We start from the raw sequence: 57,671 nt of genomic DNA on the forward strand, positions 1-57,671 counted from the left end.
GTATAAAGTACCAAATAACCGTCAAACGTCATCAGCGTCGTAATTCCATTTGGATGGGGTCCCAAGGCAGGCAGGGGGAGCTGGGGAGGCTTCGGGAGCAGGGGAAGCAGGGGAAGAAAATCTAAAATCCAAAATCGCTCGACTGAGCGAAGTCGAAGTCCAAAATCCAAAATCGGGAGAGTGGAGTGTTACTAGAAGGCTGCGAGTTAGTCACCAAGGGAGTTACACGTCGAATTACTATATTAATGGTGTACCTTGCACGTTAACAGAGTTGCATGGGGAACTAAGTAATCTACGGGTTTATCCTGAAGGTTACAATGTGGTACTCCAAGGGGATGTCACCAGCATTATCTCGATGAATGGGCGGGAACGACGGGAAATTATTGATGAATTGGCTGGGGTAGCGGCGTTCGATCGCAAAATCACTCAAGCTAAATCAACTTTAGATGAGGTGAAGGAAAAGGAAGATAGCTGTCGGATTATTGAAACGGAATTAACTGCACAGCGCGATCGCCTTTCCCAAGATCGGGCGAAAGCTGAGAAATATCAAAAACTCCGCACGGAATTTCTAGCCAAACAATCCTGGGAAGCTGTTTTATCATGGCGATCGCTACAAGCACAACAAGAAAAATTAGTTCACGAAATTCAAACAGGCGATCGCAATTCTACTGAACTCACTACTCAACTCACAAACCTAAATTCCGAAATCGTCCAAAAAACTGCTGAACTCGAACAACTCAATGCCCACGTCAAAGCATTGGGAGAAGAGGAACTTTTGGCGGTACAATCTACCCTCGCCACCCAAGAAGCAGAACGTAAACAACTCCAGCGTCAGCTAACAGAATTACAAACAGCTTCTCAAGAAACCGCCAAACGTTTAACTCAAACTCAGCAAGAGATTCAAAAACATCATCATTCCCTAGAAGAAATTGCCGAAACCCACATTGTAGAGACGCGATTCATCGCGTCTTCCCAACAACAAAGAAATGAAGCACAGCAATCTCTAGAAACCTCCCGCGAATCCGCCGCAGAAATCGCCTCGGCTTCAGAAGCCTGGGTGCAGCAACAAACAGCATTCAACCGTCAAATTGAAACTTTGCTGCAAACTCTAGAACCGCAACGCACAGAAAAAGCACAACTCACAGAACGCAATAATCAGTTACAGCAACTAATTTCAGAGCAAACCCAGTTAATTGAACGCGACGAACCGCTATTAGCCCAAAAACAAACTGACTGTAGTCAAATTGAAACAGAATTTAACACCTCTAGCGAACCCATCCAAAATTTAGCCCAAAATCTCTCAGCTACAGAACAAGAACTACAAATCCAACAGGAAACTCAAAAACGCTTACTTTCTGAACAACGAGAAAAACAACGCCAATTGGATAAAATCGAGGCGCAAGCGCAAGCACAGCAAGAAGTCCAAGGAACCCAAGCGAGTAAAGTTATTTTACAATCGGGAATGCCTGGACTTTGTGGCTTAGTTGTGCAGTTAGCAAAGGTGGAACCCCGCCATCAACTAGCTTTAGAAATGGCTGCCGGTGGACGCTTGGGACATATTGTGGTGGAAGATGATGGTGTAGCCGCAGCCGGGATTGAATTGCTCAAACAGAAACGTGCAGGGAGAGCGACTTTTTTACCACTAAATAAAATTCACGCTCCCAAATTTACTCAAGATGCAACGCTGCGTTTTGCTAGCGGCTTTGTTAATTATGCTGTGAACTTAGTTGACTGCGATCGCCGTTACAAAGATGTATTTAGCTATGTTTTCGGCAACACCGTAGTATTTGCCAACCTAGAGGCGGCGCGGAAAAATTTAGGCTTATATCGCATCGTCACCTTAGACGGGGAACTCTTAGAAACCAGTGGTGCAATGACTGGTGGTAGCAACACTCAGCGTTCCTCCTTACGGTTTGGCAATGCGGAAGCGGCGGAATCTGATGAAGCGATCGCTTTAAAAACTCGCTTGGTGGATATTGAGCGAATTTTAGAGCGTTGTACTGAAGCGATCGCTACTTTGTCAACCAGAAGCAAAAAACTCACCCAAGAACTCACCGAAGCGCGTCAGGCGCGGCGCGAACAGCAGTTGCAATTGGAACAGTTGCAAAAAGATATTAAGAATTTGACAGCGCAATTAGAGGGGACGCGATCGCAACTCGCCCAAAACAGCGAAAAATTAGCCACTGCTCAATCCCGATTAGAAATTTTAGAGCGGGAATTACCTGGACAAGAAAATGAGTTGCAACAATTGCGACATTTATTAGCAGAGTTAGAAGCATCCCAAACCCCCAGTGAATGGCAACAAATCCAGGCAACCATTAAAATCCAAGAGCAACAATTGCAACAACGCGAAACAGCATTACGCGAAGCTGAACAAAGATTAAAAAATTTAGAAAATCAGCAACAACGTTTGCAAGAAAAAATCCAAGAAGCAGAAACGCGAATCACCGAATACGAAACCCAACAAACCTCTTGTAGAGACGCGATTCATCGCGTCTTGAGCCAAATCACCACGATAGACGAGCAAATCACCCAAACCCGTTTATCGTTGAGTCAAATGGAGCAAAATTTAGGCGAAGAAAAACAAAAACGCGACGCCACAGAACAAGAAGTGCGATCGCATCTTTTGCGCCAACAACAATTGGAATGGGAAATCCAAAAACTCCAAGAAACCCAAGAAAAACGGCGAGAGGAACTAATTGCATTGCAAACTCAATTGCGGGATGTGGGAGCAGAATTACCAAATCCCTTGCCGGAAGTTCCAGACAAGGTAGATTTGGAAGAATTGCAAAAAGAATTGCGATCGCTTACCAAACGCTTACAGGCAATGGAACCAGTTAATATGCTGGCGTTAGAAGAATACGAACGCACTCAAAACCGCCTCCAAGAACTCACGCAAAAATTAGAGACACTAGAAGGGGAACGCACCGAACTACTTTTACGAATTGAAAACTTTACCACATTGCGGCAACTTGCCTTTAAAGAAGCTTTCGATGCTGTTAACGAAAACTTTCAATCAATTTTTGCCATTCTTTCCGACGGTGACGGCTTCTTGCAACTCGAAAATCCCGAAGATCCCTTTAGCAGTGGGCTAAATTTAGTTGCACATCCCAAAGGTAAACCGGTACAGCGCCTAGCTTCCATGTCTGGGGGAGAAAAATCACTTACCGCCTTGAGCTTTATTTTCGCCTTGCAACGCTACCGCCCATCGCCATTTTACGCCTTTGACGAAGTAGATATGTTCCTAGATGGAGCAAACGTAGAGCGATTAGCTAAAATGATTAAACAACAGTCACAACAAGCGCAATTTATAGTTGTGAGTTTGCGTCGTCCGATGATAGAATCAGCCGAACGCACAATTGGCGTTACTCAAGCACGAGGAGCTTACACTCAAGTTTTGGGGATTAAGTTACAATCATCCAATACATCTGCTTGAATTTTTGTTAATAATAGTGTATAGATAAACCAAACCGGATTCGAGATCAGGACTCGGTATAGAATGACCTCCGAACAGATAATTAGGCGTTCCGACATATTAAATACCCAGGTGATTACCCGCGACAACGGCAAGCGGCTAGGCATCATCAGTCAAGTCTGGGTTGATATCGATCAACGAGAGGTTGTGGCTCTTGGTTTGCGAGACAGCCTGATCTCCATTTCGGGCATACCGCGCTATATGTACCTCAACAACATCAGCCAGATTGGTGATGTCATCCTGGTTGATAACGAAGATGTCATTGAAGATATCGAAGTTGAATCTCTCAGTAATTTGATTAACTGGGAAGTAATTACAGAAACAGGTGAAGTCTTAGGCAAAGTTCGGGGCTTCAAGTTCAACGGCGAAACCGGGAAGCTTGAATCTATAGTCATTGCTTCTTTAGGATTGCCCCAAATTCCCGATCAATTTGTGAGTACTTACGAGTTCTCAGTGGATGAAATTGTCAGCACTGGCCCCAATCGATTGATTGTGTTTGAAGGAGCCGAAGAACGGGTAAATCAGTTGACAGTTGGTTTACTAGAGCGCTTGGGTATCGGCAAAGCACCTTGGGAGCGAGATATAGAAGAAGAATACGGCTATACTCCACCTCGGACAATTGCACCACCCAATCAACTGCCTAGTGGAGTGCCATTGCAGCCACCCAGGCAAAAAGTTCGCGCCCCCGAACCCGTAGCGCAAGAAGAATGGAATGAAGACTATGTGGAAGAAGAAAGGCCACAGCGTCAGGTAATGAAAGCGCGGCAGTATGAATCTATTCAATACGAAGAAGACGAGGAAGAAGATAACTGGAGCGAGGCAACGGGTAGCGACAGGTATCAACAACCGCAGCCGCTAAAGTATGAAGCCAAGCCTTATAGCAAGCCATACGTTGACGAATACGATGATTATGACGACGTAGAGGGCGATGCTTGGGAAGATGAGCCGAAGCCTGTGAATATTCCTAAGAAAGTTAAAGAAAGGCAGCCAGAATACGAAGAAGAAGGCGGATATTAATTCGTAATACTTCGGCTCCCTTCTCTACGAAAGGCTACTTCGGCTTACCTCGACTTCTCTACGAGACGCTACGCGAACGCTCGGCACAAGTCGCTCAGTACAAGTGCGCCAACGGCTACGCGGTAGTTGAGTGTAGTCGAAACTCAGTACAAGTTCGTAGTTCGTAATTAAATTTGAAGATTAGTCTAGCTCTTTCCTTATAAATAAGGAGAGGGCTAATTTTTAGTCTGGATAAGGGTTTTATGCCTAAATTGTGTGTAATTACTTTTGTTTAAGTACTTATAGCAACCGCCAGCGTGGTTAGGACGCTAAGTGCAAGACATACTCCATCGCATCACGTAGACAATTAAACTGGTCAAGTTGCTTGCGAATCCGACTTTTGAGCCAAGACCAGCATCGCTCAATCTTATTAAAGTCCGGTGAATAAGCAGGTAAGTAGAGCAACTCACATCCGGCTTCCTGAATTAGTAGTTCAATGCGACCTCCTTTATGAAATGTGGCATTATCCATGACCACTACCTGTCCTGGTTTGAGTACGGGAATCAGACAAGTTTCCAGCCAAATCTCAAATACAGCGCGATTACAGGCTCCTTCGACAGTAAACGGAGCCATCAGTTGCCCAAGACACTGGGCTGCGATCATATTCACTCGCCCTTGTCGTCGTCCTGACTTCAAGGCATGAAACCGTTGTCCTCTCTCATTCCAGCCAAAACCGTAGTCTTCTCGGTTGTCCATGCCTGCTTCATCCACATAAACAATCGTTTCATCCCCAAAGCTGGCCAACTGCTCTATGAACGTTTGCCGTTTGGACTCATCCCGTTCAAGGTAGCCGTAGGTCTTTTTTTTCGCGTAAATCCAATTTTCTTCAGAGCTCGTGAGATTGTGCGATGGCTAATGTCACCCTGCCATAATTGCGCCATCTCCACCTGGGTTTTATCTCCATGAGTCTTGGCAAACGCCCGAAACTGCTCCCAGTCTGTGATTTTATGGTTGTTGCCTCTTGGTCGGTTAGGCAATGCCCTGACATCTCCCGTTTGGGCTTTACGTTGCAACCACAGGTTGATCGTGTTGCGGCTGATATTGAACAGTTCACTCGCTTCGCTTTTTTTGAGTCCATCTAACTCGATCGCTTGGATCACTTTCTGACGGAAGTCGTAACTGTAGGGTTTAGGCATGGCAGAGCAGACGATAGCAGATCATAATAACACCTTTAGTTTACGTCCTAACTATCCTGGCGGTTGCTATATAGCGAAGATACTGTAGGCGATAGCTCTAATATTTGTTTATCAACTCTCATTTTTATAAACCTTGCTACGATGCCCAACATCTATAACATTTACCCATAAAACATCATCGAAAATATCGTATATAACTCGATAATCGCCTACTCTAATTCGATATGTGTTTTCTTCACCCTGTAACTTTTTAACTCCATTGGGACGTGGTTCTATAGCCAACTCATCTATTTTGGGTTGTATGCGATCTTGTAATTCTTGAGATAATTCTTTAAACATTTTCCTCGCTCCCTTGGTAAATTTAACTTCGTAAGTCACGCTACGTCCTTTTTTCTTTCATTAGCGATTTCCTTTTTAATGTCGTCCCATGCGATAAAACTATTATTTTCTACATCACTTTTAGCAGCATGATAGGCTCTTAAATCGTTTTCGTCCTCTTCATCTTCGATTTTTTGAAGTAATGCATAAATTTCATCTAGAGTACTATCGTAAGCTTGGTTTAACAGTATGTTAATGGCTTGGATTAATTGTTCGCGTTCTTGTTCGGTTTTCATATTTAAGCCTCTTTAAGATTGTTAAGTTTGATTAATTTTTTAATTCTATTTTTTAAATGTATAATTCAGTTCGAGCCAGTTTTCTACTTTTAAATTAGGAACACGGGAAAATTCACGAGTATTGGCGGTAACGAGAGTTAGACCAAGGGTTAAAGAATGGGCAGCAATTAATAAGTCATTACCTCCAATCGGTTTACCAAGTTGTTCTAAATCAGTGCGAATTTCTGCGTAATATTGCTCTACAGGATGAGTTAAGGCTAGTATTTCAATACTATCTAAAATTATTTCAAGTTTTTCTATGAGCTTTTGGGAGTTCTTTTTTCTAGCCCCAAATCTTGATTCACAAGCTACGATAATACTTGTACAAATTTTGTCTTCTCCGACATCTTGAATTTTTGAAAATACCACTCCTCTGGGGTTTTTAATTAGTTCGGAAATGATGTTTGTATCTAAGTAAGTATAAATAACTCATTTTGAAAACTCAATATCATCTAAGGGTAATAATCCTTCGTCCACGTCGGCAAAGTCTTCCTCCAGTGGTTCAAGGGTGGAAAGGGTTTCCAGGAGGGATTTTTTCTTGATGGGGGAAATGATGGCGAAGGGGATACCGTTTTGCGTAATAGTGAGGGGTTCGCCTGTTTTTTGGGCTTGGTTGAGTAGGGTTTGGATGGTTGCGGGGAGGTCGGAAAGGGTGATTTGTGTCATAGTGGGTTCTGGGGTTAGCGGATGGGGACTTGGCGCACATCTATTTTACCTGTGACGACGTTGGCGATCGGGGCAGTGCGATATTCTTTTAACAGTTCAAGAAGCAATTGAACTTTGGCTTTTTGTTGGTCAATTTGGCTTTTTTTTGGTCTAAATATTTGGCGATCGCTTCATTAATGGCTGGCCATAGTCGCTAAAACAGTTTATAACTAATTAGTTAACTGTTTAGAAACTCACTAAAAACTGCTAGCGTCAAACAAAGTAAAATATCGCTGTGGACTTTCGAGCTTGAAAACCCGTTCTAATTACTGGCTACTACTGCCTTATATCCGACTTCAGTGGCAAACCATCACCAAGGGACTTATTGGGATCTTGGGATACGTGCTGGCGACATTAGTATTAATTAATCTCGCTGGGAAATTGGCAACTCCTTTTGCCCAAGGTAATGTAGTAGCGATCGCTCAAATAACTGGTAGCTGTGCTTTAGTATTTCTTGTTAGAGGGTTGTTTCAGTCTATACAAGATATGTACATGGCGAAAGCTGCTTTGCGAGTTGCTTTTCATCTCCGTCAGCAAGTCTACGCCCATCTGCAAAAGCTAAATCTCAGCTATTTTGAAACCGCAAAAGCTGGTGATTTATCTTACCGCCTCACCGAAGATGTTGACCGCGTTGGCGAAGTGGTAAATAAAGTATTTCATGACTTTATCCCCTGTATTTTGCAGTTGCTAGCAATTCCGATTTACATGATTTATCTGAATTGGCAACTGACACTAGCAACAGTGATAGTTGCCCCTCTAATGGGTATTTTAGTTGGCTGGTTTGGCGAACGTTTACGCAAATATTCCTCAAAAAGTCAAAATCGCGTGTCGGGTTTATCAGCCATCCTTGCAGAAGTTTTCAACGGGATTCGTTTGGTACAGGCTTTTGCTGCCGAAAATTACGAAATCGCCCGCTTTGGCCATGAAGCAGAACGCAGTCTCAAAGCAAAATACTCAGCCGAACGCCTAAAAGCGATTCAGATTCCGATCATCGGATTTCTGGAAGCCTTAAGTGCTTTATTATTACTGATTGTGGGAGCTTGGCAAATTTCCCAAGGTAACTTGACAGTGGCGAGTTTTTTCAGTTATCTGGCGGCGGCGGCGCTGTTAATTGATCCCATTGGTCATACTACTAACAACTACAACGAATTTAAGCAGGGTGAGGCATCTGTTGACCGTGTTTTTGAATTGATGGCAATTCAGCCGACGGTGATCGAAAAAGCAAATGCGATCGCTCTCCCCCCAGTCAAAGGCAAAGTAGAATATCGTCATATTTCCTTCGCCTATAAACCAGGTGAACCTGTCTTAAAAGATATCAGTTTATTGGTATCGCCAGGTGAAGCGATCGCGCTTGTAGGTGCTTCTGGTGCTGGTAAAACTACATTTGTGAATCTTCTTCCGCGTTTTTACGACCCGGAAGTTGGGCAAATACTCATTGACGATGTTGATATTCGAGATGTGAAGTTGCATAGTCTGCGGCGACAAATTGGGATTGTTCCTCAAGAAACCATCATCTTTTCGGGGACGATTGCTCAAAATATCGCCTTTGGACAATATATTTTTGACATCAAAGCAGTTAAAGAGGCGGCAAAAATTGCTAATGCCCATCAATTTATTAGCCAACTACCAGAAGGTTATAAGACTTGGGTAGGCGAACGTGGGGTAAACTTATCAGGTGGACAAAGACAAAGAATTGCGATCGCTCGTGCTGTTCTGCTCAATCCTCAAATCTTGATTCTTGATGAAGCGACATCAGCATTGGATTCCGAGTCGGAAGCGTTGGTACAAGAAGCGCTGGAAAGATTGATGGAAAAACGGACGGTGTTTATTATTGCTCACCGTTTATCGACAGTTAGAAGGTGCGATCGGATTTTAGTTCTCGAACAAGGACAAATTGTCGAATCGGGAACCCATGAAGAATTATTAGCCCTAGAGCGTCGCTATGCGCGGTTTTATGCCCAGCAGTTTAGTTAGTCAGAATTGCTTGACCAGGTTTTTTGAAAATTTTACTCTATCAATTTCTGTTATGTTACGATAGAACAATCGACCTGTACAGAAAGTCTGTACAGGTTAAACAAGAATGTACTTAATTTAACTTACAAGTGCAAAGGAAACTGTTGATACTTATGGTTTCTAATACTTATACTTACACACAAGCACGAGAAAAGCTGTCTGAACTCTGCCAGAAAGTTACTTCAGAACGCGATTTTGTAATCATTACACGTCGTAATGCTGAAAGTGTAGCTTTAATACCTGTTGATGAACTTTCTAGTATTTTAGAAACTGCTCATCTTTTACGTTCCCCTCGTAACGCTGAACGTTTGCTAACAGCTTTAAATCGAGCTAAATCAGGAGTTGTGGAATCTCAAAGCTTGGATGAGCTTAGTAAGGAGTTGGGATTTGACCAAAAAGAAGAACCTCAAAAGCCAATCAAAAGAAGAAATTCCAGCAACTCAAAAGCAAAGAAAGACAGTATTTCAACCTGAATTTTTAGAAGACTTAAAATTTTGGGTGGAAAACGATCAACGAGTTACCCTTAAGGTTTTGGATCTTGTCAAAGAGATTTGCCGAGATCCTTTTAAGGGGAAAGGTAAACCAGAACCTTTAAAATATTTAGATCCTAATACTTGGTCTCGCCGTTTAACACAAGAACATAGAATTGTATATCTTGTAGAAGATGATGAAATAAATTTTTTACAAGCTCGTTATCATTATTAACTATTAATTATCCCAAAATATAAGTAGCACGGTTTTCTGTGCGAATGCGACTCATACCCCATTTTATCATGGAAACGCAGGCCAAAGGCATCTATTGACAAGAAAGCAGGGGGGCAAAGGAAAAAAAGGATTTTCGTTATAAGCCTTGCCCCTTTTTAACTATCTCCTAGACTGAATTTTGTTGATCAACTCATAAAAAGGCTGCCAATTATCTTCTTGGGCAATTGCTTCCCAAACTGACTCAATCACAGGTCTTAATAATGCCGTTTTGGGATTATGAATAGCTAGAGTTTGAGCAATTATATTGGTGCGTAGGCGTAGCCCGTCGTAGACATCGCTATCAAAATCATTCAAGATTTTGTGGTATGCTATGCACCAATCATCAAAAATTGCTGATGCGCCCGGTACTGGTACAATATCTGAATTATTCATTACAAAACCTGGTTCATCCCGCCATTTCGATGAAAAAGTACGAGCCATCTCATAGAAGAATTGATGATAACCAACTTGGCTTGCTTTCAAGAATTCAATCGTGAGATTTAAGAGTTCTTCAGCTTGTGGATGTTGCAACTCCACAAAACCTAACTTTTTCAACATCAAAGAACTGTATTCAGCTTGATAATATTCATCAAACCTAGCTAAACTAGTCTCCATATCGCCTTTATTAATAATTGCCTTTAAAGGTTCCTGGAGCATTTCTAAATTCAGCTTGCAAATAATTGGTTGATTACTGTAACAGTAGCGTCCAGAATAATCAAAATATGCAGCGATAAAGTATGGGTCATAAGTAGGGATAAATGCATAAGGCCCATAATCAAAGCTTTCTCCCGTAATCGACATATTGTCAGTATTCAACACTGCATGACAAAAGCCAGCCGCCATCCACTGCGCTACTAGTTGTGCAACCCGTTTAACTAATTCGGCGTAAAACAGGATATATTTATCTTCTTCAGCATTTAAGTGTCGATAATACTGCTCAATTACGTGGTCTAACAGCTTCTTAGTTAAATCTGGACGCTGGAAATAGTGCAGTCGCTCAAAGGTGCCAAACCGAATATGAGAACTGCTCATCCTAACCATCACAGATGAACGGGTAGGCGAAGGTTCATCACCCCGCCACAGGGGTAAACCTGTTTCAATCATGCTTAGACAGCGCGAGGTACGTACACCCAAGTAGTGCAGTGCTTCCGCAGCCAGAACTTCCCGCACGCCACCTTTGAGCGTCAGCATACCATCGCCACCACGGGAGTAGGGCGTTCTTCCAGTACCTTTAGTGCCAAAATCGTATAATTCGCCATCATTGGCGCGTACTTGCCCGTAGAGAAAGCCTCTACCATCACCCAACTGTCCGTTATATTCGCCAAATTGATAGCCGTGATAACGCAATGCCAACAAGGGTTTGCGCCCCTGAAATTGGCCAAAGGCTGTGATGAAATCTTCGTCTTTGACTGCTTGGGGGTCTAGACCAAAACGGGGCAATAGTTCATCATTACGCCAACGCAGGAGGTGTTGAGGAAATTCTGCTGCTGCAACCTCATCGTAGTAGTCGCCGCCTAGAGATTCTAAAGCGCCTTCGTAGTTGAGGGAGAGAAAAGGATTGCTAGAATTTTTGTAGTTCGGAGTTTCAGCCAGAGTCATTACGAGCAAAGCTTAATTCATTCTTCCTTTAATACTACCTCTGGCATTAGCATAGACGCAAAAAGCGACCCATATCTAAAATATGGCAGCGTCACCATTAAAATCTAGAGCGCATAATGAATAAAGTTTTGCAATTAAAGAAAAAATTAGCTCAATTAGCTATTTTAGACGCTACATTTGAGGTTTTTGGCTCAGAATCACACCAATATCAATTTAAACCTTGCTTGAGTAACAAAGATATTCAAGCGTTTGAATCCATACATAATATTACATTGCCAAGTGAATATCGAAACTTTCTCTTAGAAGTTGGTAATGGTGGTGCAGGGCCAGGATACGGCTTATCTGGGCTGTCAGCAATTGAAAATGAAGATGTCATCCCAGAAAAACTATACCAAGAGAACTACGAAATTCTCTCTAACCCATTTACTTTGACAGAAGCATGGAATGATTTAGATTTGATTGTCAAGAATAATACAGATTTTGTTGACAACAGTGATGCTTACTTTGCTGATAAATTTATTCAGGGCACTCTCACCATTACAAATTATGGTTGTGGAATTTATGCAATGTTAGTCATTACTGGCGAACAGTCAGGAAAAATCTGGATAGATGACCGTACTAATGAAAATGGGATATATCCTGCTTCTTTGACTTTTTGTCATACTTTCCATGACACTAACCCTGATGATTTTCATCCAGATAGCGATAGTGATGAGGAGCAGCCTTTAAGTTTTTATGATTGGTATGAAGACTGGCTCAATCGAAGTTTAGAGCAAATCCGCCAGTCTTCCGAAATTTAACCTTAATTAAATCAAACTGATTTTTTATTTAGTAATGGGTTGTGATGGTGGTGGGTTAATTCCTACTGAATTTGATGTTGGTTGTGATGCCTGTGAAGAGAGAATTTTTTTCACTTGTAGGTTATAAGCTTGCAAAATTGATTGAACCTGTTTCTGTTGATCTTGATTCAGATTCAAAGATGTTAACACTGTTCTGATTCTCTGACGGGATTGCAGTGCTGCCTTAAATTTAGTAGCTTGGGACGGATTTAATAGAGCCTGAATATCCTTATCTCTTTGCTGCCGAGCCAGTTGAATTTGTAGACGCTGTTGCTTTGTGAGTTTCATTGACTGACGTGATGCAACACTAGTCTGAGTTTTTAAGGGTGGTGTAGTAGCGGAATTTGGCCCTGGTGCTGCTAAGACAACGCCGTTTAAGATGGTAGCAAAAGCGAAGATAGTAGAAAAGATAGATAAACGTTTTATAGAATTAATGGACATTTTGAAAACTCCTCAATCATTTAATTAATCAACTTGAACACATCGGCTAAAGCTAACCCTATAAGTGAGCCGATTAGCGAACAAAGATTACTATTGCATTTGCTTGTGGAGTTGCTGTGTATTTATTATGAATTTGTTATGAATTTATAGATATCCACAATTAATAAATATATGAAATTTATTCCAGTTGAAATATTGTACCCTTACTAATAGCTCTAAGAATGGTGATACTTATAAACTAAACATAATATAGTTTAAGGAAAAGTTAAATATTACTCACTTATATAAATTGCCCAATTTGCGTTCAAAAATAGCATTTATAAATAAGTGAGATCATTAACAGGTATAACGTGTAAATCGAAGAAATATTTTTGAGAATATTGTTAACTATTTTTAAAATGTAGGTGCTTTCCAATTATAATTTGTAAGACTTGTCAAAATATGATCTTCCCATTGCCCATTTATTAATAAATAGTCTCTAGCATATCCTTCAACGACAAAACCGAGCCTTTTGAGCACATTACCACTGCGCCGATTGTGAGGCATATAATTAGCCATAACTCGGTGAAAATTTAACTCTTCAAATAGATATTGAGTTGCAGATTTTAACCCCTCTGTCATATAGCCTTTACCTTGTTTATTTTCAGCAAGGCTATATCCCAAATAACAAAAATGAGCGGCTCCTCGGACAAAATTACTAAAGTTGACCGTTCCAATAACTACAGTGGGATTTTTTTTTGTAAAAACAAATAGTTTTAAAGATTGACCATTGATAAATTCTAGAAAACTATTTTCTATCTGATATTGCCAATATTCTTCAGTGAAAAAACCATCAGCCCAAAGAGGATAAAATGGAGTGAGATAAGTTTTGTTATCAATAAAGTATTTAAGAATTTGGGGTATATCTTCATGGATCGCTGCTCGTAATAATAGGCGATCGCTTGCAATTATTGGCAGTTCTGATATCATAAATTACTTAATCGGCGGGATCTCTTCTCAAAATATTCTCTAAATGTTATAAATTCTCTCATAATCTGCGGTTTAGCAGCAGTTAGATTAGCTATCTTATTATCAGCACTGACGCAAGTTTTATAATTTTTTCATAAAGCTTGTCAATAGTCAGGGGTCAATTAACTGATTTTATATAGACTTTGAACTCTTGACCAGCATGACAAAAGATATATCTATGCCCAATGCCCTTTACAAAAGATAGAGTGAGTATTTTTGCTCTTAATCTGCCATTCAACCAAAATCTTGATAAGCTGATGTCTAATATCTAGAGCGGAAGGATTGAGAGCCAATGGGTGATAAAGCACAGTCCAGGGTACAACTTCGATAAAATCGCTTTGCCCAAAGGCTGTACCGCAGCAGATTCAAGCAAAAAACAGCTCTTGATTTAACCCAGTCTACAAGAAGGATAGTGATGTGGTGGGAATACGCTACGATTGGCAGGAATTAGAGATTCGCGCGATATACAATACGCCATTGCTAGAGCTGATTTATCAAGCTGCTAGCGTGCATCGCCAATATCATGACCCAACAAAAATACAAGTTTGCAAGCTCATATCTATCAAAACCGGAGGTTGCCCAGAAGATTGTAGCTACTGCGCCCAATCTTCTCGCTATAAAACAGAGGTAAAGGCGCAAGCACTCCTAGAAAAGGAAACGGTAGTTAACATCGCCCAGAAAGCTAAAGAAACTGGTGTTAGTCGCATTTGTATGGGTGCAGCTTGGCGCGAAGTGCGGGATAACTCACAATTTGAGGAAGTCCTGGAAATGGTCAAGGATGTGACTGCAATGGGTTTAGAAGTGTGCTGTACTCTGGGGATGTTGACGGCAAATCAGGCTAGGAAATTGTCAGAAGCCGGACTTTATGCCTACAACCATAACTTAGATACCTCGCAGGAATATTACAGCACAATTATTACCACAAGGACATATAGCGATCGCTTGAACACAATTGAGAATGTCCGTCAGACAAATGTCACCGTTTGTTCCGGCGGTATCCTGGGTTTAGGCGAAACTGTTGATGACCGGATTGGGATGTTACAAACTCTGGCAAACTTACATCCGCATCCAGAGTCCGTACCGATTAATATTCTTTCACAAGTACCAGGCACACCCTTAGAAAATCAGCCTGATGTCCCCATTTGGGATATTGTGCGGATGATTGCCACAGCCAGGATTTTAATGCCAGCTTCCGATGTGCGTCTTAGTGCCGGGAGGGCGAGACTTTCTCAAGTTGAGCAAGCTTTCTGCTTTATGGCAGGAGCAAATTCTATCTTTTCCAGCGACGACAACAAGATGTTGACGGTGACAACTCCCTGTCCAGATTACGATACTGACCGAGAAATGCTGAATTTACTTGGTTTGGGAATGCGTCCGCCTTCTCAAAGACAGGAGAAGGTAGCAAGTCCGGCTGTTGTAGGATAAATATCTGATTGTGGGATTGGCGTTTCGGTCATCCCACAATAAATAATTGGATATTTTTTACCTAAATTCCCTAAGCAGGTGTCAATAAAATCAACTGCTGTTGCAAAAGACTTCTTACCCCATCCAATCCCAATTCTACATTTGTCAATATCTCTGCAACTGTGGCATTAGCATCACATCTTTGCATAAACTCAAACTCTGCTATAGATAAATTTACAATCTGGTAATCGTAATTAAAGAAACATTGACTAGGAAATCCCTCAAGACAAGGATTAAGTTCGGGAATCGCTGCCAATAGGGCGTTATCGTCTGACCAGTCAGCTTTAATTAGGGGAGGACGACCGAGGAAAAACTCGTAATGAGTTACTTCTGGGTCTAATAATTCTATCAGACGATAAAGCTGGCGATCGCTCAATTCTTTTGCCCGTTCCACTAACTCTGGTGCTTTACCCAAAAGTCTCTCTAAATCCCAGAAACTCGGATTCGAGAAACCAATAAATTCCAATCGCGAAGCATCAATTAATTCAAACAGCGTTTCAATGTTGTAGTCAATTTCTTGAGGATGAACGTACATATCAGCAAAGTATTCATCCTTGTTGTTTTCTAGTGACCAACGTTGTTTATCGTATTTGACAATTCGGTTATTTTCTGGTAAAGAAGCGAATATTTGTCGCCCGACTTGGACACCATCGCGGTAGTCACCTTTTTTGTCACCTTGAAGAAGTGCGATCGCTTTTTGCATCAGTTGAATTTCCCAGCGTCCCAATTCCCCGTACACAAAAATGTGCATTAAGCCGCCTGGGGCTAACTTTTTCGCCAAAGCTTGAATCCCGCGAATGGGATCGGGGGTATGATGCAAAACGCCAACACAGTTAATTAAATCAAACTCACCCGGTAACTGTTCCACATCAAACAAACTGAGGTGATGAAATTCAACGCGGTTAGCCCCTGAACGCTGACAACGTTCTTTGGCTACAGCTAAAGCACCAGTACTGAGGTCAATTCCCACAACAGAAGCTTGAGGATTGAGGTGAACTAAGTACTCTGTACCCACACCAGTACCGCAACCTGCATCTAAAATCCGAATATCTTGCTTTTGAGGTTTTTGCCCTGTGCAGAAATTATGAGCAGCTAGCCAATTCCAGCGCCAGTTGTAGCCTGGAGGTGGTTCATCCAACAGGGCTTCCGGCGGAAAGGGGTAGGTATTGTAGAGTTTGGCAACAGCAGCACTAACAGTTTGAGAATCGGACATGATGAGGAATAACGCAGCATTTCTGAGTTTAGCGGATAGTGGCTGATTAGAGCAAAGATTACTATTGCTTATTTCCTGCTATTTATTCAACAGCAAAGTCAGTAAATTGGCGTTTATAAGGAGTGTAAAATCCTAATACAATTTAGAGTTTGACAACAGCAGCGCTAACGATTTGCAATTCTTAGTTTAGCGAATGCGGAACACTTCAGGTATATAGATAATTGCGATCGCCATCAACCCATATCGCTAACGCATCTACGCAGTGACTGTCTCAAGTTTTTCCATCCCCGTGACAGGTAGAGATTTAAAACTATCGTCCCACAGTAGTTTCAGGTATAGCGATCGCGTAGCTAAAAAAATCGGGCGTTGCTGATTGCGGTATGAAAAATAATTTTGCGTTATTTCAAAATCCTTGTAGAGACTAGCAATTGCAACGTCTCTACATCCAAATTCATACCTCGATTCAGCAACACCAAAAATCGATCGATAAAGTCGAGCTTAAAAAATAGTTAATCTGTATTTACCGCGTTCCTGTGGGTTTTTGGAAGTAACAACTATATAGTATGTATCATCTTCAGGCAACCTAGCTCGGTCAATTAAAGCACTGTATACACCACCATTATCTTTGTCTTTATCGATAGCGATCGTCTGTCCTTGAGAATTTAGCAACGCTACGTAAGGAGAAAACTCTTCATCAACACTATCTACACGAATACTAACAAGCTGATTTTTTCTCCCTTGGAAATTAGAAACATTATAAGCGCCTCCATTTTGTTTCAAGGTTGAGCTTTTGGCACTTAGTTGTCCTGATTCATCTAAAGTATAGCTAGCTCTATCATTCCTCAGAGCCAAACTATAGCGACCTGTATCTCCAGGATTTTGACTAGTAACTGCAATCTTGTAAGTACCATTCTTAGGCAGTCGCGCAAAAATGAATGCATCATCGCCACCACTGCTTTTATCCAAAACGCCTTTTTTGACGATGATATTATTATCAGGATCGTGCAGAAACAATAAGGGTTTTAAACTCAAGTTATTTGATCTGCGTGTATCATTACTACCAATCAGCCTAATTTGGACTAATTGATTTTCTCTGCCCTCAAACTGGTAGAAATGAAAATATCTACCTTCAGATTGAAAGTCATTTTTACTCAAAATACCCAATGCAACATCTACAAAATTAATCTCTTTGTAAGTAGGTGTTATAGACGAAGAAAGCGCTGAATTGTCAACATTTTGGTTTCCCCTTGTAGCTACACTAGAACTTGGCTTGCGAACTCTCCCGGAGCCAGCATTGGAACGATTGGCGTTTGAGTTAGCAATTCTACCTCTAGATGCTCTTGATGAACCACCATTGGAACGATTAGAGTTTGAATTAGAAGTCCTACGTCGAGATGATCTAGGAGTAGAACTATCATTTGAAACGCTGGAAGTTCGCTGAAAATTTTCTGTGTGAGACGACACACGAGGAGTCTGCTGTATTGGTGACTCAATAGATATCTTCCGTCTTGGAGATATTGAAGCTTGAGAAGCAGGAATTTGCTCAATCCCTTTTTTTACTGCTTCTGGTTGTCTCTCATCTGGTGATTTAGCAATTATAAAATCTTGAGAATTTTGAGTTTTTACCAAAGCATTGATAGGTAGTACATTACTTGTGATTAACAAACTACTACTCACACAAGTAATTAAAACGCGACTTAATTTATTGCGATAGGTTTTATTTTCTAATAGCATAATTACTCTCCTAATTTTGCTGATGTCTTTGTCTTTCAGTAATAGACAAAATTAATACTAGTTGCTGTTTTAACCTCAGAATTGATGTAACCTAAAATAAAAATTTAGTATTTATAATACTTTAGGGGCTTGACAAAGGCATCGCCTATAACCCAATTAATTTGTCTATCCTACATACCTAAATGTTTGTCCAAATCCAATTGAAAATATAATTTTTTCAATTTAGACTACTATAGTTAATCTCAATTTTGTAAGTATATACTTAGCTACAAACTTAAATTGCGGCTTTTCGGATTATTGCCCGGATATTTTTGTAAAACTGACTAAATGGTTAATACAGATGTAATACATAAGTAGAGTTGACGCCCATCAATTCGTCAAAAGGCATCGTTCAAACACAACTTCCTCCAAAATATTTAAATTGTTCAATACCTGATGAGGTAAGGAAATTGGGGATTTGTATGGTACTTAAGTAATATTTACTAACAAGAGAGATTATACTGCATGACTTAAGATGAATATATACCCCAATTGAAATGGATTCCCAGTATGCTCTGTTGTGTGAATCCCGATTGCCAAAAACCCTTAAATCCTGATAAAAACAACTATTGTCACAGTTGTCGAACGGAATTGATACCCCTGCTGGGAGGTCGCTATCGTCCCATTCAGGTGTTGTCAGATGAGGGCGGATTTGGTAGAACCTATCTGGCAGAAGATGTACACAAACTGAATGAGTGCTGTGTTGTTAAACAATTTGCACCAAAACTTCAGGGAACTGGGCCACTCACAAAGGCCACTGAGCTATTTAAACAAGAAGCGAGCAGACTACAAGAACTCGCAGAACATCCACAAATTCCAACTTTATTGGCTTATTTTGAGCAAAATCACTATCTGTTTTTGGTACAGCAGTTTGTTAATGGGCAAAACTTGCATAAGGAATGGGAGACGCGAGGAAACTACAGCGAAATAGAGATTCGCGAATTTTTGCTAGATTTATTACCTGTGCTGAAGTTTGTCCATGTGCGGGGAGTAATTCATCGGGATATCAAACCACAGAATATTATTCGCCGTAAAAGTGATGGGCGATTAGTGCTAATTGATTTTGGAGCCTCTAAGCAGCTAACGGCAACAGTGCAAACTAAAATGGGCACTGTTATTGGCTCACACGGTTACACTGCACTTGAACAGATGCAAGATGGAAAAGCTTACCCAGCCAGTGATTTATTCAGTTTAGGGGCGACTTGTTTCCATTTACTTACAGGCGTTCGCCCATCTCAACTGTGGATACAGCAGGGTTATGGTTGGGTTGCGTCTTGGCGGCAATATTTGACCCGCCCAGGTAGGGATGGGATTTCTGTATCTATAGAGTTGAGTGAAGTTTTGGATAGGCTGTTACAACTAGACATCGAAAAGCGTTATCAATCGGCTGATGAAGTTATCACTGACTTAACACCTCAATTACCACCATTGGCATCAGTGCCCCCAACTATACTTACACCAACATTTGCAACTACCCCAGTAAACAAGAGGACGGTTTTACAAAAATCAAGTAACAAGCTGAAAACTCAACTGCTGTCAGGTTCTAGCGTTTTGGTATTGGCATTAGGAGGAGTTTGGTATTTTCAAACTCGCCCCCATACAATGAGTGAATATTCTCCACCTATTTCTCAGCCAATTCAGTCCCAAAAAAGCGTCTCGACAAATTCTTTTCTACCTAAACCTCTCAAGGGGCATTCCAGCGATGTGAATTCTGTAGCTTTCAGTCCTGATGGCACAACCCTTGCTAGTGCCAGTGATGATAAGACAATCAAACTATGGAACATAGCAAGTGGAGAAGAAATCCGCACCCTACAAGGACATTCCAATTGGATTTGGGCTGTTGGTTTTAGTCCTGATAGCAAGACTCTTGCCAGTGGCAGTGCGGATACAACAATCAAACTGTGGAATCTAGAGACAGGAAAGTTAATCCGCACCTTGCAGGGACATACCGACGGAGTTACTTCTGTAGCTTTCAGTCCTGATGGCAAAACCCTTGCCAGTGGCAGTGCTAGTAAGGACATGAAAATCAAACTGTGGAATCTGGAGACAGGAAAATTAATTAGCACTTTAGAGGGACATACCAATGGTGTTCCATCTGTCGTTTTCAGTCCTGATGGTAAAACCCTTGCCAGTGGTAGCTGGGATAAGACAATTAAATTGTGGAATCTGGACACAGGAAAGTTAATCCGCACTTTAGAGGGAAATGCAGAGTCGATTCTTTCAGTCGCTTTTGCTCCTGATGGTAAAACCCTTGCCAGTGGTAGTAAAGACAAGACAATCAAACTTTGGAATCTGAAAACAGGAAAGTTAATTCACACCTTAAAGGGACATAATGATAAGGTTAATTCTGTCGCCTTTTTACCAAGCGTAAGTCCAAATGGTGTCACCCTTGTCAGTGGCAGTAGTGACAAGAAAATCAAACTTTGGAATCCAGTCACAGGAAAGGAAATCCGCACTTTAGAGACGGGTTCTGGATATATTTATGCTGTTGCTATTAGCCCAGATGGACATACTATTGCCGGTGGTGGGAGTGGTGAAAACATTCTCAAGATTTGGCAGTTGATTAATTGAAAAGTGCTGATAGTCTAGATTCAGGACAAGTTGCAACTTTTTCTGATTCAACTCCAGAATATTTAGTTTGGCTAAAACCTCAGCTAAGTCGTAGTTTCAAGAGATCATATCGGCAGGGACTAGATTATGTTAATATTTTTTACGTGTTCATGATAATAGCTATAAAAAACATCAAAATCTATTCTTCAACCTGCGAGTGTGGGTTGAATGTAGTTTTTTGTTGTTAAAAAAAAATATCCAAAATTCAATGGTCATGATTAATATATTTTTCATACTCATACTGTTTTCTTCGCTGCTAGGGCGGGTTAAATTTCCAGGAATAGATATTGGGATTCACTATTTATTACTTCCTGTATTTAGCTTTGGGATAATTAGTTTATCTTTAAAATCTATACCAGCAATTATTAAGAAGCATAAAATAATTTTGGTGTCTATCGGTCTAATGTATTTGTGGATGTGGTTGTCTTCATTGATGAGCCAATTCCCAAATACTGCTATCGCTTTTAGTATAAAATATTCTACTTATTTTATATTGTTTTTTGCTTTTTTAATCTTAACTTTTAGAAATCCAAAAAGCTCATATTTAACATTTTACTACCGTTGCATATTGTGCTTAATACAGATAATTGCATTTTTCGGTTTTGTAGAGGTTTTAATTCCCAAAAGTTGGATTTTTAAATTATTAAAATTTCCTAGCTTTTATCCAGAGATTGGTTCAATTATGCAAAACCCTAATCAGTTCGGGGTAATAGTAGCTATTGGATTATGTTTAAGCCTGATTTTAGAAAAACAGAATAAAATTTCTAAACTTGAATTATATATAAACGAATTGATTTTTACAATTTCTTTAGCTTTATCTGCTAGTGGTAGTGGTTGGGTGATTTTAATTATGGGTATATTTCTTTTGTTTATATATAAAATTATTAGTTTTATAAAAATGGCTTATATAATTGGCTTATTATTTTTATGTATTGTCACTATCCCAGTTTCTACAGAGAGAGTTGGTTTGACAAATAGTAAAATATTTCCATTAATTAATATATTTTTAGGAAACTCAAATTTAGAAAACTCAAATTTAGAAAATTCACATCAAAAAGCGATTCCAAGTATTGTAAGAACAGGCTTGTCAAGGTTTGGAATGTGGCAGGCAGCTATTAATGAAACTATTAAAAGGCCATTTACTGGTATAGGCATAGGGGTCTTTCCAGAACAGGTAGGAATAAAAGTTTGGGGACATAAAGGTTATCACGCGCATAATATATTTTTAAATGTATTAGCAGAGCAAGGAATTCCTGGATTATTATTATTTACTAATTTTTTAGCAAAAATCGCATTTCAAGTTAAGTATGCTAATCCTTTAATTACTGTTCCGATTATTATGTTTTTGGCATCTCAAATAGTAGATGTTTTTACCGAAGACTATACTTTTACAACTATTGAGTTTTATTTTCTAGCAGCAGCTATCAATTCTCAAAAAGATTCAGTCGTACAATCAAAACCTGAAATCATTTACAATGTTCAAACAAACTAAGATTGATAAACATCATTTTGACTTAATATTTCCAAATATATTTGATTTTAAGGGAGGTATTCAAGTCTACTCAATATTTCTGCTGAAAGCTTTACAAGATGTATATCCTGAAGCTGATTATGATGTGTTTCTCAAGTATGATAAACAAAGTTTAATACAGTCACAAGATTTGCAGTTTTTAAGCTCAACAAGATTTCATTATTTTGGAGATTTCCCAAAATTATTGCAACCCATTTTATTTGCCACAAAAATAATTAATTTAGGTATTCTTAAACGTCCTACCATAGCGATTTCAACTCATGTTAATTATGCTATTGCTTGTTATGTTCTAAAACTTCTGACTGGGACTCCTTACTGGGTAGTTGCTCATGGCTTAGAAGTTTGGGATATCGAAAATAATGCTACTAAATTAGCATTAACAAAAGCAGATAAAATTATTAGTGTTAGCAATTACACTCGCAAACGGTTGCTTGAAGATAAAAGTATTGACCCAGAAAAAATAGTCCTTTTACCTAATACTTTTGATGCCAGTCAATTTAAAATAAATCCTAAACCTGCCTATCTACTCAAACGATATAATTTATCAAATGAACAGCCTGTAATTTTAACAGTAACACGCCTGGGGCGTATGGCAAAATACAAGGGTTATGACCAAATCCTTCAGGCGTTAATTAAAGTTCGCCTGCATGTCCCTAATGTTCATTTTATTCTTGCAGGTAAAGGGGATGATTTACCTCGAATTAATGATTTAGTCTCTAGCTTAAATCTACAAGATTGTGTAACGATCGCAGGTTTTGTACCCGATGAGGAATTGTGTGATTATTACAATCTCTGCGATGTTTTTGCTTTACCTAGTAAAGGGGAAGGGTTTGGTATCGTTTATTTAGAAGCTTTAGCTTGCGGTAAGCCTGTGTTGGCGGGTAATCAAGATGGCTCTGTTGACCCGTTGGCTGAGGGAGAGTTGGGATGTTTAGTTGACCCTGATAATGTAGAAGAAATTGCCGATAATCTAATTCAAATCCTGCAAGGAAATTGCTCTAACCCAGTAGTTTACCAACCCGAATACTTGCAGCAAAGAACTGTGGAAACTTATGATTTTAGTCAGTTTCGTGCAACTTTAGCAAAGTTAGTTGATGAACATTAGTTATAAAAGGAAATTTTTTATATACATTTAGGTTATAGAAAATGGATGATTCAATATTTGTTATATTTCTTGCCTTTGGATTTATTTGGGTTTTGATGGGAGTTGTAGGTTGGATTGCGTTTTTAAAATCTGAAGGTGAGGAAATTAAGTTTGGTAAGTGGGGACTTATAGTTGCTATTCCAATTTTAATACCAATAATTGTTTCTCTGATAATCGGTGTATTTTATCGTCAATAAAACGGGCGATCGCCGAACAAAACAAGCAGAAAACAGACGAACAAAAAATGAGGCAATAAATTACTTAGATAAGCTACTTATGGGGTTGTATTGCCAATTGATCTAAACTTTATTTATTAATCGCACCTCTAACCAAAATAACTGTACTTTCTACACCAGAGGCGATCGCTTCGGGAATATTACCTTGAATCGCTTGTTGCAACAATCCCTCGCGCGAAGCACCTAAAACTACAACGTCGTAACCTTCGGTTTTCACTAGGTTAATCACACCTTCTGCAACTGAATTAGCCTGGATTGGCAGAGCAACTACAGTGCTGGACAATTTACAGCGACGCATTAAATGGCGAAAGGCTTGTTCTGAAACTGACATGTCTGGCTTGAGTTCAGATGGCTTAAACACCTGTGTCAGGCGAATTTTCGGATCGTTTCCCAATGTAATTAAAGCCGGTAACAATTTAATTGCTAATGGAGAATTGGGGCCACCAGCCATTGGAACTAGCCATCGGTTGAATTGCGGAGTGGGGACTGGGGATTGATTTGTGCCTAATTTGACTAAGACTACTTCGCAGGTAGCTTGACGAATCACAGTGTCGACAACGTTTCCAAAAATCTTACCTGGGGTAGATGTGCTGCCTTTCCATCCCATTAAAATTAGGTCGATATGTTGTTCCTTGATTGTCTCCAAAATTGCCTGAGCTACGTCGTGGGTAACTCGAATCTGTGTGTGTAGGGGAATTTTCCATTTTTTTGCTAAGACTTCTGCCTGTCGTAGCAAGCGACGACTTTTTGCCGTTCTTACCTGTGTTTCCGATGGGGAACTGTGGCGGGGTATTAGCATCACTTGTACGCAATCTATTTCATAATGGCGATCGCGGGCAATCGCTGCTGCCATAAGTAATAAAACACCTGCTGTTTCAGGATTTGCTACGGGCACTAATAATCTTCCATTACCTGTGCTGGGCGATCGCGTTTGGTAAACTATGTATGAAGGTTCTGGTCGCAGTTTAGGAGTCCGGTTATCACAATTGAGATGATCTGCTTCCGCCCGAATAATATCTGCACGAGTAATAATCCCGATCAGTTTTCGTCCATCCACCACTGGTAAGCGACTGATTTGATAGCGATCGAGTAAATACAGCACATTGCTCAGAGTGTGGATTGGTGTAACTGTCATCGGCACAGGTGTCATAATTTCTTTTAAGAAAATATCATTGGCTAAATTGCGTTCGCGTATTTTTAACAAATCTGATTGCGTCACAATCCCGACTAACTTGTTATCTTCTACCACAGGGAAACCGCGATGATGAGAACGAGCAAAGGATTGCATTGCTTCTTCCAAACTCATCTCTGCATCCAAAGTTTCCACCCGTTCTTGCATCACATCTTTTGCAGTTAACTTGGTTAATGCTCCTTCCATTGGAACTTCTTTGGTGAGAGTGATGCCCTTTAACTCCAAAAGTTTCTCATAAAGCGAACCAGGCACTACCTTATCCGCAACCAGGTAAGCTGCTACAGAAACAATCATCAAAGGTAGCACCAAATTGAAATCTGTAGTCATTTCAAACACAATCACAATGGCTGTGATTGGCACTTTAGAAACGGCGCTAAAAAATCCACCCATACCCGCTAGGGCGTAAGTAGCAGGAGAACCCACTCCCGTGACGTATAACTCAAATACACCGATAATGTGTCCTAAACAAGAACCTAAAATCAGACTAGGAGCGAATAATCCCCCTGGCGCTCCTGAACCAAATGCGATCAGTGTGAGAATAAATTGTGCTGCAAAGGCGATCGCTGCTACGGTAGGATGGGAACCTCCAGTAATTAAGGACTCTCGTAATCCCGTATTGTCACGGAAGGATGGCGGAAGCATTGCCACAATAAAGCCAGAGATAAATCCAGCTAAAGCTACCCGCAGCGATAAACTGACATGTAATTTTCTATAAAATTTAATACTAAATATTAAGCCGCGATCAAACAATGCACCCAACAACCCTGCCAAAATACCCAATAAGAGGAAAAAGGGAATTTCGGGAATAGAGAATTGGCTGGAAGATTCTGCCAATTGCAGGTTAAGGTCGAGAGAGCCACCACCCAAGAGTCTGGATATCACCCCACCAATAAAGGAGGCGATAATAGCAGTTCCGAGAGTCAAACCTGATAAATCCTGGAGTAACTCTTCAACGATAAATAATACACCTGCGATCGGCGCATTGAAAGCAGCTGCCAAACCCGCACCCGCACCGGCCGCAATCATTTGCCGCCGATGGTCTGGGGAAGTGGGAACCCAACGACTCAACCCTGCTGCCAGACTTGCCCCCACTTGGACAGTCGGGCCTTGCCGCCCCAAAGTCATACCCGAACCTATGGCGATGATGGCACTAAGTAACTTCACACCTGCCACTCGCCAAGATAATGTCATAGGCACATTGGCTAGAGTTGCTTTAACTTGCGGGATACCGCTACCAGAAGCCTCTGGGGCCAATCTTTCCACCAACCAGCCAGCCACAAATCCCAGGACAAGACCAATTATCGGTAGTGCTAGCCATGCCGGGAAAATGTGGGTACTATGGACTCGCCATGTCCCCAGCCATCCCGATCCCACTTTTAGGAATACCGCAGACAGGGCAGCAACCAAACCGATCGCACAAGCTTCGGCGATCGCTAAACCTCTTCTTGGCTGCCACCAGGTACGAAAGCGCTGATTCAGAACTGGAAGAGACATAATTTTTGAAGATTAGGGCATTGGGCATTGAGCACTTGTACTGAGTTTCGACACAACGACTACGCTCAGTGCATCGCTACGCGGTAATCGAGCGAAGTCGAGATTCAACTACCGTGTAGTCGTTAGCGCAGCCTCTCGTAGAGAAGTATTGAGCATTGGGGAGGCAGTGACGGGTACGCAGGGGTCTCCCCAAGTGGAGCAACTGCCATCATTGGGCATTGAGCATTGAGGCGGGATGCGGGGGGTAGAGGGGAAACTGTTCTCCCATGCTCCCTGCTCCCTGCTTCCCCTGCCTCCCCTGCTCCCCCTGCCCCCCTGCCTGTTTAATTACTTCTCCCAGTGGTGGATAGCCCTTCTAATATCAGAGATGGAGTATAACAAGAACCATTCCAATCACCATCATTGCCAAGTGTTACCAATTGCTTCAGGGCTGTGTAGACATTACCTGCAACCATAGTATCCTTAACCCGCCCAATTACGTGACCATTTTGTACACGGTAGCCTAAATCAACGTTGATCGAAAAATCACCAGAAATACTGCCGCCACCACCTAGCATTTGATCCACAATCAAGCCATCACCTAGTTGTTGAATCAAATCTGGTAGTGATGCCGAACCTGGCTGGATAAGAAAGTTAAATAAACCAGGGGTAGGATAACTGCCTAAACCAGGGCGAAAACCATTTCCAGTGGTGTTAGTACCGAGTTGCCGTCCGGTGGTGCGATCGCTATAGAAATTTTGTAAAATCCCGTTTTGGATAAATACTAAAGATTGAGTCGGAGTGCCTTCGTCATCGAAAGGACAACTGTAAGGGCCAGCTTCCGGATCTTGGTAGAGGGTGAGGCTGGGTGCAACTACTACCTTACCCAGATGTTCTGCCCAAGGGGAAGCTACTTCTAAGACTCGCTTGCCATTTAAGGCTGCTTGCACAGTACCCCAAAGCATATCGGCAGCTTTGGAAGTAAACAAAATGGGAATGCGACCAGTCGGAGGTGAGATATTTTCTCTGGCCCAAATTAACCGTTGTAAAATTTGATTAGCTAATTTCTCCGGGTAGAGTTCACCCCTGTGAGTTTGGCCATCGGAAACATTCAAAAAATCGTCGCCACGTACCCATTCTGCGGATACATAGCAGCTGAGGGTCGTATCAGTATAGTGACAATCTAAACCTTTGGTATTGACTAGTCTAGTGGTTTCAATATCACATTCCCAGTCACCATTGCATACAATATCGGGATAGACATCACGGATGAGTGCGATCGCTTCTTTGCCCCAATCTACCAAAACCTCTACGGGCACACTTTCCCCTAAATCTGAGTAGGAGGGCTGAAAGTTAGAGCCTAACTCTACTGGTTCCGGTTGATTAAGTTGACTCAGGGCTAAAGCTTTTTCCACCATTACTTCGGCTGTGACAGAACCATAAGCCACCGTGAGTCCTGGTTGGCCATTTCGCCAAAGCCTTAGTGCTGTACCTTCAGATTGGTTGGTTTCTAGCTGTTTGAGTCGGTTTGCCTCAAAAAACACTGGACGAGAAAGCGATCGCGACTGATACACCTCAGCTGCTTCTGCTCCAGATTTTATAGCTAGTTCCAGCAGCTGTTCTGCTAGTGTATCTTGTGACAAATTTTCAGAACCCATGACCCTTAGTGAATTGTGGATTTTGAACCGCATATCAACGCTGTCTCTTGAAAGTCTGAGTCGGCAAAAGCCGAGTTGGCGCAGCCCACCGCAGCCATGAGACTTTTCGCTAATAAACGCAGATAACTATCCAAAAATCATCAGCATATTTCGATAGTTGCGATTTGAAACCACAGATCAACGCTGATAGACGCAGTTAATTATCCCAAATCATTGCCATATCTCGACGTATCTAGTCATTAGTCATTCTCTTCCAATGTCCAATACTTCTCTACGAGAGGCTACTTCGGCTTACCTCGACTTCTCTACGAGACGCTACGCGAACGCTCGGCACAAGTCGCTCAGTACAAGTGCGCCAACGACTACGCGGTAGTTGAATCTCGACTTCGCTCGATTACCGTGTAGTCGAAACTCAGTACAAGTGCCCCATGCCCTACGCCCCATTTTTAAAGATTAACCTCTTGTAACAGCCAAAAACCAGCAAAAGATTCGGCTTTAGGATCAGACTGTACACCGATAAAATGCACGCCGTTAGCTTTTTGCTTGGCTTCTTCAAAACCTTTGGCTTCTGCTAAAACTTGAGGTTTTTTGATATTTGCCACAATCCAGCTTTCAGTTACACCAGTTTCTAAAAGCAATCTCGCCTCTTCACTGTTATCAAATCTTAAGAAAGCCAACTCCAATCCAGACATCCAGCCTGCCAAGGGTAATGCTCTCGGTGAGAAAATTAAAATACCAGGAATACGAGTTTCGGGTGACACTTGCACCAATTCTAAAGGGAAAGCTTCACCAAAACCAATTTCCCACTCTGGCATTTCGGCCAAATCCGCAGCATCTAAAGTAACAAATACCCATTGCTGTCCTTCCAAAGCATCTGGTAAACGTTGCGGTAAAGGTTTCTCTAAGCGGACTGAAGGATTAGTCCCCCCTTGATACCCTGCTTCTTGAGGATATACTTCTTCCATACGCTGTTCTAACCATTGGTTGAGAACCAAAGTACGGCGACTAGGCTGGGCGGGAATGCCCAAGTCTTGGCAGGCTTTAGTAATCATATTATTCATTTGACGGCGGAAAAAGCGGATTTTAATTGGTGCTTTTCCGGCTTGTTTAATAGCCTCCTGCAATGCTGTCCGCAACCAGCCCGAATTTACCTGGGTACTGGGACAATATTGAGCATAACGAAACAAAGAATCTGTTTTTGTGCCAATATCCAAGGGACTTTCGCAGATTAAGACTTCCCAAACTTTTTTTTGATTAGCGTCCAAAATCGGACGAGAGTAAAAATCGATTTCCCAAATACTGCCCATGTTTTGCGGTAAAAATCTGGCTGTTATGTTTTCCTGATATTTTGATCATACGAGTGTTAGGGCAGCATTGAGCATTGGGAATTAGCAGAAGCAGTCTCTGAGGTGTCATCATCCTAATTTCTATATAACAATCACCTATATAGGACTCATATTTGATTGCGTGAAAAAGCTCAGTAGAACTAAGAAGCCTTCTTTCTCTTTGCAAAAGTGCCTATTGCCTATTGCCTATTCCCTATTTCCTATTGCCTACTGCCTATTTCCTATTGCCTATTCCCTATTCCCTATTGCCTTTAATAAAACAGTTTTGTTCATTTCTTCGCCTGTATAACTTGCAAACTACCACCTGCATATAAAGTTGACTTACTCACTTCAAACCCAGTTTTAGTTAACAATTCAGATAAATCAGTTTTCAGCAATTGCCAAGCTGTTTCTGTCTCAAACAACAACAAAAACACCGAGATCCCAGGCCAAAATATCGGATTTGTCGGAGCGTGAAAATCTACCAGCGTAAATGTCCCCCCTGGCTTTAGCACCCGGTAAACTTCATTAATAATTTTTTGTAATTGCTGAGGCTGCATCTCGTGTAATGCAACGCTAGTATGCACCACATCAAACAGATTATCTGCAAATGGCATCTCCTGAGCAAAAGCTTCCGTATATGAAGCTTCAGGTACATTTACCCGCGCCCGTTGCAAAGACTTGGGTGAAGCGTCCAATCCTGTTACATTTTGTGAAAACTTTACTAAAAATTGTGTCGTTTGACCACTGCCGCAACATAAATCTAAAACCTGAGTATCTGAGTGAATTGTTAAGCCTTGCAAAGCAAGTTGCCGAAAACGGGCTTCACCACCTACACTTAAGGCTGCTAAACGAGAGATACCATCATAAAACCACTGATAACGGTAACTCCAATCTCTTAAAATTGTTGCCATTGCATATTTCCTTGCTATTAAGCTTTATATTTAATAAAGATATATTGTTAACATTAGTAAAAAACCTGAAAAGATTGGGGGAAAGTAACTGCTATGGGTCGTGTAGGCGTCTTATTACTCAATCTCGGTGGCCCTGATAAGCTAGAGGATGTCGGGCCGTTTTTGTACAACCTATTTTCCGATCCGGAAATTATTCGCCTACCATTTCACTGGTTGCAAAAGCCCCTAGCCTGGTTTATTGCCACGCGGCGAACCAGAACATCTCAAGAAAATTATAAGCAAATCGGTGGTGGTTCCCCGTTGCGGCGGATTACAGAAGCCCAAGGGGAAGCTCTAAAAGAACAGTTAAGTTCTTTGGGGCAAGAAGTTAATATTTACGTGGGAATGCGTTATTGGCATCCCTATACAGAAGAGGCGATCGCACAGATCACCCAAGATAATGTAGAACACCTAGTAATATTACCACTATATCCCCAGTTTTCTATCAGTACGAGTGGTTCCAGCTTCCGGCTTTTAGAAAAGCTTTGGCAAGAAGATCCAAAACTTCAACCTATTGATTACACCGTCATTCCTTCTTGGTACAAACAACCAGGCTATCTACAAGCAATGGCGCAACTCATAGCCCAAGAACTTGAGCAGTTTCCCAACCCGGATGAAGTTCATATATTCTTCAGCGCTCACGGCGTTCCGAAAAGCTATGTTGAAGAAGCAGGCGACCCTTACCAGCAGGAAATTGAAGAATGTACTGCCCTGATTATGCAGACTCTCAATCGCCCCAATGCCCACACCTTAGCTTATCAAAGTCGTGTCGGCCCAGTAGAATGGCTCCAACCCTATACTGAAGATGCCCTCAAAGAACTAGGCGCACAAGGGGTAAAAAATTTGGTTGTCGTGCCAATCAGTTTTGTCTCAGAGCATATTGAGACACTACAAGAAATTGATATTGAGTATCGAGAAGTAGCCGAAGAATCTGGAATTCACAACTTCCGCCGCGTACCTGCTCCCAATACCCATCCAGTATTTATTAATGCACTAGCCGAATTAGTGATTGATGCCCTGAAAAACCCCAGTTTTAAGCTTTCACAAGCTGCCCAAATGAAAAAAATGGTAAAGATGTATCCTCAAGAGCGTTGGGAATGGGGCCTAACGACTAGTGCTGAAGTATGGAATGGTCGGATTGCGATGCTAGGTTTTATTGCCTTAATCATAGAGCTAATTACCGGTCGCGGTTTCTTGCACATGATTGGGATTTTGCAGTAAAGGGAATTGGGTATGGGGCATGGGGCAAACAGGGTATAGGGAAAGGGAAAGGGAAAAATATTAAATTTATTGCTTTTCCCTTTAACTTTTAACCTTTAACCTTTTCCCCTGCTTCCCCTGCTTCCCCTGCTCCCTCATCCCTATGCCCTACGCCCCACTCCCTTGTGATACCAGTCATACCACTGCTTCGCACTACGAACCGCAAACCACAGGAGTATTAAAGCAATTAATCCTCCTTGCCAGGGAGCATCAAAGGCAAATAGTACTAGAGCAACGCACAAGGTATCTTGAAGAAAGACTGCCCACAACGGTAAGCCACGTAACCGATAGAACCAACCGATTTGCACTAGCTGGAGTACCAAAGCTAATAAACCTCCAATTATGGCAATCAGCCAGTTAGGTGTTGCTGTTGCAGTGGCTACTGCTAACCCCATAATTGCACCCACAAGGGGAGACATGAATAACTGAACCACTTGGAGCAATCTTTGCCCCCATAGCTTTTTTGAGGCTAATAATTCAATTAATGACCAACTGGTGAGGCAACCTAATAATATCGGTGGAGAAATGTGAGATAAAATTGGAACTTGTGACCACAAGTTACTACCCTGCAATAGTCCAATAATCAGCAAAGGTATGCCTATTCTCATTCCTGCTGCCGCAGAGGCAGAAAGTGTGGCTAGGATTTCAATCATCAAAGCACTCGTAATACTAATAAATAAGTATTTGTTGTATATACTACCCAGTGCAGAAAATAATTCCAGCATTAAAGAGACACTCTTCAGCAATGTAATACTAAATGTTATTGGTATCTTTATATATCTTTTTTTAAGAATATCTGCGTGTTTTTGGGGGTAACAGGTTAGTAGTAAGCGCTTAAGCGCTCACTACAGGCAAATTAATCTTAAATTCCTAATCGTTGGTAAACTTCTTCTAAATGCCGCAGATGTTGCTGGGGGTCGAAACAAACCTCTAGTTCTGCTGGAGACAACTTTTGGGTAACACGCGGGTCTTTGCTAATTAACTCCTGGAAGTTGCCTGCTGGCTTGTTCCAGGCAGTGTGAGCGTTTTCTTGGACGATCGCATAAGCTTCTTCTCGGCTACTTCCCTTGTCTATCAAAGCCAGCAGCACTTTTTGGCTGAACACAACGCCGCCGTAACAATTGAGATTCCGTTTCATGTTCTCAGGATAAACCAATAGGTTTTTCACCAAGTCGGTTATTTCTATCAACATAAAGTGAGTCAAAGTACAAGCATCTGGCAAAATTACCCGTTCTACAGAACTGTGGGAAATGTCCCGTTCATGCCATAAAGCAACGTCTTCTAAAGCTGCACCAGCATGACTTCTGACGAGTCGTGCCATTCCCGTCAGTCGTTCCGAACGGATGGGGTTGCGCTTGTGTGGCATTGCTGAAGAGCCTTTTTGACCTTTGGAGAAGAATTCTTCAACTTCCAAAACGTCTGTTTTTTGCAGATTGCGAATTTCTACAGCAAAGCGTTCGATGGATGCCGCTACCAAAGCTAATTGTTGCACGTAATCGGCGTGGCGATCGCGGGAAATAACTTGTGTTGAGGCCGTATCGGGTTGGAGTCCGAGTTTTTGGCAAGCGATCGCTTCTACACGCGGTTCCACATTAGCATAAGTTCCCACCGCACCGGAAATCTTACCGACGGCGATCGTTTGGCGGAGTATTCTCAGGCGTTCTTGGTGTCGCAACACTTCTGCTAACCAACCAGCTAGCTTAAAACCAAAAGTAATCGGTTCAGCATGAATACCATGCGATCGGCCAGCCATCACTGTATGACGATGTTCCCCTGCTTTTTGGCGAATTACCTGAATCAAATCTTCCAAACGCTGCAACAATATATCCAAACTGGCAACTAATTGCAATGCTAAAGCTGTATCCAAAACATCCGAACTAGTTAAACCCAGGTGAATGTAGCGTCCGGCATCCCCAACATATTCATTGACATTTGTCAAGAAAGCAATGACATCATGGCGGACTACAGCCTCAATTTCCAGCACCCGCTTTGGATCAAAATCTGCTTTGGCTTTAATTTCCTCCACAGCCTCAGATGGAATGTAACCAAGTTCAGCTTGAGCTTCACAAACAGCAATTTCGACTTGCAGCCAAGTTTTTAGTTTATAGGCTTCACTCCATAGATTAGCCATTTCGGGCAAAGTATAACGCTCAATCACAGTTCGGCACAGAATACAACCGTCATATTTTACAGTTTAATTAATGTAGATCGCTTTTTAACGCTACTTTTTGCTCAGGGACGGAAGTAGTTTTTGAATCCGACGTGATGATACTAATCCTACCATCAGCTTCCATATACGCGAATTTTACATCAGCTAAGAATTCTACACCTTGTTGACGTAATTTGCTCATCAATTCATCATCTGTAATTAACTCTCGTTGCAGATGACGTTCAATCATCCGACCGTTTTTTATCAGTAGCAGAGGTGGCGGATTCAGGAAACGTTGGAACTGGGGAAGTTTGTAACCCAACCAGTTCAGCAAGTAACTCCAAAAAATCACTGTTCCAACTAAGATCGCGCCTTCAGTAATCGATGTGTAATTGCTTGCCATAGCATTTTGAGCAGCTTCCGCAAATAGCACAACTACGAGTAAATCAGTAATTCCTAGTGTTCCTAATTGTCGGCTAGGAAGCAAGCGTAACACTGAGAACAGCGCTAAATAAACCAACGAACCACGGATAATCAACTCAAAGATGCTGATGCTAGGAACAAAAATTGCCTGCCAATTGATAAAAAACAATTTTTCCATTAGCACTGATTTTCTTCCTTTTTTAATATAGTTCTGGAAAGAAATCCAGTATAAACTTATTTATCTGTAGTCTTATTTCATCAGACTGATTTTTAGTAGAGGTTAAATACGTCAACATCTATAGGACTCATATTTGATTTCTGAAAAAATTCAGTACAACTCAAGGAGCCTTCTTCCCTCTTGCCTCTTGCCTCCTACACAAATAAATTTAGAAATCAAATCGGATTGCTATATCAGATTTACAAACAGAAATTCCTCACAATCAGGAATTAAAATCGCTGATTTTTCCTTCTCTGTTTTAAGCGCTTGGGCTTCTTGAAAGACTGGAACAAGCGATTCATCAAGTTAGAAGAAGGCTTTTTATTAGTGGACGATTGTCTCGTCTGAACTTTGCCATTAGATTCCGTGTTATCAGATAGTGGGATGGCATGTTTACTTGGGGTAATGCCGCTTCCGTACCTTCTGGCATAAACTTGGGTAAACTCCGCACCGAAGAAAAGAATCTGCGCGGCATAGTTAACCCAAGCTAAAATTACCACCAGTGAACCAGCTGCACCATAAGCTGAACCAAAACTACCATTACCTAAATATTGTCCTAACAAAAATCTCCCGATCGAGAATAAAAAGGAGGTAAGCATCGCTCCAATTAAAACATCACTCCAACCAATTTTGACATCTGGTAGGACTTTAAAAATAAGTCCGAACAGGAATGTAGTGATGGCAAAAGAGAGAATAAAATTAATAATTTGCCAGAGGAAATCTACACCTGGTAGCAAATTACTAAAGTATGTTACTAATGCTGCTAATGCCGTACTAATTACCAGAGAAACTAAAAGTAAAAAGCCAATACCTATCACCATTGCAAAGGACAAAATGCGTAGACGAATGATGTTAGTTACGCCGCGTCCGGGTTTTGGTTTCACTTCCCAAATCGTATTGAGAGAATCTTGTAACTCGGTAAATAAGCCAGTAGCACCCACTAGGAGAACTATGATACTAATGATCGAAGCGATCGCTCCTGTCTGTGGTTTGTTAGCATTTGTGATCGCCGTTTGAATAAATTCTGCTCCATCTCTACCAACTAAACCTTGAATTTGTCCAACGATTTGACCTCTTGCCGCTTCTTCTCCAAATACTGCCCCTGCGATCGCAATTACAATAATTAGCAATGGTGCAATGGAAAAAATCGTGTAATAAGCTAACGCCGCCGCTAACCGTGAGGCTTTATCCTCACTCCATTCTTTGAATGTCTCTTGTAATAACTTCCAAATTGCCTGCAAATTCATCCAATCAGTCTCCTTGTGGGGAATGTTGCTTAGTCCCTGATATATTGGATACATGATTTCATCAGTAAAGACATCCCCCCAAGGGAGTTTGTGCAACATCTTTGGGGAGGAATTTAGAATTTTATAGTGAGATGACAATGCGATGTCTACGACGGGCGTAGCTGCGGCGCCAATTAACAATAATAAAAATGCACTAATGTTGACAATTTTTACCTAGAAGCAATGACTCAGACAGCAGCAATTACAGAAGCGATTACCACTCTTGAGGATGCAGAAAATCGATTCGGTTTTGTCCGTGTTGAAGACGAGCAATTTTTCCCAGAGTGGTATGAAGGATTGTCTGAAATTACAGAAGCGGAAAAAGCCTCTGTAGATGTGGTGCGGCGCGGGTATCTTTATCAATCCTCTTAAGTTGTCGTCAGCATATTCTCCTTGAGTTTTCCCATATTCCCTATTCCCTGTTGCCTATTCCCTATTCCCTATCCCCTATCCCCTTTCATTGCATTCTATCGATTGTGCGATATTGAATTGCTTCCGCTATGTGATTGGTTTTTAGCTGATCTTCTCCTGCTAAATCGGCAATAGTCCGTGCTACTTTGAGAATGCGATCGCTTGCTCTTGCTGATAAACCTAATTTTCTAATTGCTACTTCTAATAAATTGCGACTAGCATCATCCAACTTGCACCATTTCTGGAGATGGCGACTTTGCAGATGGGCATTGCAACGCAGATTGGCTTCTCCTTGGAAACGGGTTATGGCGCGATCGCTTGCTTGTTGCACCCGTTCGCGTACTGATGTTGATGCTTCTCCGGTAGGTTGTTGGGTAATTTCTTCTGGTTTTAAGCGATTTACTGCAACTTGTAAATCAATTCGATCCATCAACGGCCCAGAAAGCTTTGCCCAATATTGCTCGCGTTGGCGGGGAGAACAAGTACATTGTTGGATGGTATCGCCATAGTAACCGCAAGGACAAGGATTAGTACTCGCCACCAAAGTAAACTGTGCAGGAAACATTACCGATAATTTGGTGCGGGAAATTGTCACATAGCCATCTTCTAGAGGTTGACGCAGAAATTCCAGCACATCACGTTTAAATTCTGTCAACTCATCCAGAAAAAGTACACCTCTGTGAGACAATGAAATTTCTCCAGGACGAGGGAAGCTACCACCACCTACAAGAGAAGGCCCGGATGCCGAGTGGTGGGGACTGCGAAAAGGGCGATCGCGTACCAATGAACCACGATTTTTTAATAAACCAGCCACCGAATGAATCCGAGTCACTTCCAAAGATTCGGCAAAACTCAGGGGCGGTAAAATTCCTGGTAAGCGTCTTGCTAACATAGTTTTCCCACTACCAGGCGGGCCGACAAAAATCAGATTATGTCCACCAGCCGCAGCAATTTCTAAAGCACGACGCGCATGAGCTTGTCCTTTTACATCATGCAAATCTGCGCCAGGGTAAGATACTGTTGTTATCTCTGTTGTAGTATCTATCTGCACAGGTTTGTAACGCCCCGGATTATTTAAAAAATCCACCACCTCAGACAGATGTTTGCAGCCATAAACAGCTAAATCTTCAACCACTACCGCTTCTTGGGCATTATCAGCAGGGAGAACTAAACCTGCAATTCCCATCTTTTGGGCGGCGGCGGCGATGGGTAACACACCAGCCACCGGACGCAAACTACCATCCAGAGAGACTTCACCCAAAAATAGATAATCTCCTAACAAATCAGGGCTAACTTGCTCAGAAGCCGCCAAAATTCCTACACTAATCGGCAAATCGAAACAGGGGCCTTCTTTGCGTAAATCTGCCGGAGTTAAATTAATTACTATTTTTCGCATCGGAAAGGCAAAGCCAGCATTTTTCAAAGTTGCTTTGACTCTTTCTCTTGACTCCTGAATCGCTGAATCTGGCAATCCCAAGACAACAATTCCCGGCAATCCTCCTGATACATCGACTTCCACGCCTACTTTGACGGCATCGATGCCCACAATTGATGCACTCCAGACTCTGGCAAGCATTTCTTATATAACAGTAAATCAATAGACATCTCTAGCAGATGAGTTGGTAGATTGGCATTGGTGAAACCACATAGACGATTTCTTGTTGCCATACGCCCTGACTCGTTTAATCGATTTTTAGATACTGAAACTTCCGCTTTTTGTTACCGCCAATGTTGGGGTATTTTCAGATTTTCCGGTAGGATGGTTGTGCGATCGCCAATTGCTTGTTCAATTTGCGATAATTCTATGTTTTCTGAGCCGCTCAAGTTCGCTCTACAGAGGTTAGTTTCTTGGAAATTAGCTTCTTGGAGGTTAGCTGTACTCAGCAATGCACCTTCTAGATTAGCTCCAGCAAGTTTTGCCTTTTGTAAATTACTGCCAATCAAGTTTGCATCTTGGAGATTGCTACCCTCAAAGTTGACTTCTTCCAAATTGGCATCACAAAGGATTGCTCCTTCTAAGTTGGCATCACAAAGAACTGCTCCTGCCAAGTTGGCATCACAAAGAACTGCTCCTTCCAAGTTGGCATCATAAAGGATTGCTTGGGAAAGGTTTGCTTTTCTGAGGACTACGCCTTGAAGATTGGCCTCTGGAAGGATTGTTTTTTGCAGCTTGGCTTCATAAAGGATTGATCCACAAAGACAGGTTAATGATAAGTCTGCTTCCGAAAGGTTTACTCGTGTAAAATTGACCCATTGCAAGTTAGCTCCGACAAGGATGGCTCTAGAGAGGTTAGCTTCCGTTAAGTCTGCATTACTGAGGTCTGTATTGCGTAAATCTAGTTTTTGATTAATTGGATCTTTAGATGAATCGCGTCGTCCAATGACAGTTAAGGCTGTTTGAATATCTGTAGGAAGTTTTGATGATTGCAGTGACTCGTCCTCATATTCCCGATTTACTGGGGAATTCTCGCGAATAAAAGCGGCAAGGATTTCCATGATTGTCCAATGATCTTTTGGAGAATCCTGGGCAATTCTCTCTAAAGCATAAATGGCAGCAAATCGCGTTTCAATTTTTTCATTTCCTAGTTGTTCGATTGCTTTAGAAAAGCGTTCGGGAACAATTTCTTGGGGAGCTAATTGTGTGTGATTGATTCTATTTCCAATGTTGTTATCCCAAGCTAGTGTTCCAGCCACGAGTTGTGTTAACAGGCTATGATTTTCATCCAGAGAGAGTTTAGAAGTATAATAAACATTAATTATTAATGCTAACCCGCCAATAATTATGGCAATAGTTGTTAATACTTGGGTAATATATTCAATTTTTTCTTGAGTTGAAAGTCCTTGAATATTTTCTAAAAATGAAAAAATTAGAGTTAATGATAAAATAAATATAACAGAGAGAAATCCTAACAAAGTCGTGAGTCCATTTGTCTTTATGAAAGATATGTCATAAGTCTTCATATCTGACTCCTTACGGAAATAAATTTAGGTTGATTCTAAGAGCATCCGTAAAGTTATGATAGAGTACAAACACGGATAAAATTCACTAGCTATTAAATCTACTACATAAAAATAATCTATATCTAGCCATCTTAAATCATTTATTAGAAACAAAATTATCGACTTTATAAAGGAGTCAGGTATCTGATTATTCACGAATGATTAGACTCTGGTGGAATTAAATATGCGTTAGTGACTTGCAAAAAATAAATTATCCTCAATTATTTGGAGATTTTAGGGGCGCAATACTGTTCGGTTAAGGCAAGAGGCGCGATGAATCGCCGTCAAGACAATAATCAGTCGTTTGGCCTTGATACCAATTTAATGTGAAGTTGCACGTATCTTGATCCCCCTAAATCCCCCGATAAATTGGGGGACTTTGATAGATGTTTTTCCAGTTCCCCCCTTATTAAGCAGGGCTGTTTCATTCCCTAAAAGATGTAAAATGGCAAGCGTCGAGGGGATGAAAATAATGGGTGCTTCTCTGATTGAACAACTACGGCAAGTAAAAGATTTTCGAGTCAAAGATGGGCAAAGACATCAACTGTGGATGGTATTGCTGTTTGTGATTATGGGAACAATGAGCGGGTACGTAGGCTATCGTGCATGGGGGGACTTTGTCAAACGCCATCGTCGTGTATTGATTGATCAATTCGGAATTCAAAAACATGGTGTGCCTTCTTACTCGACGATCCGGCGAATATTAATAGGAGTAGACTTTGATAATCTGGCCCAAATCTTCAATCAGTGGGCGCAGAATTACGTTCAAGTGGATACATCTGAGTGGTTTGGAATTGATGGTAAAAGTATTAAAGGAACTGTACAAGACTATAAAAGCGAGTACCAAAACTTTGTAAGTATTGTATCCGTATTTACTGAAAGAAGAGGGCTAGTCTTAAGTATGAGCAAATTGGAGAACAAGCAAGGTAGTGAAATTAGCACAGTAGAAAATTTAATTACCCTATTAGATATTGAGGGTGTTGTTTTCAGTTTAGATGCTCTACATTGTCAAAAAAAACTTGCCAGCTAATTATTGATGGTGGCAATGACTATGCGATCGCAGTCAAGGCAAATCAAAAGAACTTGTATCACCAAATTCGACATAATACGCACAATCAAGCGCCAAAAAGTCGGTACATCACAGCCGAAAAAACTCGCAACCGAGTGACAAGACGTACTATAGAAGTTTTTCATGATTTAAATGGCATCAGTCCAGAATGGGCTGGGTTGGAATCCTTAATTAAGGTTGAACGAATCGGTTCTCGTGGGGGCAAACCATATCACCAAGTTGCTTACTACATAAGCAGCAAAGTCTGTTCAGCAAGTGATTTTGCCAAGGGGATTCGCGGACATTGGGGAATTGAGAACCGTCTTCATTGGGGAGGCAGCGCTGTGGGCGGGTTTCCCGACTTGAGGCGACTGCCGTTTAAAGATGTCATTTTTGATGAAGACCATTCGACCATACGTATGGGTAATGCTCCTGGGAATCTGTCAGTGATGCGAACGATCGCTCTCAACATCCTCCGCCGAAATGGTTATTCTTCCATCACCCATGCCCAAAGATTGATTTCTCATGATATTGACAAACTCTTATCCCTTGTGGGATGAAACAGCCCTGCCCTCAAAAAGGGGAGCCAGCGCGGTCTTGGGGTCTCCCCAAGTGGAGCGACTGGCGTGGGCTAGGGGGGATCGAATTCTATGCAGCTTCATAATAAATTGGTATGACAGCGATTTCTTGCGTGTTTGGGATCTAGAATTTTCATCAAAAAACCTTAACCGAATCGTATTGACACAACATTTTATGCATCACCTGGAGTATTCCAAGCAATTAAAAACCCGATATTAAGTAGGTGGACACAATTATTTAGAAGACGCATTTCGACTCCCTTCTCTACGAGAGGCTACTTCGGCTTACCTCGACTTCTCTACGAGACGCTACGCGAACGCTCGGCACAAGTCGCTCAGTACAAGTGCGCCAACGACTCCGCTACCTCGACTTCGCTCGGCACAAGTCAGGGCAAGTCGCTCAATGCTCGGTAAGCTTATTCCTTTAGGGTTGAGTTTCGACACAACGACAAGCTCAGTGCATCGCTTGGCGGTAATCGAGCGACTTGCACTGAGCCGCGTCGAAGTGAGTCGAGATTCAACTTCCGCGCAGTCGAAACCCGGCGATATCGAGTTAGATTTAATTTAACGTGAGTTCGATGAACCTCTCCCGGACAACCTCCCTCTCCCACGGGGAAAGGGAGGAGCAACGAGAAATTAGGGTTTTGGCTCCCCTCTCCGACACGGAGAGGGGTTGGGGGAGAGGTCAAAAAGGGCTTGTCGAACTCACGTTAATTTAGTCCTTCTACTTACTTGTGAAGAATTATTTAAAATCTGTAACCTTAACCAGATTAATCTGATTACTCAGCTTGGCGCAAACACTTAAGTAGATTTGACTAAGTTAGAAATCGCCATGAGCAGTTCCTCTGGTGCTACAGGTTTAACGATGTGCTGTTGAAAGCCTGCTTTTAGTGCGTACTGCTGATTGATTTCGCCTGCATAAGCAGTCAGTGCGATCGCAGGGATCTGTTTTCTCCCGATTTTTGCTTCCAAAGTTCGTACCTGTTGAATCAGCATATAGCCGTTCATCTCTGGCATCCCAATATCGCTGAGTAAGATATCTGGCTTTGACTGTATTAGCGCTTGTAATGCTTCACTTCCTGATGCGACTGCGGTGACGATCGCGCCAAACTGTTCCAGCACAAAGCTGAAAAATTCGCGGCTATCATCATTGTCATCTACAACCAGCACTTGTAAACCCCTGAGGGCAGCAAAGGGAAAAATGGCGCTTGCAGAATCAGTATTGGTGTCATCCTTGATTGTTGCACCGCCTTTGATTAGCGGCAACCTAACTCTGAAAATCGCTCCCTGCTCCTCACCAGGACTTTCGGCCCCAATTGTTCCACCGTGCATCTCAATTAAGTGACGAGCGATCGCTAAACCTAACCCTAACCCACCAAACTTTCTAGTTGTTGTACTATCACCCTGACGGAAATAGTCAAATATATAAGGTAGAAAATCAGGGTTAATACCCTTACCTGTATCACTGACGGTAATCTGTGCTTGAGCGCCGATGCGCTCCAATCGCACATTTACTTTTCCCCCAGTTTCAGTAAACTTAACAGCATTCGATAACAGGTTCCAAAAAACTTGTTGTAAGCGGGCTGAATCACCTACAATTTTCCCCACAGTTGGATCAAGCATCGTCTCAATTGCAATGGTTTTAGCCTCTGCTGCCAAATGCACTGTTTCCATTGCGGCTTCAATGGTGGATACCAGATCGACTGGAATCATGTTGAGGCTGAGTTTGCCTTGGAGGATGCGAGAAACATCTAGTAAGTCTTCAATTAATTGAGCTTGTAATTTGGCATTGCGCTCAATAGTTTTCAGTGCTTTGTCGAGCGAGGCTTGATCAAATTTACGGCTCTGCAAGAGTTTTGCCCAACCGAGAATCGGATTCAGTGGCGATCGCAATTCATGAGAAAGTACCGCCAGAAACTCATCTTTGATGCGGTTAGCAGCCTCAGCTTCCGCCCTGGCTTTTTGCTCAAGTTGCAAAAGGCGATCGCGTTCTGATTCGGTGCGTTTGCGATCGGTGATGTCAGTTAGCATAGCGATCGCACCCAAGAACTGATTTTGTTCATCAAAAATTGCTCTTGCAGAAATCAGTGTCCAGATGTACGAACCATCTTTGCAACAAAATCGTCGTTCTTGAAGATTACTCCCTTCTGGCTTGAGCCACTCCAGTTTCTCTTCGGTTGTTAGATCATCAGCCCGATCTATAAAATCAAATAAGCAACGACCGAGCATTTCTTCTGCTGAATAGCCCAACATCTGAGATATTCGCTGATTTACAAACTCTGTTCGGGCTTCTTGATTAATCATCCAGATTCCCTCATAAGAGGTATCAACAATTTGGCGATATCTGGCTTCACTCTTGTGTAAAGACTCCTCTGCTTGCTTGCGCTCGCGCCGCTCTTTCGCTTCCCGCAATGCCCGTTGCACCGAGGGAACTAATCGCCCTAGTCGTTGCTTTAACACATAATCAGTTGCACCGTTCTTCAAAGCTTCGATCGCTAATTCTTCACCCAGTGCGGCAGAAACAAAGATAAAAGGAACCTCAGGAGTGCGATTTCGGGCGATTTCCAGAGCCGAAATTCCATCAAAAGAGGGCAAGGCATAATCGGCAAGAATTAAATCGAAAGCCTCTGTTTCTAGAGCCGCTACGAAGTCAGCACCAGTTTCGACTCGAATCAGCTCGCAATCAATTCTCCCTTCTGTTAGCATCGCTTGAGCTAGCTCTGCATCTAAGACGCTATCTTCCAAAAGGAGGAAACGGAGGACATTCATTAGTTGTTCTCCTTTTGAGGATGAGGTGCTGGAGGTAAAGCACCAACGGGAGGCTGATTGAGCACTGCCCAAAACAGGCCAACACCCTTAATAGAATCGACAAAATCATGGTAATCCACTGGCTTCACAACATAAGCATTGACCCCTAACTCGTAGCATCGAACTAAGTCTGGCTCTTCACGAGAGGAAGTAAGTACTACGACTGGAATCACTCGCATTACTGGGTCAGATTTTAGTTGTGCCAATACTTCTAGTCCGTCGATTTTAGGCAGTTTCAAATCGAGCAGCACCACAACCGGATATCCTTCCATTCGCAATCGGAACAATCCCCGGCGATAAAGATAATCTAGTGCTTCTTCGCCATCACGTACTACCACCACTTCATTGGCGAGATGGTTTTCCGACAACGCAGCCAATATTAACTCTGCATCGTTGGCACTGTCTTCAATTAGCAGAATTCGCTTGAGTTCTTTCATTCACTATCCTTGTTTGACAATTTAGGCAGCGAGAAATAAAAGGTTGCACCACTGTCAACTACAGCCTCTGCCCAAACTCGACCATTATGCCGATGAATGATGCGTTGTACGTTTGCCAATCCAACACCAGTGCCTTCAAATTGCGGGTCGCTATGCAGGCGCTGAAATACTCCGAATAGCTTGTGAATGTATTGCATATTAAAGCCTACGCCGTTATCTTGTACAAAAAAGACAACTTCGTTTTCCTTGTCGGTACTTCCAACAGTAATTTCTGCTGGGTTTCGAGTCTGGCTATATTTTACGGCATTGCCCATCAGGTTGCGAAGCACCAGCCGCAGCATAGAAGGGTCGCCCTGCACTTCTGGCAGTGATTCGATGTGCCAATGGATTATCCGCCCTTGGGTTTCTGTGATCAAATCGCGTTTTACTTCTTGTACCAATTCCTCCATATTGAGGTTGATGTAGCGCATTTCGGTGCGCCCCATACGAGAAAATGTCAGCAATTCATCGATCAGTATTCCTGCCTGTTTTGCAGTTTCGGCAATTATTTTCAAATAGCGCTGACTAGTTTGATCTAAGCTGGTTGAGCTATTACGTTTCTGAAGTAATTCGATAAATCCGGCGATGTGGCGCAGGGGTGCCCGCAAGTCGTGAGAGACTGAATAGGAGAAAGATTCGAGTTCTTTGTTGGCGGCTTCGAGTTGGGCAGTACGTTCTTGAATCCGTTGCTCTAGCATTTCGTTGAGTTGTTGCAGGGATGCTTCGGCAATTTTGCGATCGTGAATGTCGCTGGCAATGCCCACCCACTTGACAATCTGTCCGCTTGGATCTCGAAATGGTAAACCCCGCACAATATGCCAACGATAGCTACCATCAGAAACTTGACGAAAGCGAATTTCTACTTCGTAGTTTGTAGCGTTAGCAACAGCCTCCATTGAAGTTTTAAAGACGCGATCGCGATCGTCGGGGTGAATGGCATAAATCCAGCCATAACCAAAGGTCTGCTCCATTGTCAATCCGGTGTAGTCTAACCAGTATTGATTGCAATAGCTAATACCACCATCGCTATTACCCATCCAAATCGCTTGGGGCGAGATTTCCGTTAAAATTCGGTATCGCTCCTCGCTGTCACGTAGTGCTTCTTCTGCCAACTTGCGATCGTGGATATCTACACAGGAGCCGATATAGCCGAGAAACTCCCCTGATGGTGCGAATCGAGGTACACCAGTATCAAAAACCCAACGGTATTTGCCATTAAAACATCTGAGGCGATATTCTATTTGAAATTTTTTTCGGGCATGAAAAGCATTGGTGTATGTGTCTAAGCAACGCTGAAAATCATCGGGATGAACACCTTCAGCCCATCCATTGCCCATCTCTTGCTCCAGAGTCCGCCCGGTAAAATCTAGCCAGGGTTTATTAAAGTAGTTACAAAGTGTGTCAGTACCGGACATCCAAATCAGTATGGGAGCGGTGTCTGCCATCTGGCGAAAGCGTAGTTCACTTTCACGCAAGGCTGCTTCTGCTTGGTTGCGATCGCTAATGTCGGCAATCAGCCCCAGCATCCGCACTGCTTCCCCTTGAGCATTATGATAAATACGACCCCGTGCCCAAATCCAGCGTAATTCTCCATCTACACGACGAATGCGGCACTCAAAATTCCAGGTATCCTGATTAATTAGAGCATCTCGAAATTTGGCATCAACCAAAGGGCGATCTTCAGGTAAGACGTGCTCTAGGAAAATATTGTAAGTCCATTCGGGTAGGAGAGAGTCGTAACCAAAGATTTGGTCGTGTCGTAGAGAACGGTGAGCAGTCTGGTTGCTCAAGTCCAGATCCCAGTCACCCAATTCTGCGGCTTGCAGTGCAAAGTTTAGCCGCTCATTGCTCTCACGCAACGCTGCTTCTGCTTGGTTGCGTGAGAGCAGCGCAGCTTGCTGTTCGCTGATGTCAGCGATCAACGCCGCATACCCTTCAACAATTCCCTGTTTATTAAACTGGGGAACGTAAGTAGCATTAATGTAGCGTGTGCCACCATCTTTATAAGGAATTTCACTTTCAAAAGTAACCTGCTCTCCTGCTAGCACTTGTTCTACATAAGGACGAAGCGCTTGATATGCGGATTCACCCAATACTTCCAAAATATGTTTTCCATAAACCTCTGCTGCTGAATGCCCAAACCACTCTTCATAAGCTCGGTTGTTGAAGCGGTAGCGTTGTTCTGAATCTACAAAGGAAATCAGAACTGGCAGCGTATCTGTAATTAAATGAAGTTCTGTTTCTCGTTGCCGCAGTGCTTCTTCATTAGACTTTGTTAAGCGACCAAACTTTACCTCGCTCTCGTGTAGTAACTTCAGATTTGCTTCAGCTTGCTGTTGGGCTGTGCGGCGTGATTCGTTGAGCCAGCTGATTAACCCTGCTGTCAGCATGAACACGACTAGGGGGATTACAAGACTATGACTAATGTTCAGCGAATAGAGTGGCTTAAAAAAGAAGTAATTGATTGCCAAAGTAGACAAAACGGTTGCAATTAACCCTGGCCCTAAGCCACCGTACCAGGCACTCACCATCACCGCAGCAAAAAAGAGTGCCGCAGGTGTTGGAGTGAGATATGGATCGAGTAGCAAAGTTGTCCACAGTGCTAAGGCAACGGATAACAAAGCAACACCATAGTGCAGCAGTTGCTCCCAGATGAATGCGCCCTTGTCTCTACCGCCAGCAAAGAGGTTTTGGCGTTTAAATACTCTTGCCTTACGACTCATAACCTACTCTGCTTCTGGGAAATACTGATTTAGCAGGCTTTTACCGGGTTCGCCCATCTTCCGTAACATTTCTTCTATTAGTTTTAGTGCTATGCGTGAAGGGACTGCATGTCCATTCTCCCAACGGTTGACTGTTTTGAAGGAAACTCCTACTTTAGCAGCAAACTGTTTCTGAGAAAGATTGAGTTGCTGCCGAAGTTCCCGAATTAAGTTTAAAATTTCCAGGCGCTTTGTTACAGACATTTTTATATTTTATTTTCATAGAATAATTAGATTAGGACAAGTGTCCTATCATTTATCTCCTACTCAGGGAATATTTTCTTTGTTTTAGTCTCTAACTGAACCGTTTGAGTTCAAAGGTTCGATGGTGATGCTCTGAGGTTCAACGATGATGCTCTGAGGTTCAACGATGATGCTCTGAGGTTCAGCGATGATGTTCTGAGGTTCGGCGATGATGCTCTGAGGTTCAAAGATGATGGTCTGAGGTTCGGCGATGATGTTCCGAGGTTCGGCGATGATGCTTTGAGGTTCGGCGATGATGTTCCGAGGTTCGGCGGTGAAGCTCAAAGGTTAAAGTTTCAGTATCTAAGCGTGAAACTTAAGCGTTCCAATGTTCTGGTGGTTGAAGATTTTCCGGTAGGATGGTTGTGCGATCGCCTTTTGCCGATTCAATCTGCTGTTGTTCTAGATTTTCGGCTCCTCTAAGGTCTGCCCCTTGCAGGTCGGCTTTGTTGAGGAATGTCCCTTGCAGATTGGCTTCGTTGAGGTATGCCCCTTGCAGATTGGCTTTGTAGAGGAATGTCCCTTGCAGATTGGCTTTGTTGAGGTTTGCCTTTTGCAGATTGGCTTCGATGAGGTATGCCCCTTGCAGATTGGCTTCGATGAGGTATGCCCCTTGCAGATTGGCTTCGTTGAGGTATTACCGCAGAAGATTGACTTAAATTTCATAATAACTATGAATATGTAGTTTTCCCATATCTAGACTCTATCCTATGTGGTCTGGCCCTTGCATTTCGGCTTTGATGAGGGGTGGCGCTTGCAGATTGGCTTCGATGAGGTATGCCCCTTGCAGATTGGCTTCGTTGAGGTATGCCCCTTGCAGATTGGCTTCGATGAGGTTTGCCCCCCTGATATCGATATTATTTAAATCCAAGCTCTGATTTTCCAGTTCATTTTCAGACTTGCGCCGTCCAATGACGGTAAGGGCGGCTTGAATATCTGTCTGAAGTTTTAGTTTTTCCTCTATCTCCTTTGGTTTTTGATAATTCAAAGTATTGACTATTATTAATGAATCTGTATTTTCTGTATTTTTCTCTGAAAAATCCTTCAAAGGTGCATTTTCTCGCACAAAAGCCGTAAGGACTTCCATAATTGTCCAGTGATCATCTTTAGAATCTTTGGCGATTCGTTCTAAAGTATAAATTGCTCCTAATCGCGTTTCAATCTTTTCATTTCCAAGCTGTTCAACCGCTTTCGCAAAACGTTCTGTAATTTGCTTGTCTTGGGCAGCTTGGGCATTTTGGAGCGCAGCCTTAGCAGTTTTATTTGCAGCTTCAGCACTTTTATCCATAGCTTCCCAACGCTTCGCTGCATAGTAAGCATTGATAAACACTGCAATTCCACCGAAAATTGTCGCAGTAGTTTTTAGCGCTTCAGTTTCATTTTTTAATCGTTCATCTGACGGGGATATATCCCAGACAAAGTAAGCGATTATAAAAAATGAAATAATAAATAATCCAATAAATAAAATTAGAACTATAAACGAATTTCTGGGTGTGTCTGTCTTGTTATCAGACATAAATTATATTTCTTCCTCATCTCCAGAATTGTTACGGAGACTTTTGGTAAAAACTATAGCATTAAGTAAAACTGGTAGAATGCGCCCAAATAACGAATGATGCTGTGATAACTTAACCGGACTGCCGCCAATGTGTTGGTGCTTCGATATAATCAGGTAGACGAGTGGTGCGATCGCCAAGTGCTTCTCTAATCTGGTGCAACTCTAAGTTTTTCGCTCCTGTCAAAATTGTTCCTTCCAATTTGACATCATTGAGGTTAGCTTGTGAAAAGTTAGCTCCCATCAGGTTTGCCTGAGTCAGGTTAGCTTGATAAAAAGTTGCTCTATTGAGGTTTGCTCCAATGAGGTTAGCTTGATACAGGTCAGCTTCCGTAAAGCTAGCTTCTGAGAGGTTGGCAAAATAGACTTCTGTTTGATGGAGTTTGGCTGCATTCAAATTAGCCCCAGAAAGGTTAGCCCCATTCAAGTTAGCGCCACAGAGGTTAGCACCAATCAAACCCGTTAGATGCAGGTTGGCTTTACCCAATTTTGCTCCTTGCAAGTTAGCTAAAAACAACTTTGCTCCAGAGAGGTTAGCGAGTTTTAAAGTCGCTTGTTGCAAGTTAGCTTTATAAAGGTTCGCTGCCTGTAAATTAGCTCCACGCAGACTTGCACCAGAGAGATTGGCTGAACGTAGGTTTGCTCCAGAAAGGTTGGTACGATTGAGATTTGCCCAACAAAGGTTGGCTCCACATAAGCTGGCTTTTAGTAATTTGGTTTCATAGAGAATAGACCTAATGAGTTTAACGCCACTAAGGTCTGCTCCACTCAAGTCAGCGCCACGTAGGTCAGCCCCACTCAAGTCAGCGCCGCGTAGGTCTGCTTGTTGCAGGTTAGTTTTTAGCAGGTCTGCTTGTCTAATGTCGGTGTTACGTAAATCAAGTTTCTGATCTTTTGGGTCTTCGAGTAAATTACGCCTGCCGATAACAGTAAGGGCTGCTTGAATATCGGTGCGTATTTTTGGGAATTCTTCATGGAGATTTTGATCTACTTGCGGTGTCGGATGTAACCCACCTCTACGCCTACTTGAATAAACTGCTCTTTGATATTCCGGTTGTTGCTCCCCTTTTACTTGCTGGATAGGTGCATTCTCTCGCACAAAGGCAGTGAGAATTTCCATAATTGTCCAGTGTTCTTGAGGAAAATCCTGAGCAACTCTTTCTAAGGCATAAATTGCGCCTGTTCGGGTTTCAACCTTTTCATGGCCAAGTTGAGCAATTGCGCCCATAAAGCGCTCTGCAATCAATCTGTCTTGATTAAGTTTTGCATTTTGAATGCCAATTTCTAAGTTTTTCTCAGTTGCGATCGCATTTTTTTGCATCGCTTGGGCACGCCTTGCTGCATAATAAGTATTAAACATTGCTGCCGATGCGAGAAAAACTATTGCAGTAGTTGTTAATGCTTGGTTTCTATACTGAATTTTTTCCTGAATTGACAATTCTTTGATACTGGATAAAACAAAGAAAATTACAGTCAATGAGAAACCAAATATAACTGTTATAGCGATCAACCAATTCAACAAAGGGTCTGTCTTTTTAGAAGACATGGTAAAAATTTTCCTTACAACTTAGAATTATTACTTAGATGTTGGGGAAAAATAGTATAGCATTTAGCAGAAAATTATAATAGGTGTCAAGGCACTCATTGAGCTAGGGAATTATATCTAATATACTTATAGATTAGGGCAGAAATAGACCACCCATTCCAAATCAATGAAACGCTTGTGCTACAAGAATTACGAATTAGGCTGAAAATAGGGAATGGGGAAAAGAAATTTTCATTGCTTGTATTCTACCCGTTATATTATGTCCGGTTAAAGACTTATCATTAAAACCGCAGAGGAGCAGAAGTGAGATTATTCAATAATTAAGCAGGCATAATATTAGTATTTTATTTAGAAAATTGAGTTTCTCTGAGGTTTGCCCCATCGAGTATGGTATGATTGATAATTGCCTCATGCAACCCAGCTAGATATAAACTGGCACGATGCAGGTTAGCTCCAGAAAGGTTAGCTCTCTCTAAGTTGGCTGCGCTGAGGATTGCTCCTTCTAAGTTAGCTAGATATAAGTTAGCTCCTTCTAGGTTAGCTGCACTAAGTATTGCCCCTGCTAGATTAGCTTCTCTGAGGTTTGCCCCAGCAAGGTTAGCTTGATAGAGATTTGTCTGTTCTAGATTCGCCCCATTCAAATTTGCTCCTCTCATATCTGTGTAGCTCAAATCAAGTTGCTCATTTTCTGGGTCTTTATTTACATCTCTCCTGGCGATAACACTAAGTGCTGCTTGAATATCTACACGAACTTTTGTTGACAGGTTGCTTGTTACTTTCTCTTGGGGTATATAAGGAGAATTTTTTCGGACAAAAGTAGTAAGAATGTGTATAGCTATCCAGTGATACTGTGGATGATTATGGGCTATTTGCTCTAAATCATTAATTATAGCTAGACTATTTTCTGTTGTGTTTTTTCCTAGCTGCTCAATTGCTCTTTTTAAGCGTTTTTTTGGTGATTGATGCTGAGTTTTTTTAACTTGTTCCTGGAAAGCAGGTATCCATAGAAATGTTTTTGATAGCTGGATGCGATTTATTGATAAAATATTTTTCATAAGATGAAAATCTGTAACAATGCAATCAATTTTATTTTTGAATTTATTTGTGTAGGTAGAGAGTCAAGAATCAGTCTTTTGTAGTTGTACGGAGTTTTGTCAAAAATCAAATATTAGTCCGATAGCAATCCTAAAAGAGTTAGGAAAAATAACTTTTTATCGAACCACAGAAGCATAGAGAACACGGAGAGATAATAAATAGAGATTTCACAAATGATTTAGGATTGTTGTTTCCAATTATCAATTGTACTCACTAGTCTTTATTCTTCACTGAAAATTAACTAACATCATGATGATTTTGATTTATTCCTAATTAGAGATTAACTAAAAATGAGTATTGAAATGCAGCAAAAAATACAGCCAATAGTTAAAAACCTGGTGTTAATTGGTGGCGGCCATAGCCATGCTATTGTTATGAAAATGTTCGGGAAAAAACCTTTAGCAGGAATACGTTTGACATTGATTACCGCAGCATCAGAGACAGCCTACTCTGGAATGTTACCGGGACACATTGCCGGATTTTACAGCCGTGATGAATGTCATATTGACTTGCGACCCTTGGCGAACTTTGCTCAAGCACAGTTATATATTGACACGGTAGTTGACCTAGACTTGAAAATCAACAAAGTTCTTTGTGCTAACGGACTTGTGGTAGATTTTGATGTGCTGTCTATTGATATTGGCAGCACTCCCTCTAGAATATCTGTATCAGGTGCGGCAGAATATACGATCGCAGCTAAACCAGTATCGCAGCTATTAGAGCATTGGGATGAATTAATTGCAGCCGTAGGTAAAAATCCTCAAAAACCAATTAGCATTGCGATCGTTGGCGGTGGTGCTGGCGGTGTAGAATTGGCACTATCAATGCAATCTCGTTTACATCGGATTTTGCACGAAACTCAACAACCTATTCAAAATCTAGAAATTCATTTATTCCAGCGCGGACAAGAACTGATGCCTAATTATCATCAATCAGTGCGGCATCAACTTCAGCAAATTTTAACTGAGCGAGGTATTAAGTTACATCTTGGCGAAACTGTGTGTAAAATTGCACCTAAAACCCATAATGAAGCTAAAGAAGTATTTGAAATTAAATGTGAATCTGGGTTGAAAGTAGAGTGCAATAAAATCTTTTGGGTAACACAAGCCTCAGCACCCGAATGGTTAAAAAATGCTGGACTAGGAACTGATGAGCAAGGTTTTATTTTAGTAGAAGACACGTTGCAATCTCAAACACACCCGCAGATATTTGCATCTGGTGATATTGCCGCAATGGTAAATCATCCGCGTCCGAAAGCTGGGGTATTTGCTGTTAGACAAGGCAAACCTTTGTTTGAGAATTTGCGGCGAATTTTATTAGATAAGTCACTCAAAACTTATAAACCACAGAAACAATATTTGAGTTTAATTGGTACAGGAGACAAACGAGCGATCGCTACTAGAGGTATCATCACCTTAGCACCTCACAAACTATTCTGGCATTACAAAGATTGGATTGACCGCCGCTTCATGGAACGCTTTCGCTTTGAATAATATCATGTCTGGATAATTTAGTTGCGATTCCCACTGTTATTGCACCCCACACGCCAGATGCTTCACTTGGGGAAACCCCTCTCTCTCAAAGGGCTACGGTGTACACATAAGTTTCTTAACCTGCAATGGCATTGCATCGCCTAACAATGGCATTGCATCGACTAACAATGGCATTACATCGACTGACAATGGCATTGCATCGACTAACAATGGCATTGCATCGACTGACAATGGCATTGCATCGACTAACAATGACATTGTATCGACTGACAATGCTATTTCTCTCGTTCCGATACTTTGTATGAGAATGAGTTAAGCCCAATCAAGCTAGGTTTTTAGGACTTGTGTGTACACCGTAGCCCGAAGAGGGGGAAGGGGAAACAAAGCACAGCTTTGGCGGGGTGCAATACTTGTCGGTTAAGGGGAAAAGGGGAAAAAAGGGGCGTTGCTGAATTGAAGTATGAATCTAGATGTAGAGACGTAGCACTGCTACTTCTCTACAAGGATTTTGGTATTATGCAAAATCGTTTTCATACATGGAATCAGCAACGCCAAAAAACCTTTAACCTTTAACCTTTTCCCCAAACCCAATGCCAAGTTAAAAATGCACAAAGCGAGCAGTATTGTGGCGGGGTGGGGTTCTTCAAAGCTGTTCAATTAGCTCAATAATTTGTTGGTAATACTGGATATTCCCTTCTTGATAATATAAGTCTGCGGATTTCTGAAAATCGCTGATTGCTCGTTGAGAGTCTCCCAGATTTCTGTAGACATCAGCCCGAAGAATGTAAGCGGAAGCCCAATTCGGCTGACGCTGTAAGGCTTGGTTTAAGTCTGCAAGCGCTCCTTGTAAATCTCCCAACAGAGAACGGCTACGACCCCGATTGTACCAGTCTTCGGCAAAGCTGGGGTCGATTGCGATCGCTCGACTGTAATCTTCTATTGCCTTTTGATAATCTTCTAAGGCATAGCGAGCATTAGCACGATCGCTGTAAAATGCAGCAGATTGGGGATTGATGTACAATGCTTGGGTGTAATCTGCGATCGCACTTTCATAAGCTTCTAAAGCATAATGAGTGGAACCTCGGTTGTAATATGCTTCAATTAAATCAGGATTAATTTTTAATGCTTGGTTATAATCGGTGATCGCTCCCTGTTCATCTCCTAAAAGACGACGAGCATTTCCGCGATTGCAATACGCTTGAGAAAAATCAGGAACAAGCTTTATTGCTTGAGTGTTATCATCAATTGCTCCCTGCAAATCTTGCAGAGCTTCACGAGCAATACTGCGACCATAATAAGCTGCGGCTAATTTATTATTAATCTGTAATGCTCGATCATAATCTTTAATTGCGCCTTTATGATCTCCTACAGAACGACGAGCCGCCGCGCGATCACAATATCCTTCTGCTAAATTAGGATTGAGTTGTAAAAGGCGATTGCTATCTTCAATTGCACCTTGATAATCTCCCAATCGCCGACGAGCGTTAGCCCGAAAGCCATATACTAAAGCTAAAGTCGGATTTTCTTGTAACGCTTGGTCATAATCTGCGATCGCACCTTCATAATCTTCAAGAGTACTACGCACCAGACCTCGCTCACAATAAGCTTGCACATCATCAGGATTCAGTTTTAATGCTTGGTTAAAGTCTTCAATTGCTTCTTGATAGTTTTTGAGGTGAGCAAGCACAAGACCTCGATTATAATATGCTCCGGCAAAGTTGGGGTTGATTTTTAGAGCCTGGTTGAAATTAGCGATCGCACTTTGATAATCTGCTAAAGCGTAGTAAGCATTACCTCGGTTATGATAAGCTTCCGCCAAGTTAGGATCTAATTGTAATGCTTGGTTATGGTCAGCGATCGCTTCTTGATAATTTCCTAAAATATGGTGAATATTGCCGCGATTGCTGTAAGCTGCGGCAAAACGGGGATGCCATTGTAAAGCTTGCTGGAAATCTGCGATTGCCCCTTGATGATCGCCACGTTCAAAACGAGTTACGCCGCGATTATGATAAGCATTAGCAATATCAATATTGATGTTATCAGCTAATTGGGTACTCATTTCGATTGTTTGGATATAATCTGCGATCGCTTTGTCGTAGTTTTCCAAAGCAAAGTAGGCATTTCCCCGGCTGTGGTAAGATTGCGCCAGATTGGCATCTAATTGTAACGCTTGATTATGATCTGCGATCGCGCCCTCATAATCGGCTAAAAAGTAACGAGCATTAGCCCGGTTGTAAAAGGCTATGGCAAAATTAGGATTGATTTCGATGGCACGATTGAAGTTAGCGATCGCATTGCGATAATCTTTGAGTTGACCACTTAAAATCAGCCCGCGATTATGATAAGCTTCGGCATAGTCAGGATTTAGCTTGATTGCTTGGGTGTAAGCTGCGATCGCGGCTTGATAGTCCCCTTGCAAATTGTGGTTTAATCCTTGGTTAAAAAAATCTTCCGCATTCATATAATTTTTTTGGCTTTTGACATTCCTAGCCTAAAACATCGGGATTATTAACGATATATGTCGTTGATACCGTTAAAGCTACTTTATGGGAAAAGCTTTGTAATTAGAAAAGGCAGATGGCTAATCAGTTAGCCACCGTTCTAGTGTCTAAATAACTTTCAAATAAAGATTCCCGGCAAAGGGATTGATATCATGTCCGCCTAATTAGTTATAATTCCCGCATCTGTGCAAAAAGCGCAAAAGCCCCTTTTCCCCTGCTCCCTGCAATAACTGCGGTCTAAATGATAAGTCTTTAACCGAACACGATATGAAACAAAATAAAGAGTGCTAGATTTTCACCCAGCACTCTTTATTTACTTACTATTTTTGACCTTGATTAACTCTTCTTTCCAATTCAGCCTCAGCCTCTTCAATCGACATTAGTCTTGGATTTGGATTAGCCGCGTGCAAACGGTCAACATACGCATGAAAAGCTTCAGTATTTTCAGGGTTTTGCAATACATAAGCTCGTAATTCAGCATCCGTCATATTTGCAAAATTGGGCTGTGTCATTTTGTAACCACCTCCCCGTTAGGATAAATCTCTATCTCTATTGTCTCTCCAACCAACATTACTATGCGTTTTGTCCTTTCGTCCATTCGCACCAGATTTATTGGTCGCAGCAAATTGCTCATCCTTACTGACATTCGATAGAAGGATTTCAACTGCTCTGGCGTTTGGCTCCATTTCACCTTCTTTATTATTCAGAATTTACTCAACTCGTTTATCTTAGATTTTTTGGGCTTCCGTATTTTCTCATAACTCAATTGGTATTACTATATCGTTGATAACGGAAGAGTAGGTATAGACACCATCTGGTTGGAATTTCCAGATTTCGTTTGCATAATTTCAAACTTCAAATCAGAAGAATAATCAGGCAATTCATAACCAACACTTTTAACATGAGCCAACATCAACTCATCTCGTTGATGCCAAACAGCAAATATTTTCTCTCTGCCATCATATAACGTTTCTAAATCAATTTGGTAAACCTCATTTACTCGCTTCAGCTTCAACCCCAACAAATTTAATAGTCGGCTGAGTATTTTTATTGCCGAAACCTGCTCTTTCTCCCCAATCAAATTAATCCCAAGCGCTCTTTTAATATGCTTACTATGTTGAAACGCAACATTTTTCAGCAATATCAAATCTGGATCATTTTCAACAAACTCTCGTTTTTCTTCAAGAAACTGAAGCATACCTAAAGCTCTCATTGCCTCAACTTTGAGCGTGTAAGTTTTTAAATCTGGGAGAAAAACTTTCCCTTCACCCCAAGATAATTGCTGATGCCATTCTTGCTCGTCTCTAACATGAAAATACTCGCTTTCGTGAGTTAAATAATAGTGAATTAATAGTTGACGATAATATCCTTGGTCATCCTGCAACTTCAGCCAAGAAGTAACTTCTACACCATACCTTTGTCTAAGAACATATTTATTAATTTGGTTGCGTTCTCTATCCGTTAGGGAATGCTTCACCAATAGCTGCTCATATTCTATATAATCAATATCTTTAGCATTAGCTACAGCAGATGCTCCCGATAGTTGATTTTGCTGCTTAATTTCTTTGATTTTACGTTTAATATCTTTAGCTTTTTGACGACTTTGTGCCCAATCTTTTTGAACCTTGACAATTTCTAAAACTAATCTTCGGCGCGTCGTTAAATCATCGGCATCAGTTGCTAAAAAAGCCAGCCGTAAATCTCGAATAATATTATTGTGAACAGCATTACTCCGCATCTGAATTTGATGTCCATCAGCAATTAAACCATCTTGCATCAATTGCCGATAGAGACGAATAGAAGCATTTACCCTCGCAGATAACTTCGCCCAAGTTCGCAAATGAATTGGGTCATGAACTAAAGGCAAATCCACATCTATTTTATGCGATGGACTAAGCAAAGCTAAGTTTTCTTTTTGATTTTCTTGATACCAATCAGATAGCAAGCGATAATTTGTACTCCCACTACCAATTAAACCAATACCTCGTTTAGCACACCAGACAACACGCGGTACATCATCCCTAACTCTTGCTAAAGCTTGTCTTGCTTCCGAGTCAGGAATTACCCCTTGAAAAATGCCATAAACTCGGTCAAAATGTTGGACATCAATACTAATTCCTGTACCAAGGCTAGGGGTAACAAAAACCCCGTCATATTCAGAGATTTTTTGATTAATTGCTGCTATAAAATCAACTGCTGCGTGACCTGGTGTATTTGTAGTATGACTACTAACTACCAGAGTTTTAGGAAATTGTCGCCGTAATTTTTGTAGCCTTTCTTTCAGATAGCGTTCAATTGTTTCACAACTATAACGCCCAGCGCGACTATCGGTAGTAACATAACATTTACGTCCAGCAAGCAAATCCAATTCCAGTTGGTGAATTAGCGGTGTTGGGTTCGGCGAATCATAAAAAGTCACGTCCCAACCATGCTGAGGCTTCCACTGATTGAGAACTACCCAAGGTGTTAATTTAATTCCTGCTAATCCCTGCAAATATTCCAGTGAAACATCTGATAAATCGGCATCTTGAGCAATTACTAACCCACCACTCGTTAAAACTGTAGCAATTAATTGCTGG

Annotated in this window: 48 protein-coding genes and 2 pseudogenes (1 of these 50 running past the window's edge); 16 read left to right on the forward strand and 34 right to left on the reverse strand. The window is 41.7% G+C overall.

Annotation, left to right across the window (positions count from 1 at the left end; translation table 11 throughout):
- The first annotated feature begins 49 nt into the window (after positions 1-49).
- Both smc and RMX98_RS17100 read left to right on the forward strand, forming a co-directional pair.
- On the forward strand, positions 50-3,436 hold the full coding sequence (gene smc, locus RMX98_RS17095; protein WP_409881575.1) for a chromosome segregation protein SMC: 3,387 nt from the start codon (positions 50-52) through the stop codon (positions 3,434-3,436).
- 63 nt (positions 3,437-3,499) lie between these two features.
- Entirely contained in the window at positions 3,500-4,492 is a 993-nt protein-coding gene (locus tag RMX98_RS17100) for a PRC-barrel domain-containing protein (RefSeq protein WP_322680479.1), read from the forward strand.
- A 300-nt stretch (positions 4,493-4,792) separates the two neighbouring features.
- Here RMX98_RS17100 and RMX98_RS17105 read toward each other — a convergent pair.
- The 5 genes from RMX98_RS17105 to RMX98_RS17125 form a co-directional block, all read right to left on the reverse strand.
- A protein-coding gene (locus RMX98_RS17105) for an IS630 family transposase (RefSeq protein ID WP_322680480.1) occupies positions 4,793-5,667 on the reverse strand; the annotation gives its coding sequence in 2 pieces (ribosomal slippage) (positions 4,793-5,335 and positions 5,338-5,667; 873 coding nt in all).
- A 111-nt stretch (positions 5,668-5,778) separates the two neighbouring features.
- Positions 5,779-6,045, reverse strand: a complete 267-nt coding sequence (locus RMX98_RS17110; protein ID WP_322680481.1) for a type II toxin-antitoxin system RelE/ParE family toxin — start codon at positions 6,043-6,045, stop codon at positions 5,779-5,781.
- A complete protein-coding gene (locus tag RMX98_RS17115) occupies positions 6,042-6,281 on the reverse strand; it encodes a hypothetical protein (RefSeq protein ID WP_322680482.1) in 240 nt (79 codons plus the stop codon). The genes RMX98_RS17110 and RMX98_RS17115 overlap by 4 nt, the downstream gene beginning before the upstream one ends.
- A 45-nt stretch (positions 6,282-6,326) precedes the next feature.
- Entirely contained in the window at positions 6,327-6,689 is a 363-nt protein-coding gene (locus RMX98_RS17120) for a type II toxin-antitoxin system VapC family toxin (protein WP_409881303.1), read from the reverse strand.
- 60 nt (positions 6,690-6,749) lie between these two features.
- A complete protein-coding gene (locus RMX98_RS17125; protein ID WP_322680483.1) occupies positions 6,750-6,986 on the reverse strand; it encodes a type II toxin-antitoxin system Phd/YefM family antitoxin in 237 nt (78 codons plus the stop codon).
- 288 nt (positions 6,987-7,274) lie between these two features.
- Here RMX98_RS17125 and RMX98_RS17130 point away from each other — a divergent pair, with 288 nt between their 5' ends.
- The 3 genes from RMX98_RS17130 to RMX98_RS17140 all read left to right on the forward strand — a co-directional run bounded on the left by RMX98_RS17130 (position 7,275) and on the right by RMX98_RS17140 (position 9,743).
- A complete protein-coding gene (locus RMX98_RS17130) occupies positions 7,275-8,999 on the forward strand; it encodes an ABC transporter ATP-binding protein (protein ID WP_322680484.1) in 1,725 nt (574 codons plus the stop codon).
- A gap of 152 nt (positions 9,000-9,151) precedes the next feature.
- Positions 9,152-9,511, forward strand: coding sequence for a type II toxin-antitoxin system Phd/YefM family antitoxin (locus RMX98_RS17135; protein ID WP_322680485.1), 360 nt, complete (start codon positions 9,152-9,154; stop codon positions 9,509-9,511).
- 25 nt (positions 9,512-9,536) lie between these two features.
- Complete coding sequence (locus RMX98_RS17140; protein ID WP_322680486.1) at positions 9,537-9,743, forward strand: Txe/YoeB family addiction module toxin; 207 nt, start codon at positions 9,537-9,539, stop codon at positions 9,741-9,743.
- Positions 9,744-9,902: 159 nt separating this feature from the next.
- Here the strand turns inward: RMX98_RS17140 and RMX98_RS17145 are convergent, their stop codons facing one another.
- On the reverse strand, positions 9,903-11,381 hold the full coding sequence (locus RMX98_RS17145; protein ID WP_322680487.1) for a protein adenylyltransferase SelO: 1,479 nt from the start codon (positions 11,379-11,381) through the stop codon (positions 9,903-9,905).
- A 116-nt stretch (positions 11,382-11,497) separates the two neighbouring features.
- On the opposite strand from RMX98_RS17145, the gene RMX98_RS17150 reads away from it, so the two are divergent.
- On the forward strand, positions 11,498-12,181 hold the full coding sequence (locus RMX98_RS17150) for an SMI1/KNR4 family protein (protein ID WP_322680488.1): 684 nt from the start codon (positions 11,498-11,500) through the stop codon (positions 12,179-12,181).
- 24 nt (positions 12,182-12,205) lie between these two features.
- Here RMX98_RS17150 and RMX98_RS17155 read toward each other — a convergent pair whose 3' ends face one another.
- On the reverse strand, positions 12,206-12,661 hold the full coding sequence (locus RMX98_RS17155; protein ID WP_322680489.1) for a hypothetical protein: 456 nt from the start codon (positions 12,659-12,661) through the stop codon (positions 12,206-12,208).
- A 393-nt stretch (positions 12,662-13,054) separates the two neighbouring features.
- On the reverse strand, positions 13,055-13,630 hold the full coding sequence (locus RMX98_RS17160; RefSeq protein WP_322680490.1) for a GNAT family N-acetyltransferase: 576 nt from the start codon (positions 13,628-13,630) through the stop codon (positions 13,055-13,057).
- Between the two features lie 456 nt (positions 13,631-14,086).
- Here RMX98_RS17160 and bioB point away from each other — a divergent pair, with 456 nt between their 5' ends.
- A complete protein-coding gene (bioB, locus tag RMX98_RS17165) occupies positions 14,087-15,094 on the forward strand; it encodes a biotin synthase BioB (protein ID WP_322680491.1) in 1,008 nt (335 codons plus the stop codon).
- 70 nt (positions 15,095-15,164) lie between these two features.
- Here bioB and RMX98_RS17170 read toward each other — a convergent pair whose 3' ends face one another.
- Entirely contained in the window at positions 15,165-16,346 is a 1,182-nt protein-coding gene (locus tag RMX98_RS17170) for a class I SAM-dependent methyltransferase (protein ID WP_322680492.1), read from the reverse strand.
- Positions 16,347-16,844: 498 nt separating this feature from the next.
- Positions 16,845-18,080, reverse strand: coding sequence for a pre-peptidase C-terminal domain-containing protein (locus tag RMX98_RS17175; protein WP_322680493.1), 1,236 nt, complete (start codon positions 18,078-18,080; stop codon positions 16,845-16,847).
- A gap of 549 nt (positions 18,081-18,629) precedes the next feature.
- Here RMX98_RS17175 and RMX98_RS17180 point away from each other — a divergent pair.
- From RMX98_RS17180 to RMX98_RS17195, 4 genes are all read left to right on the forward strand, one after another.
- Positions 18,630-20,690 (forward strand): protein kinase domain-containing protein, encoded by a 2,061-nt coding sequence (locus tag RMX98_RS17180; RefSeq protein ID WP_409881299.1) that lies wholly within the window; start codon positions 18,630-18,632, stop codon positions 20,688-20,690.
- 253 nt (positions 20,691-20,943) lie between these two features.
- The gene (locus RMX98_RS17185; protein WP_322681041.1) at positions 20,944-22,221 is read left to right on the forward strand and encodes an O-antigen ligase family protein; all 1,278 of its coding nucleotides are present in this window, start codon (positions 20,944-20,946) and stop codon (positions 22,219-22,221) included.
- A complete protein-coding gene (locus RMX98_RS17190; RefSeq protein WP_322681040.1) occupies positions 22,205-23,365 on the forward strand; it encodes a glycosyltransferase family 4 protein in 1,161 nt (386 codons plus the stop codon). Before RMX98_RS17185 ends, RMX98_RS17190 begins: the two co-directional genes overlap by 17 nt.
- Positions 23,366-23,406: 41 nt before the next feature.
- Positions 23,407-23,601 (forward strand): hypothetical protein, encoded by a 195-nt coding sequence (locus tag RMX98_RS17195; RefSeq protein WP_322681039.1) that lies wholly within the window; start codon positions 23,407-23,409, stop codon positions 23,599-23,601.
- A gap of 109 nt (positions 23,602-23,710) precedes the next feature.
- On the opposite strand, the gene RMX98_RS17200 is transcribed toward RMX98_RS17195, so the two are convergent.
- The 4 genes from RMX98_RS17200 to RMX98_RS17215 form a co-directional block, all read right to left on the reverse strand.
- Positions 23,711-26,326: a chloride channel protein gene (locus tag RMX98_RS17200; RefSeq protein WP_322681038.1), complete on the reverse strand. Its 2,616-nt coding sequence runs from the start codon at positions 26,324-26,326 to the stop codon at positions 23,711-23,713.
- A 323-nt stretch (positions 26,327-26,649) separates the two neighbouring features.
- The gene (locus RMX98_RS17205) at positions 26,650-27,963 is read right to left on the reverse strand and encodes a TldD/PmbA family protein (RefSeq protein WP_322681037.1); all 1,314 of its coding nucleotides are present in this window, start codon (positions 27,961-27,963) and stop codon (positions 26,650-26,652) included.
- A gap of 446 nt (positions 27,964-28,409) precedes the next feature.
- Complete coding sequence (locus tag RMX98_RS17210) at positions 28,410-29,270, reverse strand: Tab2/Atab2 family RNA-binding protein (RefSeq protein ID WP_322681035.1); 861 nt, start codon at positions 29,268-29,270, stop codon at positions 28,410-28,412.
- Positions 29,271-29,578: 308 nt separating this feature from the next.
- Entirely contained in the window at positions 29,579-30,202 is a 624-nt protein-coding gene (locus tag RMX98_RS17215) for a class I SAM-dependent methyltransferase (protein ID WP_322681034.1), read from the reverse strand.
- Positions 30,203-30,295: 93 nt separating this feature from the next.
- On the opposite strand from RMX98_RS17215, the gene hemH reads away from it, so the two are divergent.
- Positions 30,296-31,462: a ferrochelatase gene (gene hemH / locus RMX98_RS17220; RefSeq protein ID WP_322681033.1), complete on the forward strand. Its 1,167-nt coding sequence runs from the start codon at positions 30,296-30,298 to the stop codon at positions 31,460-31,462.
- Between the two features lie 140 nt (positions 31,463-31,602).
- Here hemH and RMX98_RS17225 read toward each other — a convergent pair whose 3' ends face one another.
- The 4 genes from RMX98_RS17225 to RMX98_RS17240 all read right to left on the reverse strand — a co-directional run bounded on the left by RMX98_RS17225 (position 31,603) and on the right by RMX98_RS17240 (position 35,537).
- Entirely contained in the window at positions 31,603-32,154 is a 552-nt protein-coding gene (locus RMX98_RS17225; protein ID WP_322681042.1) for a DUF4126 domain-containing protein, read from the reverse strand.
- A gap of 209 nt (positions 32,155-32,363) precedes the next feature.
- Positions 32,364-33,659 (reverse strand): adenylosuccinate lyase, encoded by a 1,296-nt coding sequence (gene purB / locus RMX98_RS17230; RefSeq protein ID WP_322681032.1) that lies wholly within the window; start codon positions 33,657-33,659, stop codon positions 32,364-32,366.
- Positions 33,660-33,699: 40 nt separating this feature from the next.
- Positions 33,700-34,251, reverse strand: coding sequence for a DUF421 domain-containing protein (locus RMX98_RS17235; protein WP_322681031.1), 552 nt, complete (start codon positions 34,249-34,251; stop codon positions 33,700-33,702).
- 269 nt (positions 34,252-34,520) lie between these two features.
- Entirely contained in the window at positions 34,521-35,537 is a 1,017-nt protein-coding gene (locus RMX98_RS17240; protein ID WP_322681030.1) for a YihY/virulence factor BrkB family protein, read from the reverse strand.
- Positions 35,538-35,759: 222 nt separating this feature from the next.
- On the opposite strand from RMX98_RS17240, the gene RMX98_RS17245 reads away from it, so the two are divergent.
- Entirely contained in the window at positions 35,760-35,948 is a 189-nt protein-coding gene (locus tag RMX98_RS17245; RefSeq protein WP_322681029.1) for a hypothetical protein, read from the forward strand.
- An 85-nt stretch (positions 35,949-36,033) separates the two neighbouring features.
- Here RMX98_RS17245 and RMX98_RS17250 read toward each other — a convergent pair whose 3' ends face one another.
- On the reverse strand, positions 36,034-37,563 hold the full coding sequence (locus tag RMX98_RS17250) for a YifB family Mg chelatase-like AAA ATPase (RefSeq protein WP_322681028.1): 1,530 nt from the start codon (positions 37,561-37,563) through the stop codon (positions 36,034-36,036).
- A gap of 143 nt (positions 37,564-37,706) precedes the next feature.
- Complete coding sequence (locus RMX98_RS17255) at positions 37,707-38,948, reverse strand: pentapeptide repeat-containing protein (RefSeq protein WP_322681027.1); 1,242 nt, start codon at positions 38,946-38,948, stop codon at positions 37,707-37,709.
- 511 nt (positions 38,949-39,459) lie between these two features.
- On the opposite strand from RMX98_RS17255, the pseudogene RMX98_RS17260 reads away from it, so the two are divergent.
- Positions 39,460-40,595 (forward strand): annotated as a pseudogene (locus tag RMX98_RS17260) (ISAs1 family transposase).
- 421 nt (positions 40,596-41,016) lie between these two features.
- The gene (locus RMX98_RS17265) at positions 41,017-41,181 is read left to right on the forward strand and encodes a hypothetical protein (RefSeq protein WP_409881293.1); all 165 of its coding nucleotides are present in this window, start codon (positions 41,017-41,019) and stop codon (positions 41,179-41,181) included.
- A gap of 233 nt (positions 41,182-41,414) precedes the next feature.
- On the opposite strand, the gene RMX98_RS17270 is transcribed toward RMX98_RS17265, so the two are convergent.
- The 9 genes and pseudogenes from RMX98_RS17270 to RMX98_RS17310 all read right to left on the reverse strand — a co-directional run bounded on the left by RMX98_RS17270 (position 41,415) and on the right by RMX98_RS17310 (position 51,058).
- The gene (locus tag RMX98_RS17270; protein ID WP_322681024.1) at positions 41,415-43,382 is read right to left on the reverse strand and encodes a response regulator; all 1,968 of its coding nucleotides are present in this window, start codon (positions 43,380-43,382) and stop codon (positions 41,415-41,417) included.
- Positions 43,382-43,858, reverse strand: coding sequence for a response regulator (locus RMX98_RS17275; RefSeq protein WP_322681023.1), 477 nt, complete (start codon positions 43,856-43,858; stop codon positions 43,382-43,384). The genes RMX98_RS17270 and RMX98_RS17275 overlap by 1 nt, the downstream gene beginning before the upstream one ends.
- On the reverse strand, positions 43,855-46,620 hold the full coding sequence (locus RMX98_RS17280; protein WP_322681022.1) for a PAS domain S-box protein: 2,766 nt from the start codon (positions 46,618-46,620) through the stop codon (positions 43,855-43,857). The genes RMX98_RS17275 and RMX98_RS17280 overlap by 4 nt, the downstream gene beginning before the upstream one ends.
- A gap of 3 nt (positions 46,621-46,623) precedes the next feature.
- Positions 46,624-46,863 carry a helix-turn-helix transcriptional regulator gene (locus RMX98_RS17285; protein WP_322681021.1) on the reverse strand — a complete coding sequence of 80 codons (240 nt, stop codon included), beginning with the start codon at positions 46,861-46,863 and terminating at the stop codon, positions 46,624-46,626.
- An 84-nt stretch (positions 46,864-46,947) separates the two neighbouring features.
- A complete protein-coding gene (locus RMX98_RS17290) occupies positions 46,948-47,187 on the reverse strand; it encodes a hypothetical protein (RefSeq protein ID WP_409881290.1) in 240 nt (79 codons plus the stop codon).
- A gap of 151 nt (positions 47,188-47,338) precedes the next feature.
- A pseudogene (locus RMX98_RS17295) lies at positions 47,339-47,524 on the reverse strand (pentapeptide repeat-containing protein); the annotation flags it as partial.
- 81 nt (positions 47,525-47,605) lie between these two features.
- Entirely contained in the window at positions 47,606-48,418 is an 813-nt protein-coding gene (locus tag RMX98_RS17300) for a pentapeptide repeat-containing protein (RefSeq protein ID WP_409881580.1), read from the reverse strand.
- 112 nt (positions 48,419-48,530) lie between these two features.
- Complete coding sequence (locus RMX98_RS17305) at positions 48,531-50,003, reverse strand: pentapeptide repeat-containing protein (RefSeq protein WP_322680449.1); 1,473 nt, start codon at positions 50,001-50,003, stop codon at positions 48,531-48,533.
- Positions 50,004-50,347: 344 nt separating this feature from the next.
- Complete coding sequence (locus RMX98_RS17310; RefSeq protein WP_322680450.1) at positions 50,348-51,058, reverse strand: pentapeptide repeat-containing protein; 711 nt, start codon at positions 51,056-51,058, stop codon at positions 50,348-50,350.
- Positions 51,059-51,400: 342 nt separating this feature from the next.
- Here RMX98_RS17310 and RMX98_RS17315 point away from each other — a divergent pair, with 342 nt between their 5' ends.
- Positions 51,401-52,591: an FAD-dependent oxidoreductase gene (locus tag RMX98_RS17315; RefSeq protein WP_322680461.1), complete on the forward strand. Its 1,191-nt coding sequence runs from the start codon at positions 51,401-51,403 to the stop codon at positions 52,589-52,591.
- Positions 52,592-52,684: 93 nt separating this feature from the next.
- On the opposite strand, the gene RMX98_RS17320 is transcribed toward RMX98_RS17315, so the two are convergent.
- The 5 genes from RMX98_RS17320 to RMX98_RS17340 form a co-directional block, all read right to left on the reverse strand.
- Positions 52,685-52,864 (reverse strand): hypothetical protein, encoded by a 180-nt coding sequence (locus RMX98_RS17320; RefSeq protein ID WP_322680451.1) that lies wholly within the window; start codon positions 52,862-52,864, stop codon positions 52,685-52,687.
- Positions 52,865-53,234: 370 nt separating this feature from the next.
- Positions 53,235-55,052, reverse strand: coding sequence for a tetratricopeptide repeat protein (locus RMX98_RS17325; protein WP_322677039.1), 1,818 nt, complete (start codon positions 55,050-55,052; stop codon positions 53,235-53,237).
- Between the two features lie 360 nt (positions 55,053-55,412).
- On the reverse strand, positions 55,413-55,604 hold the full coding sequence (locus RMX98_RS17330) for a DUF6887 family protein (RefSeq protein ID WP_322677038.1): 192 nt from the start codon (positions 55,602-55,604) through the stop codon (positions 55,413-55,415).
- Positions 55,601-55,783, reverse strand: coding sequence for a DUF6888 family protein (locus tag RMX98_RS17335; RefSeq protein WP_409881284.1), 183 nt, complete (start codon positions 55,781-55,783; stop codon positions 55,601-55,603). Before RMX98_RS17335 ends, RMX98_RS17330 begins: the two co-directional genes overlap by 4 nt.
- Before the next feature lie 84 nt (positions 55,784-55,867).
- Positions 55,868-57,671, reverse strand: partial view of a plasmid replication protein, CyRepA1 family gene (locus tag RMX98_RS17340; RefSeq protein WP_322677037.1) — the 3' portion only. 1,364 nt of this gene lie beyond the right edge of the window; only the last 1,804 of its 3,168 coding nucleotides appear in the window; its start codon lies beyond the right edge, outside the window; the stop codon is at positions 55,868-55,870.

Source organism: Nostoc sp. DedQUE02 (assembly GCF_034531035.1).
GTDB lineage: Bacteria > Cyanobacteriota > Cyanobacteriia > Cyanobacteriales > Nostocaceae > Nostoc.

Coding starts and splice junctions, on each gene's coding strand:
- RMX98_RS17270 (WP_322681024.1), bottom strand. CDS start 43,382: ATGAATGTCCTCCGTTTCCTCCTTTTGGAAGATAGCGTCTTAGATGCA.
- RMX98_RS17145 (WP_322680487.1), bottom strand. CDS start 11,381: ATGACTCTGGCTGAAACTCCGAACTACAAAAATTCTAGCAATCCTTTT.
- RMX98_RS17100 (WP_322680479.1), top strand. CDS start 3,500: ATGACCTCCGAACAGATAATTAGGCGTTCCGACATATTAAATACCCAG.
- RMX98_RS17190 (WP_322681040.1), top strand. CDS start 22,205: ATGTTCAAACAAACTAAGATTGATAAACATCATTTTGACTTAATATTT.
- RMX98_RS17275 (WP_322681023.1), bottom strand. CDS start 43,858: ATGAAAGAACTCAAGCGAATTCTGCTAATTGAAGACAGTGCCAACGAT.
- RMX98_RS17160 (WP_322680490.1), bottom strand. CDS start 13,630: ATGATATCAGAACTGCCAATAATTGCAAGCGATCGCCTATTATTACGA.
- RMX98_RS17265 (WP_409881293.1), top strand. CDS start 41,017: ATGCTCGGTAAGCTTATTCCTTTAGGGTTGAGTTTCGACACAACGACA.
- RMX98_RS17215 (WP_322681034.1), bottom strand. CDS start 30,202: ATGGCAACAATTTTAAGAGATTGGAGTTACCGTTATCAGTGGTTTTAT.
- RMX98_RS17115 (WP_322680482.1), bottom strand. CDS start 6,281: ATGAAAACCGAACAAGAACGCGAACAATTAATCCAAGCCATTAACATA.
- RMX98_RS17285 (WP_322681021.1), bottom strand. CDS start 46,863: ATGTCTGTAACAAAGCGCCTGGAAATTTTAAACTTAATTCGGGAACTT.
- RMX98_RS17180 (WP_409881299.1), top strand. CDS start 18,630: ATGCTCTGTTGTGTGAATCCCGATTGCCAAAAACCCTTAAATCCTGAT.
- RMX98_RS17250 (WP_322681028.1), bottom strand. CDS start 37,563: ATGCTTGCCAGAGTCTGGAGTGCATCAATTGTGGGCATCGATGCCGTC.
- RMX98_RS17325 (WP_322677039.1), bottom strand. CDS start 55,052: ATGAATGCGGAAGATTTTTTTAACCAAGGATTAAACCACAATTTGCAA.
- RMX98_RS17315 (WP_322680461.1), top strand. CDS start 51,401: ATGCAGCAAAAAATACAGCCAATAGTTAAAAACCTGGTGTTAATTGGT.
- RMX98_RS17235 (WP_322681031.1), bottom strand. CDS start 34,251: ATGGAAAAATTGTTTTTTATCAATTGGCAGGCAATTTTTGTTCCTAGC.
- RMX98_RS17150 (WP_322680488.1), top strand. CDS start 11,498: ATGAATAAAGTTTTGCAATTAAAGAAAAAATTAGCTCAATTAGCTATT.
- RMX98_RS17280 (WP_322681022.1), bottom strand. CDS start 46,620: ATGAGTCGTAAGGCAAGAGTATTTAAACGCCAAAACCTCTTTGCTGGC.
- RMX98_RS17210 (WP_322681035.1), bottom strand. CDS start 29,270: ATGGGCAGTATTTGGGAAATCGATTTTTACTCTCGTCCGATTTTGGAC.
- RMX98_RS17135 (WP_322680485.1), top strand. CDS start 9,152: ATGGTTTCTAATACTTATACTTACACACAAGCACGAGAAAAGCTGTCT.
- RMX98_RS17195 (WP_322681039.1), top strand. CDS start 23,407: ATGGATGATTCAATATTTGTTATATTTCTTGCCTTTGGATTTATTTGG.
- RMX98_RS17310 (WP_322680450.1), bottom strand. CDS start 51,058: ATGAAAAATATTTTATCAATAAATCGCATCCAGCTATCAAAAACATTT.
- RMX98_RS17155 (WP_322680489.1), bottom strand. CDS start 12,661: ATGTCCATTAATTCTATAAAACGTTTATCTATCTTTTCTACTATCTTC.
- RMX98_RS17170 (WP_322680492.1), bottom strand. CDS start 16,346: ATGTCCGATTCTCAAACTGTTAGTGCTGCTGTTGCCAAACTCTACAAT.
- RMX98_RS17225 (WP_322681042.1), bottom strand. CDS start 32,154: ATGATTGAAATCCTAGCCACACTTTCTGCCTCTGCGGCAGCAGGAATG.
- RMX98_RS17200 (WP_322681038.1), bottom strand. CDS start 26,326: ATGTCTCTTCCAGTTCTGAATCAGCGCTTTCGTACCTGGTGGCAGCCA.
- hemH (WP_322681033.1), top strand. CDS start 30,296: ATGGGTCGTGTAGGCGTCTTATTACTCAATCTCGGTGGCCCTGATAAG.
- RMX98_RS17245 (WP_322681029.1), top strand. CDS start 35,760: ATGACTCAGACAGCAGCAATTACAGAAGCGATTACCACTCTTGAGGAT.
- RMX98_RS17240 (WP_322681030.1), bottom strand. CDS start 35,537: ATGAATTTGCAGGCAATTTGGAAGTTATTACAAGAGACATTCAAAGAA.
- RMX98_RS17255 (WP_322681027.1), bottom strand. CDS start 38,948: ATGAAGACTTATGACATATCTTTCATAAAGACAAATGGACTCACGACT.
- RMX98_RS17185 (WP_322681041.1), top strand. CDS start 20,944: ATGATTAATATATTTTTCATACTCATACTGTTTTCTTCGCTGCTAGGG.
- RMX98_RS17300 (WP_409881580.1), bottom strand. CDS start 48,418: ATGTCTGATAACAAGACAGACACACCCAGAAATTCGTTTATAGTTCTA.
- RMX98_RS17330 (WP_322677038.1), bottom strand. CDS start 55,604: ATGACACAGCCCAATTTTGCAAATATGACGGATGCTGAATTACGAGCT.
- RMX98_RS17125 (WP_322680483.1), bottom strand. CDS start 6,986: ATGACACAAATCACCCTTTCCGACCTCCCCGCAACCATCCAAACCCTA.
- RMX98_RS17175 (WP_322680493.1), bottom strand. CDS start 18,080: ATGCTATTAGAAAATAAAACCTATCGCAATAAATTAAGTCGCGTTTTA.
- RMX98_RS17305 (WP_322680449.1), bottom strand. CDS start 50,003: ATGTCTTCTAAAAAGACAGACCCTTTGTTGAATTGGTTGATCGCTATA.
- RMX98_RS17205 (WP_322681037.1), bottom strand. CDS start 27,963: ATGGGTTCTGAAAATTTGTCACAAGATACACTAGCAGAACAGCTGCTG.